General features: G+C 30.5%; 53 protein-coding genes (2 of these 53 cut by a window edge). 29 read left to right on the forward strand and 24 right to left on the reverse strand.

Going from position 1 to position 57671, the window contains the following annotated elements:
* Together ETU10_RS01650 and ETU10_RS01655 are read right to left on the reverse strand one after the other, a co-directional pair.
* Window positions 1–774, reverse strand: the 5' portion of a protein-coding gene (locus ETU10_RS01650; RefSeq protein WP_146309476.1) for a polyphosphate kinase 2 family protein. The gene continues 204 nt to the left of window position 1, outside the view; 774 of the gene's 978 nt are visible here — the first part of the coding sequence; it begins with the start codon at window positions 772–774; the stop codon falls past the left edge of the window.
* A 225-nt stretch (window positions 775–999) separates the two neighbouring features.
* Window positions 1000–1983 (reverse strand): hypothetical protein, encoded by a 984-nt coding sequence (locus tag ETU10_RS01655; RefSeq protein WP_146309477.1) that lies wholly within the window; start codon window positions 1981–1983, stop codon window positions 1000–1002.
* Between the two features lie 164 nt (window positions 1984–2147).
* Between ETU10_RS01655 and ETU10_RS01660 the strand changes: the two genes are divergently transcribed.
* Together ETU10_RS01660 and lon are read left to right on the forward strand one after the other, a co-directional pair.
* Complete coding sequence (locus tag ETU10_RS01660) at window positions 2148–2501, forward strand: T9SS type A sorting domain-containing protein (RefSeq protein WP_146261435.1); 354 nt, start codon at window positions 2148–2150, stop codon at window positions 2499–2501.
* Window positions 2502–2688: 187 nt separating this feature from the next.
* Window positions 2689–5100, forward strand: a complete 2412-nt coding sequence (lon, locus tag ETU10_RS01665) for an endopeptidase La (protein ID WP_146291534.1) — start codon at window positions 2689–2691, stop codon at window positions 5098–5100.
* A 195-nt stretch (window positions 5101–5295) separates the two neighbouring features.
* On the opposite strand, the gene ETU10_RS01670 is transcribed toward lon, so the two are convergent.
* Window positions 5296–5952, reverse strand: a complete 657-nt coding sequence (locus ETU10_RS01670) for a ComF family protein (protein ID WP_146309478.1) — start codon at window positions 5950–5952, stop codon at window positions 5296–5298.
* Between the two features lie 48 nt (window positions 5953–6000).
* Between ETU10_RS01670 and ETU10_RS01675 the strand changes: the two genes are divergently transcribed.
* Window positions 6001–6444 carry a 6-pyruvoyl trahydropterin synthase family protein gene (locus ETU10_RS01675; protein ID WP_146291538.1) on the forward strand — a complete coding sequence of 148 codons (444 nt, stop codon included), beginning with the start codon at window positions 6001–6003 and terminating at the stop codon, window positions 6442–6444.
* Entirely contained in the window at window positions 6423–7214 is a 792-nt protein-coding gene (locus ETU10_RS01680; RefSeq protein ID WP_146309479.1) for a UDP-2,3-diacylglucosamine diphosphatase, read from the forward strand. The genes ETU10_RS01675 and ETU10_RS01680 overlap by 22 nt, the downstream gene beginning before the upstream one ends.
* 5 nt (window positions 7215–7219) lie before the next feature.
* On the opposite strand, the gene ETU10_RS01685 is transcribed toward ETU10_RS01680, so the two are convergent.
* Entirely contained in the window at window positions 7220–7645 is a 426-nt protein-coding gene (locus ETU10_RS01685; RefSeq protein ID WP_146309480.1) for an HU domain-containing protein, read from the reverse strand.
* 154 nt (window positions 7646–7799) lie between these two features.
* Here ETU10_RS01685 and ETU10_RS01690 point away from each other — a divergent pair, with 154 nt between their 5' ends.
* Entirely contained in the window at window positions 7800–9596 is a 1797-nt protein-coding gene (locus ETU10_RS01690; protein ID WP_146309481.1) for a MutS-related protein, read from the forward strand.
* A gap of 151 nt (window positions 9597–9747) precedes the next feature.
* On the opposite strand, the gene ETU10_RS01695 is transcribed toward ETU10_RS01690, so the two are convergent.
* A complete protein-coding gene (locus ETU10_RS01695) occupies window positions 9748–9939 on the reverse strand; it encodes a hypothetical protein (protein ID WP_146261442.1) in 192 nt (63 codons plus the stop codon).
* A gap of 452 nt (window positions 9940–10391) precedes the next feature.
* Window positions 10392–11330 (reverse strand): malate dehydrogenase, encoded by a 939-nt coding sequence (gene mdh / locus ETU10_RS01700; protein ID WP_146309482.1) that lies wholly within the window; start codon window positions 11328–11330, stop codon window positions 10392–10394.
* Window positions 11331–11492: 162 nt separating this feature from the next.
* Here mdh and ETU10_RS01705 point away from each other — a divergent pair, with 162 nt between their 5' ends.
* From ETU10_RS01705 to leuB, 8 genes are all read left to right on the forward strand, one after another.
* Complete coding sequence (locus ETU10_RS01705; RefSeq protein WP_146309483.1) at window positions 11493–12209, forward strand: glycosyltransferase; 717 nt, start codon at window positions 11493–11495, stop codon at window positions 12207–12209.
* Window positions 12206–12874: a lipid-A-disaccharide synthase N-terminal domain-containing protein gene (locus ETU10_RS01710; RefSeq protein WP_146261445.1), complete on the forward strand. Its 669-nt coding sequence runs from the start codon at window positions 12206–12208 to the stop codon at window positions 12872–12874. Before ETU10_RS01705 ends, ETU10_RS01710 begins: the two co-directional genes overlap by 4 nt.
* Window positions 12864–14498, forward strand: coding sequence for an ArnT family glycosyltransferase (locus ETU10_RS01715; protein WP_146309484.1), 1635 nt, complete (start codon window positions 12864–12866; stop codon window positions 14496–14498). The genes ETU10_RS01710 and ETU10_RS01715 overlap by 11 nt, the downstream gene beginning before the upstream one ends.
* A 221-nt stretch (window positions 14499–14719) precedes the next feature.
* Window positions 14720–16210, forward strand: coding sequence for a 2-isopropylmalate synthase (locus ETU10_RS01720; protein WP_146309485.1), 1491 nt, complete (start codon window positions 14720–14722; stop codon window positions 16208–16210).
* A 40-nt stretch (window positions 16211–16250) separates the two neighbouring features.
* Window positions 16251–17645: a 3-isopropylmalate dehydratase large subunit gene (leuC, locus tag ETU10_RS01725; RefSeq protein ID WP_146261448.1), complete on the forward strand. Its 1395-nt coding sequence runs from the start codon at window positions 16251–16253 to the stop codon at window positions 17643–17645.
* 21 nt (window positions 17646–17666) lie between these two features.
* Window positions 17667–18263, forward strand: a complete 597-nt coding sequence (gene leuD / locus ETU10_RS01730; RefSeq protein WP_146261449.1) for a 3-isopropylmalate dehydratase small subunit — start codon at window positions 17667–17669, stop codon at window positions 18261–18263.
* Window positions 18264–18353: 90 nt separating this feature from the next.
* A complete protein-coding gene (locus tag ETU10_RS01735; RefSeq protein WP_246118405.1) occupies window positions 18354–19868 on the forward strand; it encodes an alpha-isopropylmalate synthase regulatory domain-containing protein in 1515 nt (504 codons plus the stop codon).
* A gap of 30 nt (window positions 19869–19898) precedes the next feature.
* Window positions 19899–20969: a 3-isopropylmalate dehydrogenase gene (gene leuB, locus ETU10_RS01740; RefSeq protein ID WP_146309486.1), complete on the forward strand. Its 1071-nt coding sequence runs from the start codon at window positions 19899–19901 to the stop codon at window positions 20967–20969.
* A 266-nt stretch (window positions 20970–21235) separates the two neighbouring features.
* Here leuB and ETU10_RS01745 read toward each other — a convergent pair whose 3' ends face one another.
* Window positions 21236–21523 (reverse strand): rhodanese-like domain-containing protein, encoded by a 288-nt coding sequence (locus ETU10_RS01745; protein WP_146309487.1) that lies wholly within the window; start codon window positions 21521–21523, stop codon window positions 21236–21238.
* 497 nt (window positions 21524–22020) lie between these two features.
* Here ETU10_RS01745 and ETU10_RS01750 point away from each other — a divergent pair, with 497 nt between their 5' ends.
* The 13 genes from ETU10_RS01750 (at window position 22021) to ETU10_RS01810 (ending at window position 34497) form a co-directional block, all read left to right on the forward strand.
* Window positions 22021–22644, forward strand: a complete 624-nt coding sequence (locus ETU10_RS01750; RefSeq protein WP_146309488.1) for a GNAT family N-acetyltransferase — start codon at window positions 22021–22023, stop codon at window positions 22642–22644.
* Between the two features lie 60 nt (window positions 22645–22704).
* On the forward strand, window positions 22705–23892 hold the full coding sequence (gene argG, locus ETU10_RS01755) for an argininosuccinate synthase (RefSeq protein WP_221410356.1): 1188 nt from the start codon (window positions 22705–22707) through the stop codon (window positions 23890–23892).
* A gap of 36 nt (window positions 23893–23928) precedes the next feature.
* A complete protein-coding gene (gene argC / locus ETU10_RS01760; RefSeq protein WP_146309490.1) occupies window positions 23929–24909 on the forward strand; it encodes an N-acetyl-gamma-glutamyl-phosphate reductase in 981 nt (326 codons plus the stop codon).
* Between the two features lie 26 nt (window positions 24910–24935).
* Window positions 24936–25730 carry a pyrroline-5-carboxylate reductase gene (gene proC / locus ETU10_RS01765; RefSeq protein WP_146309491.1) on the forward strand — a complete coding sequence of 265 codons (795 nt, stop codon included), beginning with the start codon at window positions 24936–24938 and terminating at the stop codon, window positions 25728–25730.
* 14 nt (window positions 25731–25744) lie between these two features.
* A complete protein-coding gene (locus ETU10_RS01770; protein WP_146309492.1) occupies window positions 25745–26872 on the forward strand; it encodes an aspartate aminotransferase family protein in 1128 nt (375 codons plus the stop codon).
* A gap of 22 nt (window positions 26873–26894) precedes the next feature.
* Window positions 26895–27845 (forward strand): N-acetylornithine carbamoyltransferase, encoded by a 951-nt coding sequence (locus ETU10_RS01775; RefSeq protein WP_146309493.1) that lies wholly within the window; start codon window positions 26895–26897, stop codon window positions 27843–27845.
* Window positions 27846–27928: 83 nt separating this feature from the next.
* Window positions 27929–29272: a hypothetical protein gene (locus ETU10_RS01780; protein ID WP_146309494.1), complete on the forward strand. Its 1344-nt coding sequence runs from the start codon at window positions 27929–27931 to the stop codon at window positions 29270–29272.
* 90 nt (window positions 29273–29362) lie between these two features.
* Entirely contained in the window at window positions 29363–30145 is a 783-nt protein-coding gene (gene argB / locus ETU10_RS01785) for an acetylglutamate kinase (protein WP_146309495.1), read from the forward strand.
* Window positions 30146–31228 (forward strand): M20 family metallo-hydrolase, encoded by a 1083-nt coding sequence (locus ETU10_RS01790; RefSeq protein ID WP_146309496.1) that lies wholly within the window; start codon window positions 30146–30148, stop codon window positions 31226–31228.
* 23 nt (window positions 31229–31251) lie between these two features.
* Window positions 31252–32532, forward strand: a complete 1281-nt coding sequence (gene argH / locus ETU10_RS01795; protein WP_146309497.1) for an argininosuccinate lyase — start codon at window positions 31252–31254, stop codon at window positions 32530–32532.
* Window positions 32533–32711: 179 nt separating this feature from the next.
* Window positions 32712–33311, forward strand: coding sequence for a class I SAM-dependent methyltransferase (locus ETU10_RS01800; RefSeq protein ID WP_146309498.1), 600 nt, complete (start codon window positions 32712–32714; stop codon window positions 33309–33311).
* Window positions 33308–33814: a hypothetical protein gene (locus ETU10_RS01805; RefSeq protein ID WP_146261463.1), complete on the forward strand. Its 507-nt coding sequence runs from the start codon at window positions 33308–33310 to the stop codon at window positions 33812–33814. The genes ETU10_RS01800 and ETU10_RS01805 overlap by 4 nt, the downstream gene beginning before the upstream one ends.
* On the forward strand, window positions 33805–34497 hold the full coding sequence (locus ETU10_RS01810; RefSeq protein ID WP_146261464.1) for a metallophosphoesterase: 693 nt from the start codon (window positions 33805–33807) through the stop codon (window positions 34495–34497). Before ETU10_RS01805 ends, ETU10_RS01810 begins: the two co-directional genes overlap by 10 nt.
* A gap of 93 nt (window positions 34498–34590) precedes the next feature.
* Here the strand turns inward: ETU10_RS01810 and ETU10_RS01815 are convergent, their stop codons facing one another.
* From ETU10_RS01815 to ETU10_RS01825, 3 genes are all read right to left on the reverse strand, one after another.
* Window positions 34591–36867: a TonB-dependent receptor gene (locus tag ETU10_RS01815; protein WP_146309499.1), complete on the reverse strand. Its 2277-nt coding sequence runs from the start codon at window positions 36865–36867 to the stop codon at window positions 34591–34593.
* A 146-nt stretch (window positions 36868–37013) separates the two neighbouring features.
* Complete coding sequence (locus tag ETU10_RS01820) at window positions 37014–39248, reverse strand: GH32 C-terminal domain-containing protein (protein ID WP_246118406.1); 2235 nt, start codon at window positions 39246–39248, stop codon at window positions 37014–37016.
* Between the two features lie 231 nt (window positions 39249–39479).
* A complete protein-coding gene (locus ETU10_RS01825; RefSeq protein ID WP_146309500.1) occupies window positions 39480–40115 on the reverse strand; it encodes a type III pantothenate kinase in 636 nt (211 codons plus the stop codon).
* Between the two features lie 321 nt (window positions 40116–40436).
* Here ETU10_RS01825 and ETU10_RS01830 point away from each other — a divergent pair, with 321 nt between their 5' ends.
* A complete protein-coding gene (locus ETU10_RS01830) occupies window positions 40437–42419 on the forward strand; it encodes an acyltransferase family protein (RefSeq protein ID WP_146309501.1) in 1983 nt (660 codons plus the stop codon).
* Between the two features lie 54 nt (window positions 42420–42473).
* On the opposite strand, the gene ETU10_RS01835 is transcribed toward ETU10_RS01830, so the two are convergent.
* The 6 genes from ETU10_RS01835 to ETU10_RS01860 form a co-directional block, all read right to left on the reverse strand.
* On the reverse strand, window positions 42474–43241 hold the full coding sequence (locus ETU10_RS01835) for a type III pantothenate kinase (protein WP_146309502.1): 768 nt from the start codon (window positions 43239–43241) through the stop codon (window positions 42474–42476).
* 4 nt (window positions 43242–43245) lie between these two features.
* Complete coding sequence (locus ETU10_RS01840) at window positions 43246–45093, reverse strand: M1 family metallopeptidase (protein WP_146309503.1); 1848 nt, start codon at window positions 45091–45093, stop codon at window positions 43246–43248.
* Between the two features lie 22 nt (window positions 45094–45115).
* On the reverse strand, window positions 45116–45787 hold the full coding sequence (locus tag ETU10_RS01845) for a LysE family translocator (protein WP_146309504.1): 672 nt from the start codon (window positions 45785–45787) through the stop codon (window positions 45116–45118).
* Window positions 45788–45905: 118 nt separating this feature from the next.
* Window positions 45906–48299, reverse strand: coding sequence for a penicillin-binding protein 1A (locus tag ETU10_RS01850; RefSeq protein WP_146309505.1), 2394 nt, complete (start codon window positions 48297–48299; stop codon window positions 45906–45908).
* Window positions 48300–48326: 27 nt separating this feature from the next.
* Window positions 48327–48779, reverse strand: coding sequence for a gliding motility lipoprotein GldH (locus tag ETU10_RS01855; protein ID WP_146309506.1), 453 nt, complete (start codon window positions 48777–48779; stop codon window positions 48327–48329).
* Between the two features lie 10 nt (window positions 48780–48789).
* On the reverse strand, window positions 48790–49974 hold the full coding sequence (locus ETU10_RS01860; protein WP_146309507.1) for a PSP1 domain-containing protein: 1185 nt from the start codon (window positions 49972–49974) through the stop codon (window positions 48790–48792).
* A gap of 116 nt (window positions 49975–50090) precedes the next feature.
* Between ETU10_RS01860 and ETU10_RS01865 the strand changes: the two genes are divergently transcribed.
* Window positions 50091–50717, forward strand: coding sequence for a SprT-like domain-containing protein (locus ETU10_RS01865; protein WP_146309508.1), 627 nt, complete (start codon window positions 50091–50093; stop codon window positions 50715–50717).
* Complete coding sequence (locus ETU10_RS01870; protein ID WP_146309509.1) at window positions 50707–51780, forward strand: mannose-1-phosphate guanylyltransferase; 1074 nt, start codon at window positions 50707–50709, stop codon at window positions 51778–51780. Before ETU10_RS01865 ends, ETU10_RS01870 begins: the two co-directional genes overlap by 11 nt.
* Here the strand turns inward: ETU10_RS01870 and ETU10_RS01875 are convergent.
* The 8 genes from ETU10_RS01875 to ccoN all read right to left on the reverse strand — a co-directional run.
* Window positions 51770–52564 (reverse strand): ABC transporter ATP-binding protein, encoded by a 795-nt coding sequence (locus ETU10_RS01875; RefSeq protein ID WP_146309510.1) that lies wholly within the window; start codon window positions 52562–52564, stop codon window positions 51770–51772. The two genes, ETU10_RS01870 and ETU10_RS01875, sit on opposite strands and share 11 nt — an antisense overlap.
* Window positions 52564–53310: an MlaE family ABC transporter permease gene (locus ETU10_RS01880; protein ID WP_146261476.1), complete on the reverse strand. Its 747-nt coding sequence runs from the start codon at window positions 53308–53310 to the stop codon at window positions 52564–52566. Before ETU10_RS01880 ends, ETU10_RS01875 begins: the two co-directional genes overlap by 1 nt.
* 63 nt (window positions 53311–53373) lie before the next feature.
* Window positions 53374–54102 (reverse strand): sulfite exporter TauE/SafE family protein, encoded by a 729-nt coding sequence (locus tag ETU10_RS01885; RefSeq protein ID WP_146309511.1) that lies wholly within the window; start codon window positions 54100–54102, stop codon window positions 53374–53376.
* Window positions 54093–54554 (reverse strand): FixH family protein, encoded by a 462-nt coding sequence (locus tag ETU10_RS01890; RefSeq protein ID WP_146261478.1) that lies wholly within the window; start codon window positions 54552–54554, stop codon window positions 54093–54095. Before ETU10_RS01890 ends, ETU10_RS01885 begins: the two co-directional genes overlap by 10 nt.
* A gap of 5 nt (window positions 54555–54559) precedes the next feature.
* Window positions 54560–56011, reverse strand: a complete 1452-nt coding sequence (gene ccoG / locus ETU10_RS01895; RefSeq protein WP_146309512.1) for a cytochrome c oxidase accessory protein CcoG — start codon at window positions 56009–56011, stop codon at window positions 54560–54562.
* 139 nt (window positions 56012–56150) lie between these two features.
* Window positions 56151–57110, reverse strand: coding sequence for a cbb3-type cytochrome c oxidase N-terminal domain-containing protein (locus tag ETU10_RS01900; protein WP_146309513.1), 960 nt, complete (start codon window positions 57108–57110; stop codon window positions 56151–56153).
* A gap of 1 nt (window position 57111) precedes the next feature.
* Complete coding sequence (locus ETU10_RS01905; protein ID WP_146261481.1) at window positions 57112–57315, reverse strand: CcoQ/FixQ family Cbb3-type cytochrome c oxidase assembly chaperone; 204 nt, start codon at window positions 57313–57315, stop codon at window positions 57112–57114.
* Window positions 57316–57320: 5 nt separating this feature from the next.
* Window positions 57321–57671: the 3' end of a cytochrome-c oxidase, cbb3-type subunit I gene (gene ccoN, locus ETU10_RS01910; RefSeq protein WP_146309514.1), read on the reverse strand. The gene runs 1881 nt beyond the window's last position; 351 of the gene's 2232 nt are visible here — the last part of the coding sequence; the start codon falls outside the window, past its right edge; it ends in the stop codon at window positions 57321–57323.

The raw sequence follows: 57671 nt of genomic DNA on the forward strand, positions 1-57671 counted from the left end.
GCTAACCACATACCTCATAAACCATTTATTATCCGCCGGAATTACATACCAAGGAGCTACCTCTGTGGAAGTTTCGGTTAAAAGGTCTGAATACACTTTCATATAATCGTCCCAGTAAGCCCTTTCTTTTAAATCGGAAATTGAAAATTTCCAATTTTTGGTTTCATCTTCTAAACGAGACAGAAATCTATTTTTTTGTTCGTCTTTAGAAACGTTAAGGAAAAATTTAAGAATAAGCGTTCCATTATCCACCAAATAATTTTCAAAATCGTTGATGTGTTTATAACGACGGTTCCAAAAATCTTCGTTCACATCTTCCAGAGATTGTATATGTGGCAATTTACTTCCCAATAAAATAGAAGGATGAACCTTAGTAATTAATACATCTTCGTAGTGCGAGCGATTAAAAATACCCATCCTACCCTTTTCAGGAATGGCTTTATGAATTCTCCAAAGAAAATCATGATCCAATTCCTCTTGCGATGGTTGTTTAAAGGAAAATACCTGGCAACCTTGCGGGTTAATCCCCGACATAACGTGCTTAATGGTACCGTCTTTACCGGCAGCATCCATGGCTTGAAAAATTAAAAGCACAGAATGCTGGTCTTGCGCATACAAACGATCTTGCAATTTTCTCATCTCAAGAATATTATTCTGCAATAAAGTTTCCGCTTCTTCTTTGGTTATATCTGCTGTATAATTAGAACTAAAATCTGCAACCTTATGTTTCTCTTTGGGTTTAGCTAAAAATTTATTTAATACTTTTTTTTCCATCCTTTCAATACAATTATAAGTGTTATACATACTAAAAGACAAACCCAAAAAATGGAAACCTTTATCGTTTTAACTTTAACAACCTAAAACCAAAGGATCATTTTATTGAGAAGGTTAGTTGTATTTTATCTAAATATAATAAAAATTTGTTTTTAGATAAAACTATATATATTTAAGCCTTAGTTTATAGCTCTAATTTTTAGAGCTAAATTACTTTTGCGAGACCTATTTTTTTAATTTATAAAAAATTCCGGCATTGAGGTAAAAATTCATGTCTTGGTACAAGTCAGCAAAATTTCTGCTGGAATTGGTTTCACGAAAAACTCCTTTGTAAGGTTGAGAAATTCCACCCTGTATTTGAAACCCAAAATTCTCATTCAAATTTTGTTCGTATTTTACATCCAATTTAACCTCTACTTTATTAAAAACATACACCTGCTTAAACCCTTTTTGGTCTGGATAAATAAAGGAAGCAGAAGGATCTAACCAAAAACCGGCAGAAAACCTACTCCTTTCATTAATCATCCGCCTTAAATACAAAGATTTAGGCAGAACAGCATCTATATACCAAGGACCGTCCTTTATTTTATGTTGATAAATAAGGGTAGGCATTAGGGGTAACAAGCGAGAATGTGAAGTGGTAAAATAAGCCCCTAAGGCAAAATAAGTTTTATCACTTTTATAAAGCGGAAGGGTCGCCGTAAAACTAGCAATTGTTCTTTCATAACCTTGATTGGAACCATCCACCAACAAATTGGCATTTAAAACCACTAATTTATTCATGATTTTTGCATAATAAATTCCAGTTAGGTTTCCTGAAAAATAATGCGTTTCTTCTTTAGAATTAAGATTGAAAAATGATGGATTTGTTTTATCATTTTCAACCTCTGTAAAATGGTAAGTTTGGTACTTATAAGAACCTCCTGCTAATATTTCAAATTTTCCTGGTTTTTTGTACACAGGCACCAAAAAATTTACCCTCATTTTCTCCTCATGCAACTTCCCCGTTTCTATTTTAGAACCTTCTTGTTTTATTCTATAATCTGAAGAAGTACTAGGACTATAAGTAATATCTACAAATTTGGTATAAGGAAAATCCTTAAATATGGATTCTGACCTAACATTACCAAAAGTATTTTGACCTTTAACACAATTTATTGTTGAACAATAAAAACTCAGAATAATTAGTAGTTTTGAAGTATATTTCATTAAATTTTAAAGAAAAATTATTTTTATCAAGATTTTTTAAAAAATCCTGCAAATATACTGAAAATATTAGGTTCTATAAACAATAAAAATTAACTTTTTATAAACGATAAAAATTAAAAATTATTTTATTAATTTTGCTAAGTGTTATTTTATCTCTTTATTGCATGAAAAAAAATTTATTTTTTACTTTACTATATAGTCTTTTGTTAATCTCTTTACCTGCACAAGCAGAAACTATTGAGAATGACACCCCTGTTATTGAACAGCAGTCTAGCACCAAGTCAAAATTATACCCTAATCCTGCTCGCGATTACATTCAAATTAAAAATTCTTCTAGCTTACCAATTAAAAATATATCCATCCTTTCCATGGTGGGCAGTTCTATGCTTAATAAAGATCTGGGAAACCAGCTGGAAGAACAACCCATAAACGTTTCTAGATTGCCTAGTGGTAGATACTTTGTTAAAATTTCTTACCATAATGGAAGTCAAGAAATTTTAAATTTAATTAAGATATAATTGTTTCATTTATCGCCTACATCCCCCCTCTTTCCTTTGGCATATTAATTGAATTTTACTATCTGCTAAGCTGGTCAACTGTTATCTATTCTGCTTGTTTTCAAGCAATTAACAATATAGCTTAGTACTCACATGGTCTTCTTATTAAAAATAGAAGAAAATTTGTCCTATAATTTAAAAAAAAAACATGATTAATTTAGACATATTGTCACTTAACCAAGCCATACAAGGTGAAAATGAGATTATACCTCTACTCACCCAAGACGAGGAAGATAAAATGATGAATGAGGAGTTTCCAACCGTATTGCCTTTACTAACGGTTAGGAATGTAGTTTTGTTTCCTGGGGTTGTAGTTCCTATCACTGCAGGTAGAAGTAAATCTAAATCCTTATTGCTTGAAGCACAGAAAAAAGATAAAATCATTGCTGTAATTACACAAAAGGATACTAATATTGATGAACCCGGAATAAACGATTTGTATAAAGTAGGTACCATTGGAAAAATTATTAAACTACTTAAAATGCCTGACGGCAGTTCCATGGCTATTTTACAAGGGATGCGTAAGTTTTCATTAAATTCAATTGTTCAAGAAGAACCTTATTTTAAAGCAGAAATTTCTCTTTTAAATGATAAGAAAGTAAGCCAAAAAAATTCAGAACATTTTAATGTTCTTGTTGAAAGCTTAAGAGAAACTGCCATAAAAACAATTCATGAAAATCCGGCTATTCCTTCTGAGGCTTCTTTTGCTTTAAAAAATATTGAAGGTACAACTCTTCTGATTAATTTTATTGCTTCAAATTTAAATTTGTCTGTAAAAGAGAAACAAGAATTATTGGAGATCAATAACCTAGAATCCAGAGCCTCAGAAACTTTAAAACACTTAAATCTTGAATTGCAAAAAATTACTTTAAAAAATTCCATACAGGATAAAGTTAATTCAGATTTAAATAAACAGCAAAGAGACTATTTCTTACAACAACAAATAAAAACCATACAGGAGGAATTAGGGGGCGTTTCCCATGAAGAGGAAGCAGAAGAAATGAGAAAAAAAGCTTCCAAAAAGAAATGGAGCAAAGAAGTCAATGAACATTTTGAAAAAGAATTGAACCGTTTAGTTCGAATGAATCCTCAAACCCCTGATTATGGAGTACAAAGAAATTATTTAGAACTAATGCTAGAGCTTCCATGGGAGCACTTTTCCAAGGATAACTTTGACATTGTACACGCAGAAAAGATTTTAAATCGAGATCATTTTGGATTGACGGATGTAAAGGAGAGAATTTTAGAATATTTAGCGGTTTTAAAACTAAAAGGAGATATGAAATCTCCAATCATTTGCCTTTATGGACCTCCGGGTGTTGGTAAAACATCTTTGGGAAAATCAGTAGCCTCTGCGCTGGGTCGTAAATATATACGTATTGCTTTGGGGGGATTGCATGACGAATCTGAAATACGTGGGCATAGAAAAACCTATATAGGAGCAATGCCGGGTAGAATTATTCAGTCCATCAAGAAAGCAGGAACTTCTAATCCTGTTATTGTTCTTGACGAAATTGATAAAATTGGTACAAGCGGACATGGAGACCCCTCCTCTTCTCTTCTAGAAGTTTTAGATCCGGAACAAAACAATAAGTTTCATGACAATTTCTTAGATATTGATTATGATTTATCAAAAGTTCTATTTATTGCTACCGCTAATAATTTAGCAACTATACAACCGGCTTTATTAGATCGAATGGAAATTATTGATCTATCCGGATATACCATTGAAGAAAAAATTGAAATTTCTGCAAAATATTTATTGCCTAAGCAAATTTCTGAACATGGATTAGCTAAAAAAGATCTAACCATTGGAAAAAAAGAGCTGGAGTTTATTATTCAAGCCTATACTAGAGAATCTGGGGTAAGAAACTTAGAAAGAAAAATTGCAAAAATTGTTCGACATATTGCATTATTAATTACTAGAGAAACTGAGTATACCAAAAAAATTAATAAGGCTAAGATTGAAGAAATATTAGGGCCTCCTATGATGCCAGAAGAATCTGAAGAAAACAAAGTTCCTGGTGTGGTAACCGGGTTAGCATGGACACAAGTAGGGGGAGATATTCTTTTTATTGAAAGTATATTATCCAAAGGCAAAGGAACTCTTAGCATGACCGGAAATCTGGGTAATGTTATGAAAGAATCAGCCACAATTGCCTTAGAATATATAAAAGCCCATAGCAAAGATTTAGGCATTGATACTGACATTATCGAAAATAATAACGTACATATTCACGTTCCTGAAGGAGCTACCCCAAAAGATGGACCTTCGGCTGGAATTGCCATGCTAACCTCTTTAGTCTCCTCATTTACACATAAAAAAGTAAAATCCAAATGGGCCATGACCGGTGAAATTACTTTAAGGGGGAAAGTTCTGCCTGTAGGAGGAATTAAAGAAAAAATTCTAGCAGCAAAACGCGCCGGTATCACCGATGTTATTCTTTGTAAAGAGAATAGAAAAGATGTTGAAAAGATAAATCCGGAATATATAAAAGGATTGAATGTACATTATGTAAGTGAAATGTCTGAAGTTTTAAACTTAGCTTTAGAAGTTTAAAATTTACAAAGGTTTAATTAACTTACAAAAGATTCAAATTCTTAAACGAATTTGAATCTTTTTTTATCTATAAATCAATTTTCACTTGTGAATTTATAACACTTTTTATGAGTTTCTAAAATATACATATCAATCTTTAAACATTCCTAAAATTTTATTTAGAATTTAAGCACTTGAAATCCCTCTACGCTATGGCTAAGGTAAAAACACTAACTTTTGATTGGGGATTTTTAATAGTTCTTCTGCACATGAAACAATCGTAGAACCTGTAGTAAAAACATCATCAACAATTAAATAATGAGAGGAGTTATTGTTTATACGTGTAAAAGTATTTTTCATTTTTGCTATTCTATCAAACTTGTTCAGCGTTGTCTGCGATTTTTTATGTAAGGTTCTTTCCAATGTTGAATTGTTATACTCACAATTTAAAAGATGAGCCAATCTTTGAGCACACGGCACCACTTGATTATAACCTCTTAGTTTTAATCTTTTACGGTGTATGGGTACTGGAACCACAGATTTAATATCTTTAAGAAATGTTTGATTTTTGTTATTTTCAAACCATAGATCAGCCATCCATGCTCCAAGTTCTGGATAATTTTTATACTTTAGAAAATGAATTAGTTTTTGTGTTAAATTATCTTTATCAAAAAACAGTAATGCGCTTGCCGATTCTATATTTACTAAAGAATTAATTTTCTCGTACATGCAGTTTTCAGAATCTAACCGCCAATGTGTATAAGGCATCCTTCCCAGACATTTTTCACATAAATATTTTTGATGTGTAGGGATAATTAACCCACAACCAAAACATCTTAGAGGAAATAGGCTAGATAAGAACGTTTGCCACATTGTATTTTTATTTTACCTTTGCTTAAAGGTAATTAAAAATAAAACAAAGTGATTCGTTTAACTAAAATTTTTACGTTTGAAACTGCTCATGCCTTATGGGGCTATGATGGAAAATGTAAAAATATTCATGGACATTCCTACAAACTCTATGTTACTATTAAAGGAAATCCTCTGGAGGATTTAAATCATAAAAAAAATGGAATGGTAATGGATTTTGGTGATTTAAAGTCTATAATCAAAAAATTAATTATAGATCCTTTAGACCATGCAATATTGTTGAATGTAAACTCAAAACACAAAGAGTTGGGAGAAAAACTTCTTTTGGAAGGTCATAAAGTTGTTTTTACCCCCTATCAACCTACTTGTGAAAATATGTTATTGGACTTTGCCTCCAAAATAAGTTCTCAACTTCCTGAGCCTATTGTTTTAGCAAAACTAAAATTATTTGAAACTGAAACTTCCTACGGAGAATGGATATTGGAAGATCAATAAATATTGAATTACTGGAAGGTAAAAAGGTTTATTTTGCTTCTGATCAGCATTTTGGAGCTCCTAATGAATATTCTTCTAAAAAAAGAGAGAAAATATTTATTGAATTTTTAAATAAAATTAGTAACGATGCACAAGTTCTTTTTTTGTTAGGGGATTTATTTGATTTTTGGCATGAATATAAAACGGTAGTTCCTAAAGGATTTATTAGGGTTTTGGGCAAGTTGGCAGAACTTTCTGATCGTGGAATTCAAATTTATTTTTTTACAGGTAATCATGATTTATGGATGAATGATTACTTACAGGAAGAACTTCAAGTAATTTTATTTACAAAAGAACAAGAATTTATTATAAACGGAAAAAGCTTCTTTGTTGCTCATGGTGACGGTTTAGGACCTGGAGACCTAGGGTATAAACGGATGAAAAAATTGTTTACAAATCCTATTGCTAGATTTTTATTTCAGTGGTTACACCCAGACATAGGAGTTGCATTGGGGAATTATCTATCTAGAAAAAATAAATTAATTAGCGGAGCTGAAGATATTAAATTTTTAGGAGAGGATAATGAATGGCTAATTCTGTTTTCTAAAGAAAAATTAAAAGAAAAATTTTATAACTATTTTATTTTTGGACATAGGCATTTACCTATGAACTTATCTCTAAGCTCAACCATGGAAAGTCGATATGTTAATTTGGGGGATTGGATTGTTTATTTTACCTATGCGGTCTTTGATGGACAGAATTTAGAATTATTAAACTATAAAGAATCTTAACAATTCTAAGCTTTAATATCTTTTAACGAAACATACAATTCAGGCAAACCATAATTTCTATAATTAAAAATACAATCTTTGCTTACTTCATAAGTAATTCTTTCTTTATCAAGTGTAAAAGACCCTAAACCTTTTAACGTTAGGGAATTGTTATTTTTTAAAGTATTTTTCCATTTCGCTATCTCTTCCAACATGATTTTCTCTGCTTCATCCTGGTTTATATTTAAATAAGCCTGTAATTCTTTCACTAAATAGATATCATTGAGCTTATGAGGCTGTTCAAAAGCAACATATTTTTGGGGAGGTAATACTTTTCCAGTACTATGATCCTCTGTAACTGAAGAAAAATTTAGACTAAATTTCCCAAAGGTTGGCACAACAACTTCTTTATTTTTATCTAATAAAGATAAAATACAAGTAATTATTTCCATAAATAGATGATACATTTTTTACAAATATCGTAAAAAACTTTTCAACTTGTTTTATATCTAAAAATTTAAGTAATAACCTATAATTAAAATTTTATATAATATCAATTATTTTAATATTTATATAAACTTTTAAAAAAGTTTGTACATTTATTACATGAGTATTGAACAACCGTATAATGAAATCATAAATAAAGAAAAGGAAAACATTCATTCACTACAAAAGAAAATTTTAATTGTAGCCTGTTTACGCATGAGCTGTATTCTCTTAGGAATTATTTTTTGTTATAGATTCTGGGAGAATACCTATTTAACTTTCACATTATTCTTATTTTTTTTAATAAGTTTCATCTTATTACTAAAAGTTCATGAGAAACTTTTTTATAAGAAGAAATACTCTTTAGCCTTAATTCATCTGGCTGAAAATGAATTAAAAGGTTTAAATAATAATTTTTCTTCATTTGATGGGGCCCCAGAAGAAATTAATCCTGAACATAGCTTCAGTTTTGATCTTGATATATTTGGAGATCAATCCCTATTTCAATCTATAAATAGAACCATAGGTTCATTAGGTAAAAATATTTTAATTGAATACTTTGTTACGCCCTCTACGAATACGGATGAAATCATAAATCGTCAAAAAGCTATTCAGGAACTTAAAAATAAACCTAAGTTAATGAATCACTTTAGGGTATCGGGAACTATTGATAAAAAGGAAGATATTTGCATTGAAAAATTTTCTAAATCTTTTAAACCTAACCAAATTTATTTTTATAAAAATAAACTCTGGAGCTTATTCATATATCTAGTCCCAATTACATATCTCATAGGTTTAATTTTAGCATTAACAGGTATCATTTCATCTTATTGGATAGGTTTACTATGGATCATAACTTTTACCATAAGCACTTTACAAATAAAAAAAGTTAATAAAATTCTTAATATTTTTGATAAAAAAACGGATGTTCTTTCTTCTTACTCTTACCTATTTAAGGTTATTGAAGATGAAAATTTTTCTAGTGAATTATTAAAAACTAATCAAAACCTACTACTAGGTCATAAAGAAAGAGCATCTAGAATTATTTATAAACTCTCTAGGTATTGTTCCAACCTAAACATGGGTTTGGCTTACCCAATCGTTTTATTTTTCAATCCTGTTTTTCTTTGGAATGTTCGTTATGCTTATTTAATAGAAAAGTGGTTAACTAACTATCATTCATCTATTTTTCCTTGGATGCAAGCCCTTGGAAGATTTGATGCTTTTGTTTCCCTAGGAACCTTCTCTTATAATCATCCTGAATATATTATCCCTAACCCCACCAATGAACAATTTATATTGGAAGGAAAAGAAATTGGGCACCCTTTACTATCTAGAAATACTTGTGTTAAAAATAATATTACCATAAATAAGAAATCTTTTTTTATGGTTATAACTGGAGCAAATATGGCTGGGAAAAGTACCTATCTTCGAACAATTGGAACCAATTATTTACTTGCGTGTTTAGGTGCGCCTGTTTATGCAGAGGATTTCCTTTTTACCCCAAGTAATTTAGTAACCAATTTAAGAACCTCTGATTCCTTGGTTAATAATGAATCTTATTTTTTTTCAGAATTGAAACGATTAAAAATGATTATCGATCGTTTAAAATCTGGAGAACATTTATTTATTATTCTTGATGAAATATTAAAAGGAACAAATTCTGAAGATAAACAAAAAGGATCAATTGCTTTAATTCAACAATTGATCCATCTAAAATCCAACGGAATGATTGCCACTCATGATCTTGAATTAGGAAAATTAGAGGTTCAATACCCCTCCCATATTGAAAACTATTGTTTTGAATCCCATATTATTGATAATAAACTTAGTTTTTCCTATAAAATGCAAAGAGGAATAGCTGAGAATATGAATGCAACTTTTTTAATGAAACAAATGGGAATTACAGGATTATAGTCTAAATTTTACAATCTATCAAATCCTTGAATCCTGCAATTAAATTTGTTTATTTTATATATCTGTGTATGTAATAAATTAAAGAATAAAAAAACTTATATAATTCCTATTTTACTATTACAAACCATAATTAATGTAGTATTTACAATACTTAATTTTCATTTTCTTGGAATTTCTTTATTAACTTTTCACGATTATCTATAATCAATTTTAAAACTTCAAGAACATCTTTTTTTTCTCTTGAAAACCTTATTCTTACATTTTCTGGTGTAATTTTAAGCATCTTTGAAGCTAGAATATAATCTCCAATTTCCATTTTTTGTTTTAACTCCTTTAAATTCATGACTATATTAAATTCAATAAATAATTACAAATATATAAACCTATTGTTTATTTAAAAAGTATTTTATAAACATTTTTTGTATGTATTTATAATGTTACAACATCAAATCATACAACCACTACACTATTATATGATAAATAATTGCATAATACATGGAAAATACAATAAATAAAAAGTATAATATAATGAAACATTCCATTAAAAAATTTCAATTGTTTTTTAATATTAGTCAAGACAGTTCAAAGAATTTATTGAAATAATACCGAGTTAAAATGACTGGAAAAATAAATGAAATAATTTATGATCAAAAGGTTAGGCAAATCCTATATTAATGTGATAGATGGTAGAATTATACGCTTAATATATACGCTTAATATTTAACAATATCAACTATTAAAAACGCAATAAATATTCAAATCTATTTGTAACAAATAGATTTGAATAAAATAGTTTTATAAAACATTCATGTCGAATAATACTTGATTCATATTTCTTACGGCTTGAGCAGAGGCTTTAAACTTTTCTTTTTCAATCTCATTTAAATCTAATTCTATAATTTTTTCAACACCATTTTTACCCAACACTACTGGAACTCCAATACAAATATCAGATTCACCGTATTCTCCATCTAAATAAACAGAACATGGAATTATCTTTTTCTCATCTCTAATAATAGATTCCACAACAGCCATACCTGCCGCTCCTGGTGCATACCAAGCAGAGGTTCCTAATAATTTAGTTAACGTTGCTCCTCCTACCATAGTATCTTCCGCTACCTTTTGCAATTGATCCGCCGATAATAACTTAGAAAAGTTAATTCCTTGGCAAGTGGCCAATCTAGTTAATGGAATCATAGTTGTATCTCCGTGACCTCCAATCACAGTTGCTTGAATATCATTTTGAGATACTCCTGATGCTAAAGATAAATAAGTTTTAAACCTAGAAGAATCTAAAGCTCCACCCATTCCAATAATTCTATTCTTATTTAACCCTAAAGATTTCAATGCTAAATATGTCATTGTATCCATAGGATTAGAAATTATTACTAGAATTGCATCCGGAGAATATTTCAATATATTAGACGCTACATCTTTAACTATACCAGCATTCGTACCTATTAAGTCTTCTCTAGTCATTCCTGGTTTTCTTGGAATACCTGATGTAATTACAGCCACGTTAGTTCCTGCAGTTTTAGAATAATCGTTTGTACTTCCAATAATTGATGTATCAAAACCCAAAATTGAAGTCGTCTGAGTAAGATCTAGCGCCTTACCCTCAGCTACTCCTTCCTTAATATCAACGATTACTAATTCATCAACTATTTCCTTTCTGGCTATATTATCAGCGCATGTTGCACCAACAGCTCCAGCTCCTACTACGGTTACTTTCATACTTTACTATTTATATATTAATGTTTTAATTTTCAATTACTTTCAAAAGTAATTTATATTACTCATTAAAAAAATATAATATATCAGTTTTTAACATTTTTTTGTAAGCAAAGAATTAGTTATTTTTTAATAAATTTGAAAATTATTTTTATCCAGATTTCAATGGAATATGAATTAACGGTCATTATACCGGTATACAATGAGGAAGAAAACCTTTTACGAGTTAAAGAAGAAATGGAACGCTTTATTAAAAGCGCAAAAAAAAAGTCTAAAGTTCTATTTGTCAATGATGGATCAAAGGATAATAGTCTAAATATTATTAAAAAAATTTGTCAAAATAATACCGATTTCTCATATATTTCATTCGATAAAAACTATGGTTTAAGTCCTGCAATTAAAGCAGGGTTTGATCATGTACAAACCCCTTGGGTAGGTTATATAGACGCCGACCTACAAACATCCCCCATGGATTTTAATTTACTCTTACCTTACGCAGATGATTACCAACTTATAACAGGAGTAAGAGCGAATCGAAAAGATTCTATAACTAAAAATCTATCTTCTAAAATAGCTAATGGAATTCGTCGCACATTCACTCATGACGGAATGGATGATACAGGATGCCCTTTAAAAATTTTACAAACTGAATATGCTAAGAGAATCCCTATGTTTAAAGGTTTGCATCGTTTTCTTCCTGCCATGATTTTGCTACAAAATGGAAAAATAATCCAAACCCCTATTGAACATTTTGAAAGAGTGGCTGGAAAATCTAAGTTTCATTTTTGGAACCGATTAATAGGTCCCTTTAGTGATTGCTTTGCATATTTATGGATGAAAAAAAAATATATTAATTATAAAGTAGAAGAAAAGAAAATATGACTTTTACTCTACTAGATATATCTTCTACCCCTCATAATCTTATTTATTATTTAACATTAGGTCTTGGTTTTACTGCTCAAATACTTTTTTCCAGCCGTATGATTATTCAATGGATTTCCGCAGAAAAAAACAAAAAGGTAACTTCAGATCTAATTTTTTGGCAAGTGAGCTTAGTTGCCTCTTTTTTTTTATTTATCTACGGATACCTACGTCATGATTTTTCAATCATGCTCGGACAATTGATTACCTACTATATATACATTAGAAACATACAGCTCCATAACGCATGGAAAAAATACCCTGTTGTTTTCCGATTTTTTATTTATTTTTTCCCTATACTATCAATAAGCTTAGGTTTATGGAATGGCACTATTGATATATTTAAATTATTCAGCAAAGAAATAATGCCGTTATGGCTATTAATTGCAGGAACAGTCGGACAACTTTTATTTACTATGAGATTTATCTACCAATGGTTGTATTCTGAAAAGCTCAAAAAATCTGAACTACCCATGGGTTTTTGGATACTAAGCTTAGCCGGATCTTTAATAATATTTATCTATTCAATTATAAGAAGAGACCCCGTGTTATTTGCTGGACATTGTATGGGAATAATTGTGTATACAAGAAATATAATTATTTTAACAAAAAATAATGAAATCTAATAAAGCTACATATACCTTAATCTTTATTGTATCAGCTATCATTCTTTTAGCAAATCTAAGTATTATCCCCATAAACATCATGGAAGCTCGTAATTTTATTACAGCCCGTGAAATGGTTGAAGATGGAAACTGGTTATTAACCACAATGAATGGTATGCCCAGATACGAGAAGCCTCCACTTCCCACTTGGATTACAGCAGCATTTGGTTTTGTTTTAGATTTTGAAACTACCACTTTCCTTCGGTTACCATCTGCCATAATTACCATGATTATGGTGTTTTATATTTATAAATTCTCTTTAAAATTAAATTTATCGAAAAAATCTAGTTTAAATAATGCACTTATACTAATAACATCCTTTTATATATATTTTGCAGGCAGGGATAATCAATGGGATATATATTGTCATAGTTTTATGATTGTATCCATTTATTATTTATGGAATCTTTTGCAATCAGATTCAAAGCCTTTAAAGAATACTTTACTAGGTGGAATTTTTTTAGCTTTTTCAATCCTAAGCAAAGGTCCCATTTCCTTGTATGCATTATTGCTACCTTTTATAATTGCTTATGGATTTACCTATAAATTCAATTTAAGAAATAAACAAGTCAATAAATCCATATTGATTTACATAATTATTGGTGTAATTATAGGAAGTTCATGGTCTATATATATACATTTTAAAGACCCTGAACCCTTAGCTGCAATGACGAAAATAGAAACATCCAGATGGATTAGTGATTACAACTCAAAACCCTTTTACTATTATTGGGACTTTTTTCTACAATCAGGAATTTGGAGTATTTTTAGTTTAATTAGCCTTCAATACTTTTATTTAAAAAATAAAGTTTCTGATAAAAAAGCTTATACATTTACACTTCTATGGACTGTATCTTCTTTAATTTTATTAAGTATTATTCCTGAAAAAAAAGTACGATACCTATTACCTACTTTAATACCTCTAGCCCTAAATACCGGATTTTTTATAGAATATCTGATTAATGGAAAGAAAAATAAAAAAGATAGAATTTTAGGAATGTTTAATTTTATATTATTAGGTATCGTTGGGGTATTGTATCCCCTAGTTCTATTTTTAGGATTTTACGAAAAAATTTCTTCCCAACTCAACTGGGCAATCATCTCATCTCTATTCATGTTCTTTACTGGATGCTTAATAATTTATTTTTCACTAAAAAAAAATTTCAAGCAAGGATTTTATACTTTAATTGCTTATCAATGCATAATTATGGTATTTGTATTCCCATTAGCAAAAAGCTTTACACACAACACCAATTTTAAATCTGCTAAAGATTTAAGAACTCTTATAAAAACTAATATAGAATTGTATTCTTATAAATATATGACCCCAGAAATTGTGTGGGATTACGGTAAAAAAATACCGACAATTACAGATGATGGTTTAAAAGAAATGTTACCACACATGAAAGACAAACACATAGGTTTAATTTGTATACCCCAAGAAATAAAACATTTACAAAAAGAGTATGGAAACAAATTTAACGTAAAGAAAGTTTCTTATATTGACCTAAATATAGTTTCGCCTGACAATGAAAACTATAATGACAGACTTTACAAAACTTTTGTTATAATGTACCAAAAATAAAATCTTGTTTTGTTTTGCTTTTAATGTAAAAAGTATATAAATTTGTACAGAAAAATAAGAACATGAATATATTTACTAACATTTTAGGTATTATTCTAATCCTGACGTAACTCAGGATGAGTAATGCTTATGTAGTAAATGATTACAAAATATTAAAAGCCTTTCTCATCCTAGTATAGAGAAAGGCTTTTTTCATAAATAAACAAGGAATAAAAAGTACAATGGAGAAATTATTTATCTTCGACACCACATTACGGGATGGAGAACAAGTCCCTGGTTGTCAATTAAATACAATTGAAAAAATTGAAGTCGCAAAAGCATTAGAAGAACTAGGAGTTGATGTAATTGAAGCAGGTTTCCCTGTTTCCAGCCCTGGAGATTTTAATTCAGTTGTCGAAATATCTAAAGCTGTTACTTGGCCAACCATTTGTGCACTAACTCGAGCAGTTGAAAAAGACATTGAAGTTGCCGCTGAAGCCCTTAAATATGCAAAAAACAAACGAATACATACTGGTATTGGAACCTCTGATTTACACATTAAATATAAATTCAACTCCACCCAAGAGGAAATACTAAATAGGGCTGTTGCAGCAGTATCCTATGCAAAAAAATTTGTTGAAGATGTCGAATTCTATGCAGAAGATGCTGGTAGAACTAACAATGAATACTTAGCTAAAGTAGTTCAAGCAGTTGTAAATGCAGGTGCTACAGTTATTAACATACCTGACACCACGGGTTACTGTTTACCTACTGAATACGGAGAGAAAATAAAATATTTAGTTGAGCATGTGGATATGAAAAACGCAATCTTATCTACCCATTGTCATCAAGATTTAGGTATGGCTACCGCAAATTCAATTATGGGTGTAATTAATGGTGCAAGACAAGTAGAAGTTACCATTAATGGAATTGGTGAACGTGCCGGTAACACCTCCTTAGAAGAAGTTGTTATGGCTATAAAAAGCCACAAAGAATTAAATATAGAAACAAATATTAATACACAAAAAATATATCCATTAAGTAAGATGGTTTCTAACTTAATGAATATGCCAATTCAACCCAATAAAGCAATAGTAGGAAGAAATGCTTTTGCTCACTCTTCAGGAATTCACCAAGATGGTGTTTTAAAAAATTTATCTACTTACGAAATCATTGATCCTAAAGAAGTGGGTATAAAAGATAATTCCATTGTTCTTACTGCACGAAGTGGTAGACATGCTTTAAAAAGCAGATTAAACTTATTAGATATAAAAGTTGATGCAGACGAATTAAGTCAAATTTATACTAAATTTTTAGAGTTGGCAGACCGAAAAAAAGATATCAATGATGAAGATTTATTAATTTTATGCGGAAGAGAATTAAACAGCACTAACCGAATTAAGCTGGAATATTTACAAATTTCATCAGGGAAAGGAATGAAATCTGTAGCAGTAGTTACTTTAAACATAGCTGGAGAAAAATTCACAAATTCTTCCTTTGGAAATGGACCTGTTGATGCAGCAATTAAAACCGTGAGAGAGATTATTAAAAGACAAGTAACAATTCAGGAATTTCTTATTCAAGCCATTAATAAAGGAAGCGACGATTTAGGAAAAGTACATATGCAAATTGAATATAACGACGTAGTTTATTATGGATTCTCAGCCAATACTGATATTACAACGGCCTCTGTAGAAGCTTTTATTGATGCTATAAATAAAATTCCTGTATAAATTAAAATAAGATTAATAATATTAAAATACTAATAAAAACATGAAAACGTTATTTGATAAAATCTGGGATGCGCATACTGTTTCAGAAATACCAGAAGGTCCTACGCAAATATACATAGATAGACATTTCTGTCATGAAGTAACCAGCCCCCAAGCATTTAATGGACTTAGAGAACGAGGACTAAAAGTTTTTAGACCTAACCAAACCACTCTAACGGCAGATCACAATACTCCAACTTGTAATCAAGATCAACCAGTGAAAGATCCTATATCTAAAAAACAATTAGATACTCTTTCAAAAAACGCTGAAGAATTTGGATTAACTTTATATGCTCTTGGAAATGAAAGAAATGGAGTTGTACACATCATAGGCCCTGAAAATGGATATACACAACCGGGAATGACCATTGTATGTGGAGACAGCCATACCTCCACCCATGGAGCCTTTGGAGCAATTGCCTTTGGTATAGGAACCAGTGAAGTTGAAATGGTATTAGCCACTCAATGTATCCTACAATCCCGTCCTAAAACAATGAGAATTACCTTTAACGGAAAATTACAAAAGGGAGTTACCGCCAAAGACTTAGCATTGTATATGATCTCACAATTAACCACTGGAGGTGCAACCGGTTATTTTGTAGAATACGCAGGTGAAGCCATAAGAAACTTAAATATGGAAGAGAGAATGACTCTTTGTAATTTGAGTATTGAGATGGGAGCAAGAGGAGGTTTGATCGCACCGGACGAAACTACTTTTGAATATATAAAAGGTAAGGATTTTGCCCCTAAAGGAGAAGCTTACGAAAAAGCCGTTGAATATTGGAAAACCCTTAAAACTGATGAGGGAGCTAAGTTTGATAGTGAATATGTATTTGACGCTGGCAAAATAGAACCTATGGTTACCTATGGAACCAATCCAGGAATGGGGGTCTCTATAACTGGAAATATTCCTACCCTTGAAGGATTGGATGAAACCGGAAGAATATCATTTCAAAAATCCTTAAACTATATGGGATTCGAAGCAGGAGATAAAATGGAAGGTAAACCTATAGATTATGTATTTCTTGGAAGTTGTACCAATGGAAGAATTGAAGACTTCAGAACTTTTGCAAACTTTGTAAAAGGGAAGAAAAAAGCAGAAAATGTTACTGCTTGGTTAGTACCTGGAAGTCATAGAGTAGAAAAACAATTGAAAGAAGAAGGCTTATATCAAATACTTGTAGATGCAGGTTTTGAGGTTCGCCAACCGGGGTGTTCTGCTTGTCTAGCCATGAACGACGATAAAGTTCCCGCTGGAAAATATTCAGTTTCTACCACCAACAGAAATTTTGAAGGAAGACAAGGACCAGGAGCTAGAACCATATTGGCAAGTCCATTAGTAGCAGCTGCCGCAGCTGTAACCGGAAAAATAACTGACCCAAGAAAACTTAACTAATTCTAATTTAATCTTAAAAAAATGGAAAAATTTCAAACGATAACATCAACCTGTGTCCCACTTCCCATAGAAAATGTTGATACAGACCAAATTATACCTGCACGTTTTTTAAAAGCCACAGATAAAGAAGGTTTCGGAGACAACTTATTTGCTGATTGGAGATATAATAAGGATGGAAGTCCTAAACCAGACTTTGTTCTTAACAACCCTACCTACTCAGGAAAAATATTAGTTGCAGGAAAAAATTTCGGTAGTGGATCAAGTAGAGAACACGCTGCTTGGGCAGTTTCCGGCTATGGGTTTAGAGCAGTAGTATCCAGCTACTTTGCAGATATATTTAGAAACAACTCTTTAAATAACGGTGTTTTACCAGTAGTTGTTAGCCCAGAATTTTTATCAGAGCTATTTGAAAGTATACATGCCGATCCTAAAAATACCATAACCATTGATTTGGATAAACAGATAATAACCAACAATCATACTGGAGAAGGTGAATCTTTTGAAATCAACGCTTATAAAAAAGAGTGTTTACAAAAAGGACTGGATGACATAGATTATCTTTTATCTAAAAAAGATAAAATAGAAGAATACGAAAAAAATAGAGTTTATTCTTATTAAAATAATTTTAAGTCAGTTTACAAATATTTGTAAACTGACTTATTTTCAAATTTATCTATAAGTTTATTAAAAGTCAAGGATATAATAAAAATGAGTACAATCGAGATCATGGATACAACTCTCCGAGATGGAGAACAAACCTCAGGAGTATCATTTTCCACGCAGGAAAAATTAAGTATCGCGCGTTTATTAACTGAAATGGGTGTAAACCGCCTTGAAATTGCATCTGCAAAAGTATCAGAAGGTGAATTTAACACTGTGCAAAAGATTGCTAATTGGGCTAAGAATTCTGGACATTTAGATAAATTAGAAATTTTAGGTTTTGTAGATAATGGCATTTCTTTGGAATGGATTAAAAAATCCGGGTGTAAAACTATTAACTTACTAACCAAAGGATCCTTAAATCACGTAACCAACCAACTTAGAAAAACTCCTGAGCAACATCTGAATGATATTAAAAAAAATGTAGAATTAGCAAATTCAATGAATATACAGGTAAATGTATATTTAGAGGATTGGTCTAACGGAATGATACATTCTCGTGAATATGTTTATCAAATGCTTGATGAACTAAAGGACACTTCTATAAAAAGATTCATGCTTCCTGATACTTTAGGAATATTAAATCCGAATACGACAAAAAAATTCTGCAAAGATGTTATAACTAAATATCCAAAATTACACTTTGATTATCATGCTCATAATGATTATGATCTAGCAGTTGCTAATGTAATGGCAGCAGTTGAAGCTGGTGTCCAAGGAATTCATGTTACCATGAATGGTTTAGGAGAACGTGCCGGTAATGCTCCATTGCCAAGCGTAGTAGCTGTTTTACACGATCAAATGAAAATTAAAACTTCTATCAAGGAAAGTTTGCTTAACAAAGTAAGTCGTGTTGTAGAAACATATTCCGGTTTAAATATATCATCCAACCAACCCATAATAGGAGAAAATGTATTCACACAAACCGCTGGAATACATGCAGATGGGGATAATAAAAACAATTTGTATTACAATGACTTGTATCCTGATCGGTTCGGGCGCGTACGTGAATATGCTTTAGGCAAATTATCAGGAAAATCAAACATTAAAAAAAATTTGGAAGCCTTAGGTATTGAACTGGACAATGATGAAATGATAAAGGTAACTAATCGGGTAATTGAACTGGGGGATAGAAAAGAAATTATTACTCAAGAAGACTTACCTTTTATTATTTCCGATGTATTAAATACCAATGAAAATGAAAAAAAGGTAAAAATAAAATCCTATGCTTTAGTCTTAAGCAAAGGGCTACATCCCACAGCATCTATTCAAGTTGAAATTAACGATAAAATCTATGAGCAAACCTCTTCGGGAGATGGGCAATACGATGCTTTTTTTAAGGCTGTTGCACTTATATATCAAAAACTAAATAAAACCAAACCTATCTTAACCAATTATAAAGTTATAATTCCTCCTGGAGGACATACGGACGCATTAGTTCAAACGGTTATTTCATGGAAGTATAACAATCATGAATTTAAAACTCGTGGTCTAGATGCTGACCAGACAGAAGCAGCAATTCAAGCCACTGAAAAAATGCTCAACATCATTGAAAAAATGTAATTAAATTTATTTAATATAACCCACAACAACATGAAATTAAATATAGCAGTTCTACCAGGCGATGGAATAGGTCCTGAAATTGTTACTCAAGCTTTAGAAGTAACAAAAGCTATTTGTTCAAAATTCAATCATGAATTATCATACAAAGAGGCTTTAGTAGGAGCCATTGCCATCGATAAAACAGGTGTACCCTACCCCCAAGAAACTCATGAACTATGTATGGCCTCAGATGCTGTATTATTTGGAGCTATCGGGGATCCTAAGTACGACAATAATCCTTCAGCAAAAGTTCGTCCAGAACAAGGCTTACTTAAAATGAGAAAAGACTTGGGCTTATATGCAAACTTAAGACCCATTAATACATTCCCTTCACTTATTCATAAATCCCCATTAAGAGCAGAACTGGTAGATGGAGCTGACTTTATGTGCGTAAGAGAATTAACCGGAGGCTTGTATTTTGGACGCCCCCAAGGTAGAAGTGAAGATGGAAATACGGCCTACGACACCTGTGTATATACCAGAGAAGAGATCGAAAGAATTGTTAGGCTATCTTATAAATTGGCAGAACAAAGAAATAAAAAATTAACCATTGTAGATAAGGCGAATGTCCTATGCACCTCCCGCTTATGGAGACAAATTGCACAGGAAATTGAAAAAGAATTTCCGCATATAGAAACAGAATATATGTTCGTGGATAATGCTGCAATGCAAATTATACAATGGCCTAAACGATTTGACGTTTTAGTTACTGAAAACTTATTTGGAGATATTCTTACAGATGAAGCATCTGTGATCACTGGTTCTTTAGGAATGCTTCCTTCTGCCTCTATTGGAATACATACTTCTGTATTTGAGCCGATCCATGGATCATACCCTCAAGCAGCAGGAAAGAATATAGCCAATCCTTTAGCTACCATTTTATCAGCTGCCCTAATGCTTGAATATGCTTTTGACTTAAAAGAAGAAGGAGCATTAATTAGAAAAGCCGTTGACGCTTCTATGGATGCAAAAGTAGTTACAGAAGATATAGCCTCTGGAGAAAAAGCTTATTCTACCTCTGAAGTCGGAGAATGGATAATTAATTTTATTAAAAATAATTAGAATTGATCACTTACAAAGAAGTAAAAAAAGACCTTTGATAAAAAGGTCTTTTTTATTTATATTAAATTCACACAGATAATCATTATTTTAAAGTCAATTAAAGATTTATCAGTCTATAAACACTATAATGCTTGATATCCACAATAATTCTACCTTTAAATATATACTAGCTACTACTCTTACTTCGTTAGTATTTAATTTGTCTAACCATTTACTAATTCAATATCTGTATTTCATAATATCTATATAAAATTTTAATACATTTTTTAATGATTCTCTAAAAGTTCATTCACTTCATTAAAACCTCCTCCGTTATACACTTCTGTTAATCCTTGATCTTTTAAAAATTTAACTACGTTTTCTGAACGATTCCCGGAACGACAAAACACAACTAAGGGTTTAGAAAACAATTTAATTTCATCCAATCTTTCTGGAACTTCTCTCATGGGAATTAAAATTGCTCCCTTAACTTCACCTTCATTAATTAGTTCCTCTTTTTCCCTAACATCTAGAAAGGTAACCGTAGGTTCTTTTATTACTTTATCAATTTCCATAATTCATTTATATTTTAACGATTGTAAACAAAAATACAAATACACTTTAAATTTTAGTCATTTTAATCTTTAAGAAATTTATGTATGTCTATTTAAGAAGTAGAAACATATAAAATGAATTCAGAACCATTTTTATCAGCAAAAAATTTATTGAGCTATTTATATAAATATATTTTAATAATTTTTTAAAATTTAATAACCTATAAATTACTTATCAGCTTTGTAGAATATAATTTTTTCTTAACACAAATAAAACTTTAAAATTATAATTATATTTTATTTTTTTTATTTAATTTTGGATTTAAATTCAATAGAAGAACAAAAATTGAAAAACATTAATTTAAATATTTCTTTTTATTTAAATTCCTTTTATAGGCAGATTAGGCTTTGATTATAATTTAAATCAATTACAAAGCCGCTACTACATGACTTACAGAAATTCATACTGCATTTCTTTAATTTAAAACTTTAACCAAACTCATTATCAATATTTCAATATGAAAATTAATATTGTTGTTGCTACAGAAGAGCATTACAAATATGCTGAAGAAATTTGTGAAACTATATATCAATCCGCTATAGTTAGAGGAACTGGAATTGCGAAACGTACTCCCGAATACATAGAAAATAAAATGGATCAACGTCAAGCAATTATAGCTTTAGATGGTGAAAAATTTGCAGGATTTTGTTATATTGAGAAATGGCAAAATGGACAGTTTGTAGTTCATTCCGGTTTAATAGTTCAACCCGATTACAGAAGCATTGGTTTAGCAAAAAAAATTAAGAAATTTGTATTTGATTATACTAGAAAAACCTTTCCTGATGCTAAAATATTCGGAATTACTACAGGATTAGCCGTAATGAAAATCAACTCTGAGCTAGGATACAAACCAGTACCTTTCTCTGAATTAACTGAAGACCCAGAGTTTTGGAACGGTTGTAAAACCTGCACCAATTTTAGTATTTTACAAAGTAAACAAAATAAAATGTGTTTGTGCACCGGTATGTTATTTGACCCTAAGACTGAAACAAAATCTTCTACACAGGAAAAGAAAAATTCTTTTGATAAAAAAATACTGACTCGTTTAAAAAAAATTAAAGAGTCTTTGTTACTAAAATAACAGAAGTATATAAATTAAAAACCTTACTTAAAACCTATTTAAACCAAAAGTTATTCAATCATGAAAAAAGCAGTTTTAGCCTACAGTGGTGGATTAGATACCTCCTATTGTTTAGTCAATCTCACCAGAGAACAAAATATGGAAATTCATACAGTTATCGTTAATACAGGAGGATTTTCTGAAGAAGAACTAAAAAATATTGAAAAAAGAGCTTATCAACTCGGTTCCAAACATCATGAAACTATTGATATTACTGAAAAATTTTATAAAGAATGTTTACGCTACTTAATTTTTGGTAATATTTTAAAAAATAATACCTATCCCCTATCTGTAAGTGCTGAAAGAATGTTTCAGTCCATAGCTATTGCCGAATACTCAAAAAAAATAAATGCTGAATATATAATACATGGCAGTACTGGAGCCGGTAACGATCAAATTCGTTTTGATTTAGCCTTTGCTATAATTTCTCCACAATCAAAAATCATAACGCCCATTCGAGATGAAAAATTATCTCGACAACAAGAAGTAGAATATTTGCAGAAGCAGGGTATTGATATGAACTGGGAAAAAGCAAAATATTCTATTAATAAGGGCATTTGGGGAACTTCAGTAGGTGGTGTGGAAACCCTTACTTCCAATCAAGCTCTTCCCGAGGAGGCTTATCCCACCCAACTATCGGAAAATAATCCTTTACAAATAGAATTACAATTTGAAAAAGGAGAGCCTGTTGGATTCAATGGAGAAAAATTGGAACCCATCTCTCTCATTCAAAAATTAAATGATATTGGAGGTAAATATGCAATTGGTAGAGACATTCATATCGGAGATACAATTCTAGGGATTAAAGGAAGAGTAGGATTTGAAGCTCCAGCTCCTGTTTTAATTATTAAAGCACACCATTTACTTGAAAAGCATACCCTTTCTCGTTGGCAACTCTTACATAAAGACTCTTTAGCCAATTGGTACGGAACTCTACTGCATGAAGCACAATATCTAGATCCTGTAATGAGGGATATCGAAAAATTTTTAGAATCGTCCCAAAAACATGTCACTGGAAAAGTACATATAGAATTAAATCCTTATTATTTTAAATTGATCGGTATTGAGTCACCTTACGATATGATGCAATCTAAAGTAGCCATCTATGGTGAGGAGAATGATGCTTGGGATTCTAGAGACGCAAAAGGATTTATAAAAATTTTTGGCAATCAGTTAAAAATTTACCATAACTTAAAAGATGAAAATTAAACAATAAGAATCCTGTTAAATTTAAATTAATAAAAATTGAATAAAATAAAAGTTAGCATTGTAGGAGGTGCAGGATATACAGCCGGGGAATTGCTTCGAATTCTTATTCATCATCCTAAAGTAGAAATAAAATCTGTATATAGTACTTCGAATGCAGGAAATCCAATAACACATATCCATACTGATTTATTAGGGGAAACTAAATTAGTCTTTACGAATACTATAGACAATGAATCTGATGTGGTTTTTCTTTGCTTAGGGCATGGAAAATCAAAAAAATTCTTAGAAGAAAATCCTTTTTCTACGAATACCAAAATCATAGATTTAAGCAATGATTTTAGACTTCAACCCAATCATACTTTTCAAAAAAAGGTTTTTACTTATGGTTTACCTGAACTTCATAAAGAAAAAATAAAAGAGGCTCAACATATTGCTAATCCCGGATGCTTTGCAACAGCAATCCAACTAGCCCTATTACCTTTAGCTTATAAAAAAATTATAAACTCAGACATTCATATAAATGCTGTAACCGGTTCGACCGGTGCGGGACAATCCCTATCTCCAACTACTCATTTCAGTTGGAGAAATAACAATGCCTCTTTTTATAAAGAATTTAGCCATCAGCATGAAGCGGAAATCTCACAAAGTATCTACCAATTAGGTCAAAATGAGCATCAACTATATTTTCTTCCTATGCGGGGGGACTTTCCAAGAGGAATATTAGCAGGAGTTTATATAAAATCTGATCTATCTAGAGAGGAAGCTATAGATATTTATAATGAGTATTATCAAGAACATCCTTTTACATTTGTTGCCGATCAACCTCTATCAATGAAACAGGTACTCAATACCAATAAATGTTTATTAGAGATTCAAAAACATAAGGATGTTTTATTAATCACTTCAGTGATTGATAATTTAACTAAAGGAGCCTCTGGGCAAGCGGTACAAAATATGAATCTACTATTTGGTTTCAATGAAATGGAAGGTTTACATTTAAAATCTATTGGCTTTTAAATTTCAAAACACAAAAAAATATTACAATGAAAATAGCCATCATAGGAGCAGGAAATTTAGGCTTATCTATAGCCAAGGGCATTATAAAAAGTGATCTATATAAATCTTTATACATTACAAAAAGAAATATTAATACTATCAAAGAATTAAAAACCTCTGATAAAATTCACCTTACCAGTGATAATCAAGAGGCTATAATAAATTCCGATGTTATTATACTCGCAATCCAGCCTTATCAATTGGAAGAAATATTAATACAAAACAAAAACCTTTTTACCAATGAAAAAACTATAATCTCAGTAGTGTTAGGTTATACTACTGAAAACATTGAAAAAATTATTGGTTTTCAACACCCCATTATACGAGCGATGCCTAATACGGCAATTGCAGTGGGACAGTCTATGACCTGTATATGTTCCAATAAAAGTGGAGTTGAAAGAATGAAACTTGCTTTAAATATATTCAATTCATTAGGACATACCCTAGAAATTGCTGAAAAACATATGTCTGCTGCTACAGTTATTTGTGGAAGCGGAATTGCATTTTGGATGAGAATGATACGCGCCACCACAGAAGGAGCTGTAGAAATGGGGCTTGAAGCTGATGAAGCCCTAGATATGGCTATTCATTCTTGTCTTGGGGCGGCTAAACTTTTAAAAGCAACTAAAAACAACCCGGAACAAGAAATTGACAAAGTAACCACACCGGGGGGATGCACCATTACTGGTTTAAATGAAATGGAACATCATGGATTAAGTTCCTCAATTATCAAGGGCCTTGTTACATCTTTTCATAAAGTTAATCATATTACTGATAAATAAAAAATACAATCATCATGAGCTTATTTGACGTTTACCCACTTTATAATATTACTCCAGAAAAGGCGAAAGGCGCAACTGTTTGGGACAAAAAAGAAATCCCCTATCTTGATTTTTATGGAGGGCATGGAGTTATTTCAATCGGGCATTCTCACCCAACCTATGTAAATTATCTTACAGAGCAAGTAAATAAAATTGGGTTTTATTCCAATTCCATCATCAATCCACTACAAGAAAAATTAGGTCTAATACTCCCTGAATTCTCCGGCTATCCTGATTATAGTTTGTTTTTATGCAACTCAGGGGCTGAAGCTAATGAAAACGCACTAAAACTTGCTTCTTTCCATACACAAAAATCTAGAGTCATTGCTTTTAAGAATAGCTTTCATGGAAGAACTTCTGCTGCGGTTGCTGCTACTGATAATACTAAAATTGTAGCGCCAATAAACGCTCAACAAAAGGTAACTTTCCTAGAATTAAATGATATAGATTCACTAAAAAAAGAACTTCAAAGAGGCGATGTTTCTTCTGTTATTATAGAACCCATACAAGGAGTTGGGGGATTAGAGGAAGGGTCTACCGAATTTTTTAGAGAGCTTGAAAAATTATGCAAACAAAACCAAGTAGTTCTTATATTAGATGAAATACAATGCGGTTATGGTAGATCTGGAAAATTTTTTGCGCATCAATATCACGATATAAAAGCTGACATTATTTCTTTAGCTAAAGGAATGGGAAATGGTTTTCCTGTGGGTGGAATTCTAATATCTCCAGAATTTAAGGCTTCTTATGGTTTACTAGGGACCACCTTTGGTGGGAATCATTTGGCTTGTGCTGCTGCTTTAGCCGTTTTAGAAGTTATGAAAAATGAAAAAATTTTAGATAATGTAAACGAACAATCTCAATATTTTATAGAAAAATTCAAAACTATTCCTCAAATAAAAAGAATTAAAGGAAAAGGTTTAATGCTAGGCTTAGAATTTGACTTTGAAATTGCCGATCTAAGAAAAAAACTTATTTACGAAAAAAATATTTTCACCGGCAATTCAAACAACAAAAAATTACTACGTATTTTACCTCCACTTACAATTAAAAATCAGGAAATAGATACGCTATTTGAAAGCTTAAAATCTTGTGTGCAATAAATAAGAAATAATTCAATTGAAAATGAAAAAATACACTTCTGTTGACGATATTGAAAATTTAGATCAAATATTACAACTTGCTAAAAAGATTAAAGAAAATCCTTTTGACTATAAAGAATTAGGAAAAAATAAAACCCTAGGTCTATTATTTTTCAATCCTAGTTTACGCACCCGTCTTAGCACACAAAAAGCCGTGCAAAACTTAGGTATGGAATGTATAGTTATGAATCTAAATAATGAAGGTTGGACTTTAGAATTTGAAGATGGAGCAATTATGAACGGCTCTGCTTCCGAACATATAAAAGAAGCAGCAAAAGTAATTTCTCAATATTGCGATCTTATAGGCATTAGAAGTTTTCCTTCCTTAAAAGATAAAGATAAAGATGAAGCTGAATTCATTATATCGTCATTTGTAAAGCATTCCACAGTTCCAGTAATAAGCTTAGAAGGATCTACCGAACATCCACTACAAGCCTTAGCTGATGCTTTAACCATTGAAGAATATAAGACGACTAAACGACCAAAAGTGGTACTTAGTTGGGCACCTCATCCTAAGGCACTGCCACAATCCGTACCCAATTCTTTTATAAAAATGATGAAAAAAATGGATGTTGATTTTGTAATTACACATCCAGAAGGTTATGAATTAAATCCAGAAATAACTAAAGGTGTAAGCATAGAATATAATCAAGACGAAGCTTTTAAAAACGCAGATTTTATTTATGGAAAAAATTGGAGCAATTACATTCATTACGGTGAAATCACCAATAATGATCCTACTTGGACCATTGGAAGTAGACAAATGAATTTAACTAATAATGCTAAATTTATGCATTGTCTGCCAGTCAGAAGAAATGTTGTGGTTACAGATGAAATCTTAGATAGTGATTCATCCATCGTAATTCCACAAGCCAATAATCGCACATACTCTGCACAAACCATAATCACAAGCTTATTAAACAACCTAGAATAGGTATAAAATTATTTTTCTACTAACCTAATTTAAAATAAACCTCCCTTTTTTTATCTTATATTTGTTTAATTTAAAACAAATAAATGAAAAAGGGATTCTTTGTTTTTTTTATTTTTATAAGCCTTCTATCTTACTCTCAAGAAAGAGATACCTTACTTATTTCTAAAAAAGATTTGCAAGACTTAATAAGAACTGAGGTACAAAAAGAATTAAATATTCAAAAAAAGGAATTAAAGACCCAACAATCAGATTCTTCCCCAAACTTATCCTTTTTAAAAGGAAAAATAATTTTTAGTGGAAAATCAACCCTAAGAGTAGGAGAATGGGATTTTAATCAAAATTCTTTAAATCCCACCAACGGTGTTAAAATCAAAGATCATACACGTTTTTGGTCTCGTTATAATTTTCATTTAATGACCGATGTGGTTTTATCTCCAAACTTTGATTTTCATGCAAGAATACGCACGGGAAATAAACAATATAGTTTTATGAATTTTGGTGGTAATTCAGATGAGAGGTTTAACATCATTCTAGATGAATTATGGCTAGATTGGAAGTTTTCAAAAAACCAATTCCGGCTGGGAAGACAAAATGCTAGTCGTATATGGACAAATCAACAAGGCGTACTTTTTGATGTTCCTACTCACGATGGGCTTAGCTTTAAAAGTTCTTACTTATTAGGTTCTTTAACCTTAAGTCCTAAATTAGCTTTATTTATTGAAAATTACAAAGGCAATACCTCTTTTAAAGAACAGGGCAAAATTTATGGGGGAGCCATAGATATTCAACAGAAAAAAGAAAATATTTCATGGACTTTTGAAACTGGACTCTTAATAGCCAACGAATTACCCACCAAGTATACTAAAGATTGGAACAATAATGGAAATAACCTTTACATGGATGGAGATCTAGCTCCTGATTATACGATATGGACAAACCATTGGGCTTTAACTTTACCCAAATTGCAATATTTAACTTTTGCCTTTGATTATTTCTATAATATGAAAAACTATAAGAGAAACCCCATTTCTTCTTATATCTATAATGCTAGTGGATATAATTCTTTTAGTAACTCTAAAGAATTCAATTCAGAAACAGCCCCTAATTTTACTAAACAAAGAAATGGTTTTATAGGTACTGTATCTTTAGGAAATTCTTCCATCCCTAAAAATATTTTTTTTGGCATCTCTTATTTATACATGGAAAAATATGCCGCCATGGATTACTTTGCACAGTACGATTTCGTTCCATGGGCTTCCACCAATATCCAAGGACCTGAATTTGCTATTTCCTACCGACTAAATAAATTCCTAGAATTTAAATCTCGTTTATTTTTTATGGAACAAATTAAAGGTTTATACGGTATTGATCCTTCTTACAAAAAATCCAGCAATCGATTGCGTTTTGATATAAACATTAATTTTTAACAGTTTTAGAGAAAAAATGAAATGTTTATACACTAAATCATGAAGTATTGAAATTTAATAGAAAAAAAAATTCCTACTTTTGTTGTTAGGATGAACAGTGAAAAACTAAGCATAGTTAAAATAGGGGGTAATGTCATTGATGACTCAAAAATACTGTCCTCATTTCTACAAGACTTTTCAAATTTAGAAGGATATAAAATTTTAGTTCATGGCGGAGGAAAAGAAGCAACCCGTTTAGCCAGCAAACTAGGAATTGAAACCATTATGATGGATGGGAGAAGGGTTACCGATAAGGATATGCTGGATGTTACGGTTATGACTTATGCAGGTTTGTGTAACAAAAAAATTGTTGCTAAGTTACAAGCATTGGGTACCCCATCCATGGGGCTTACCGGAGCAGATGGCAACAGTATATTATCAAAAAAAAGAGAGAATTCTAATATTGATTACGGTTTTGTTGGAGATGTTATCTCAGTAAATTCTTCTTGGATAAAATCACTATTAGAAATTGGAACTACTCCTGTTTTTTGTGCTATTACTCACGATAAAAAAGGTCAATTATTAAATACAAATGCCGATACCATTGCCCAATCTTTAGCTACTGGTTTGGCTCACTTATTTAATGTTTCTTTAACCTATTGTTTTGAGAAAAGAGGAGTACTTTTAAATATAGATGATGAGAACAGCGTCATTGAAAGTTTAAATTTTAATTACTTTCAAGAACTCAAAACTAAAAATATTATCCATTCAGGTATGCTTCCAAAACTAGAAAATTGCTTCCAAGCTCTACAATTAGGAGTTAAGGAAATTAGGATTGCAAATCCTGAAATTATTAAAAACCCAAACCTACCCCATACCTATATTTCAATATAAATGAAATCTATACAGAAGTTAACAGAAAAAGCGATTATTCTTCTTCAAAACTTAATTGAAACTCCTTCTTTTTCTGGAGAAGAAGATAAAACTGCTCTACTTATTGAAGCGTGGTTTATTCATCACCAAATCCCCTTTCAAAGAGAAAAAAATAATGTTTGGGCACTTAATAAACATTTTGATAGTAGTAAACCTACGTTATTACTTAACTCACACCAAGATACAGTACGTCCCAACAAAGGTTATACCCACGATCCGTTTGAAGCGCTAGAAAAAGATGGGAAAATTTTCGGGTTAGGTTCCAACGATGCGGGTGGATGCTTAGTATCATTATTGGCTACTTTTACCTATTTTTATTCAAGAGAAGATTTAAATTATAATTTAGTTATAGCCGCCAGTGCAGAAGAAGAAAACAGCGGCAAATATGGTTTAAGAAGTATTCTTGAACTTTTACCCAAGTTGGATTGCGCCATTGTAGGTGAACCTACTTTAATGAACTTAGCCATTGCTGAAAGAGGTTTACTTGTTTTAGATATTATTATCAAAGGTACATCTAGCCATGCAGCACATACCAATATAGATAATGCTATTTATAATTCCATAAATATTATTCAATGGTTTCAGACTTTTGAGTTTGAAAAAAAATCTGAGGTTTTGGGCCCTGTAAAAATGAGCGTGACCCAAATTAATTCCGGACAACAACACAATTTAGTTCCGGATGAATGTAAAATTGTTGTTGATATTCGTGTAAATGATTGCTATACCAATGAAGATATTCTTTCCACGATTGTAAATAATATAGGATCAGACAAAGTGATTATAACCCCCAGATCTTTGCATTTAAAATCCTCCTTCATACCTAAAGAACATCCTTTGGTACAAGCAGGTATAAAATTGGGAAGAGAAACCTATGGTTCTCCTACAATTTCCGATCAGTCAGTTCTTTACTGTCCTTCTTTAAAAATGGGTCCAGGAGATTCCTTGCGCTCTCATACTGCTAACGAGTTTATTTATAAAAAAGAAATTGAAGAAGCCATACCACTATATATTGAATTATTAAACCATACCCTAACTATATCTTAAACTTTTAAAAAGAAAAAATTGAAATGAAACTTTGGGAAAAAGGAATATCTACTGATAAACAAATTGATTTTTTTACTGTAGGAAACGATCGAGAACTTGATCTAGTTTTAGCTAAATACGATGTGTTAGGAAATATTGCACAAGCGAAGATGCTTTGTAAAGTAGGTTTAATTACTGAAAAAGAAAAAGAGAATCTTTTAAAAGCTTTAAATGAAATTTTGAACGAAATTGAAGTAGGCAATTTTTCTATTGAAGAAGATTTTGAAGACATTCACTCCAAAGTAGAATTCTTATTAACGGAAAAAATAGGAGATGCGGGTAAAAAAATTCATACGGCAAGATCACGAAACGATCAGGTTTTGGTAGACATGAATTTATATCTTAAAGATGAATTAAATCTAATCAAAGATTCAACCAAGGATTTGTTTGATTTGTTAATGGAAGCTGCAGAGAAATATAAAAATGTTTTACTTCCTGGATATACTCATTTCCAAATTGCTATGCCCTCCTCCTTTGGTTTATGGTTTTCTGCGTATGCGGAAAGTTTAATTGATGATGTAATTTTCCTAAACGCGGCATTAGAAGTTGTAGACCAAAATCCTCTAGGTTCTGCCGCTGGTTATGGAAGCTCTTTTCCTATTGATCGAAGTTATACAACCCAAGAACTGGGCTTTAAGACATTAAAATACAACTCTGTGGCTGCACAAATGAGCCGGGGAAAATCTGAAAAAAGTACTTCTTTTGCACTGAGTAGCTTAGCTTCAACTCTTGCTAAACTATCCATGGATGTAACCTTATACATGAGCCAAAATTTTAATTTTGTTAGTCTTCCTGCACATCTTACTACCGGATCCAGCATTATGCCTCATAAAAAAAACCCGGATGTGTTTGAATTAATTCGTGGTAAATGCAATAAAGTTCAAGCTTTACCCTATGAACTAACTCTTATCACCAATAATCTTCCCAGCGGTTACCATAGGGATTTGCAATTATTGAAAGAAGGTTTAATTCCTGCCATCCAAACTATTAAATCTTGCCTAGAGATGGCACATTATTCTTTAAAAGATATACAGGTTAAAGATAATATCTTAGATGATCCTAAATACGATTACTTATTTACCGTAGATTCCTTAAATGAGTTAGTCAACCAAGGAATACCTTTTCGAGACGCCTATAAAATTATTGGTGAACAAGTGGAAAAAGGAACTTTTACATCTCCTAAAAAAACAACCCACACCCACGAAGGGAGTATAAATAATTTATGTTTAGAAGAAATTAAAAAGAAGATGTCAAAAATTATATAACTAAAAACTAAATAAAAACTACTATGAATATTTTAAAATCCCTTATAGGTAATACATGATCATGCATCACTACCAGTATATGCTTTAAAACACTGCGTAAATAAGTTTACAAGCTATTTGGGTAATCAATTTTTTACTTTTAAGTAAAAAAAATATATCACATTTACTGTCTCTAATATATGAAACCTGCTAAAAGCAATAAATTTTATGATCGGATTTCTAATTTTTATTATTTTATTGAACCCTTTTTCAAATCTCAAAATAATTTACTTATAGATAAAGTAAATAGTTTACCTAAAGGAAAACTTTTAGAAATAGGAATAGGAAACGGCAAAACTTTAGAATTCTATAAAAATCACAAAATTACAGGCATAGATACATCAATGGCTATGTTAAATAAAGCTAAGATGTATTTAAGATGCTATGAACATATTGAATTAATTTGTATGAATGGAGAAAATCTTTTGTTTAAAGATGATCGTTTTGATTATGTTATTCTACCACATGTTATTGCTGTTGTTGACAATCCTAATCTTCTACTTAGTGAAGTTTATAGAGTTTTAAAACCCGGAGGCACTTTAATAATCCTCAATCATTTCACTCCTAATAATTTTATTAAGTATATGGATAGAATTTTCAATCCCATAGCAAAATTGTTACATTTCCAATCAATATTTTATGAATCAGAACTTACCGCTTTATCTAAATTTAAAAAAATAGACAATATATCTTGTGACGTGTTTGGATATTTTAAACTACTACTATTCTTAAAATTATGAAAAAAATCGATTTATCTGCCCTTATAGTTTTAACATTTTGCTTATTTATTTATATTTTCTACAGAACAGAAAAAACAGTTATAAATCAACTACTAACACAATTTTATTCCTCCAAAAGTTTTGTTGAAATGCAGCAATGTGTTAGAAGAATATTACCATTAAATAAGTTTATTATTTATTCTTTACCTGAAGGTCTTTGGGTATTTTCAGCAACAATTTTCTCATACCCTTTTTACATAAATATAAAAAAATATTATTTCTATTGCGTATATATCCCCATTATCTATCCAATTTTGTTAGAAATATTTCAATATTTCAATTGGATTCATGGCACTTTTGACTTAATTGATATCATTATTTGCTTGTTCTTTTGGCTTATAGCATTTCTATATGTAAAAAATAAATTTAAAAGAGAAAATATTATCACTTCTTCCTTAACAATTAAAAAGGTGTTGTTTTTTTCTATTTATGGAATTGTTTATTTATCACATGTATGCAAATAGAAGTAAGAGAAGAAAAGATAAATCTTTTTAGTAAAATTGATAATGTTTCAATTCTACACCTTAGTGATTTTCATATAAAACTTTCTTCTAAGATGTTGGAAGAAATAAAAAAAATCATTTTAGACAAAAGTCCTGATGTTATTGCACTTACTGGAGATTACTATGATCTACCTCAAGGTGCTACTCTTTTTAGATTATTTATTTTAGAACTATCTACACTTTTTCCAATTGTTTTTATTCATGGGAATCATGATACCTGGTATGGAAAAAAAATCTTTAATTCATTGATCAATATTCCGAATTGTTTTTACTTAAAAGATTATATTTTTACGTTTACTACTAAAAATGGTAGTCGAATAAATTTCACTTCATGGGAAAATAGAAAAAATCTTTCTTCTACAGAGAGCGATAAGAACATTCTTTTAATACATAATCCTGAAAAAATTAGAGTTGATGAATTAATAAATATTCATGTAATCCTTGCCGGACATCTGCATGGCGGACAGATTATATTGTTTAAAACTATAAATAATACTTTTTTTCCAGGAAATCTATTATATAAATATTGTTTAGATCGTAAAGAAATTAAGAATACTTGTATATTAGTTAGCAAGGGTTTAGGTGATTTATTACCTCTTAGATACAATTGTCCTAAGGAAATTCTATATATAAGGATAGAATAGATTAAAATATTAGCTTTTAAATATATATCTTACTATTTTGGATTTGAGTAATACCAAGCAATAAGATTTTTCTGTTATTGCTTGGTATTTAATTTAAAATTTAATTGTTGCAGAAAACTCGATGGTTAATGGACGAATATAACTACCTGTCATTAACACATTTTTATATGCTTGTGGGTTTGCCTCAATTTCTTCTTTCGTTTTCAATTCAGACCCTGAAATTGTACCCTTAGCTCCGGTTTGATTTAAGAAATTTACAACCGTAGCATTTAACATTAAATGTTTGTTAACGTCCCAATTTATTCCTCCAAAGGTTTCCCATCTGCCATTAAAGTAAAGTGCATTACTTAGGTTTGCATAGGTCTTACTAAAATATCGGAAGCTTGCCCAAAGGGATAATTTAGGGGTAATTTGATACTTAGGATCCAGTTCAATTAATACTTGAGGTATTTCTGTAACTATATTACCGGTAAAATTGTACGATTTCCCGAAAGCCGATGTCTCGTATTTTTTATATTTAGGTTTTTGGTAAGTGAATAAAAAGTGTAAATCAAAATTTTTGAATGGATATGTTACCAAATCTGTAGTCCAAGCCAGTGTTTCAATATCAAAATTTAACGATTTTGCTACAATCTCACTTTCATTTGCTGGATTAATCAAGTTTAAACGTGTATAATTATTTGTTTTTTGTATCCAGGTAAACATGGAGGTCAGTTGAATCCAATCATTATTCAAATAAATACCAACTCTAGCCATTGGAACCTTTATTTGTTTGGTACTTGGATTACTAAATCCCGCAAAGTTATCAATATGAGGTCTTTGCGTATTATAAGTAAACTCTCCAGTTAATCCAAAATGTGGCATTAATACATAATTGGCTGTTACTGTAGCAACCGTATTTAGCCAATTAAAATCAAACGATTGTTCTTGAATAGTTTCTGTTTGATCTGGGCCATAGGTATGAGTATCCCCTAAATGAAACCCTGTATAACGTTCATAAGGTAAGTTTTTACCTTTCAATTTATAATATTCTAAACGTAATCCATAGTATAAATTAAATCTATCACTTATTGCCCAATTATCTGTACCATATAAAGCTAATCGGTTTTCAAAACCTTTGTAGTATTCAGAAGCATTTCTGTTGTAATCATAATAGGTAAATGATTCTCCAGTAGCCAGGTTCTGGGTTCGTAACCTTCTTGGATTTTTAGCTACTTCTTGGTTATACATGGTTGTATTGGAAGAATAGTCAATATTATAATACCATTCGTTCAAACCAATTCTCCAATTGTGATTTTTGGTTTTAGCACTTAATTCAGACGTTAATAAAAAAGTATCTATGAATCCTCTGTTTAATGCTGACATCCGGCTTTGAACATCGCCCACATATGGCACATTCGTATCTTCGTAATAGTACTGCATATCAGAAGGGATTTGATTTTCGTAAGTTAATCCCATTGGAGTTTGGTACACCATGGAAGCCATGGATCTCATATATTTAGCATTTATCTTTAATTTGTAATTGTCTGATAAATTTATGTCGGTCAATAAATTATATTCATTGGTACGATTTAACGAGGCATCTCTTAAATTAGTGGTTTCCATTCTCCCGTTACGTATATTCATATAAGTCATAGAACCGTCGACCGGTGCGTATGAGCTTGTACCTAATTTAAAATTTTTATACTGCTTAACATTTCCATTTCCTACATATATAAAAGGAGCATTCTGAGTAACTAAGGTTAGTCTATAATCTTCCGCATTTTTATAAAGAAAGGTAATCTTACCTTTATTATTATTAAATACTTTAGTTAAAGCTATTTTATACATATTTATTTGATCTTGGAAATCGGTGAATTTTATATTAAAACTTCCTGGATCGTAACTTTGAAATACACTTGCTGAATAATACAACCCTTTGCTTTTTAATAAAGGACCTGATACGTTAACATCAAACTGTTGCATGTTGTATTGATTTCCAAAATATTTAAAGGCTCCTTGAAACTGATCTCCTCCTAGTTTATCAATTGAATTAATTCCGTAGCCTATATTTCCGGTTGTTATTGCATTTTCTGCTACATTTACTAATCCTACTTTCTCCAAACTAAGGTCACTTCTCCAATTTGTACTTAATGCTTGTGGGTTGGTATAATATACCGCAGGCAAACTATTCTCTCTTACATAGGTTCCTGCATCCGGCAATCCTATTTGAATTTCTCGTGGTTCTGATGTACTTGCTGCATTTAGCATTACATTTCTATCGTTACCTTCTTTTTTTTCTGGAAACTGAAGTGAATCTACTTTTACAATTTGTGCCTTAAGATTTATAAATGTGATTAAAAAAGATAAAATTAGTATATATATTCTCATGTGGTTTTATGATTTTACTGTTTTTTAAGTTAATATGATTACAATTATTTATAAGTCAAACCCTATCTCACCATTGATTTTATGAGATTGATAATTTTATAAGATACTCTCCATTATAAATATTTATAATGGAGAGTGCTTTATATTTATAAGCCTAGTTTATAAATGTTTATATTATTAAACTGAATAGGCTGTTTATCCAAGGATTTAAATGTTAAATTATTGTACGACTCCTTAGGAAATATTAGAGAAGTTACAGCTGTTTCTCCATCATTTAAAAATAATTCAATTGAGGCTTTATCTACCAATAACCTTATTTTATACATATTTCTCTTAACTATTGGTGAATGTATCACTGAAGAAAAATTTATAGCGAAGTCTGTATCTCCACTTTGTGTTCTATCTAAACTTAGTTCTTCTTTAGTTAAGTCAAATATAAAAGATACTTGTTGATTGTTGTTGTTGGATAGTATAAAACTAAACTCATTTGATTTTTCTGGTTTAATATCCATTTCAATTTCATAGGCTCCTTCATTTCCTGACAAAAGATTTTTAATTGTATAAGTATCGTTCACTGATACATTTTCATAAGTTTTAGTTTCTTTTCTTAGCTCTTTAACCGTTTCAATCGGTGGATTGGCTAATACTAAATGCTTACCATTATTGACCAATTTAAGCTCTCTAGGTAAAGTCATTGCATTTTTAAAATTCACAGAAGGTACTTGGTTTGCATAGTCCCAATTACTCATCCAACCAATAAATATAGTTTTTCCATTCGGCTCGTTATTCCATGTAACACCTGCATAATTGTCTCGCCCGTTATCTATCCATAAAGGATAAGGTAAAGGATCTGGTGTGAATTTTTTACCGTCAAAATCACCGATAAAATATTGAGTAGCGCTACCACTGTTAGGTCCACCTGGATTAATACTTACCAATAAGACCCATTTTGTTTTACCATTATAAGTTAAAGGAAATAAATCTGGGCATTCCCATACCCCGCCATGTGCTCCAATTCCTTCTCCAAATTCACTTAATTTTTCCCAATTTTTTAAATTTTTGGAACCATAGAAGGTGATGGTTTGCGTAGTGGCTAATGACATGATCCATTGTTTAGAATCATTGTCCCAGAATACTTTAGGATCTCTAAAATCTACAATGTTGGGATCTGTAAGTACCGGATTGCCTTTATATTTAATAAAAGTTTTTCCATTATCTAAGCTATAAGCTAAATTTTGGGTCTGTCTATCTCCGTCATTGGTGTAGATAGCTACCATAGCATCTTTCCCAAAACCAGCTGTATTATATTTATCAATTACTGCACTACCTGAAAAAATCGTTCCTTCTGAATCTGGTAATATTCCAGGTGTTTTATGTTCCCAATTAATTAAATCTTTGGATACTGCATGCCCCCAAGTCATATTCCCCCAAACTGATCCGTAGGGATTGTATTGATAGAATAAATGGTATTCTCCGTCTTTATAAACCATACCGTTAGGATCATTGGTCCAACCATAGAATGGAGAATAGTGATAAAGCGGACGGAAAGGTTCGTCATACTTAAAGTTAAAAGTATTGGAGTTATTAATTTTTGAATATCCAATTCCATTTCTTTTAAAAATTGGAAGTAGTAAATTTATATCTTTCCCTTTATATCCTTCAATATTTAAAGGCACCCAATAATCAATCTTATTCTGTGCTAGTCTTATATTGGAATGTGGAATCTGTTTAATTCCATCTATCTCTAAAAATACTTTTACCTCAGGAGCTTTGTCTTCGATCGGTAACATTATGTATTTCTTGTCTGATTTAATAGATAATCTTTTATCTACCATATAATCACTTTTAGGTATGTTGCCCATTTCGATTTGATCTATTAAAATATGTCCCCATTTCCCTCTATCATTATCTACAATTCTTAAATATGCTTGTTTTCCTAAATATTTACTTACATCCCAAGTCATCCACTCTAGCTGATTGCCTTCTGAAAACGGACTATTTTTGTAAATAGTTTTACCATCAATAACTAATTCAATATAAAGATCTGGACTTGTTCCACCTCCTATTAAAAAATTAATGTAATTACTTTTAATTTTAAATGGTGAAGAAGTTAATGTTCCTCTGCTATCGTCTCCTTCTGACAAACTACTTACGAAATAATTTCCTAAGTACCCATTAACATCTCGAATTCCAGAATTTTCTTTAGTAACAGGGGAATTTCCGAAAGCTTCTCCCTCTACTTTCCAATTTTTGAAGTTGCCCGACTCAAAATCGTCTACAACTATAAATGCTTCTTTCCCTGATTTTTTATTTTGTCCGTGTAATGTAGTTATAGACAATAAGGGTAAAGAACATAAAAGTATAATTAAGTTCTTTTTCATGACTAAATTTTTTTTAAGCGTTTAAACATTAACAAATTTAATTTTTTTATTCTATTTAATCAAATAATTAAACAGAATAAAAAAAAATATGCATAAAAGTCATGTAAAAAATAAAGATGAAGTAATTTTTTTGAATTATACTTAGTTATAACTAATGAATTTTTGAGAAATATTTAAGTTAAATGGTTTAAAGGTTTAAAGTATTTCTAATTTAATATCAATTTGAATGTATTAAAGATTCTCCTGCTTATATTTATAATACAGTTCTCTTAATCCTTTAATGGTATGATAACGATCGTATACATCAATTTTATGGGTTAATTCTGAAAATATATGACCGGTTCCTCCTGTTGCTATTACATATACTTTCTCTTGTAATTCTTCTTTTATTTTATCGATTAAACCTTCTACCATTGATAGAAATCCAAAGAAAACTCCACTTTGCATACATTCTTCAGTGTTTTTTCCTAAAACTGTTTTTGGTACTCTCATTTCGATGTCCGAGAGTTGTGCCGTGGACCCTATTAATGAATTTAATGAGGTTATTACTCCTGGGGCTATAATAACTCCTTTTATTTCTCCTTGTGTATCTACACAGGTCAGTGTTAAGGCGGTTCCAAAATCTACAATGATTTTTATTCCTTTATAATGTTTGTATGCATAGTAGGCATTCGCGTAAAGATCTTTGCCCATTCGGGAACTTTTTCCGGTTAGTTCTGTGGATATATCTCGCGAAACTAGGATGGATTTTATGCCATGCAATAAATGCAAGGATCTTCGAACTGGATAGGTGAGATGTGGAACTACTGAGCCTACTACAATTTCTTTTATCTCTTTAATGTTTATTCCATAATTTTGATAGGTTATTTATTTTAGGAGCAACATCAATTTTCAAAATAACATCCACTAAATATTTTACAATTGAAAAACAGTATGTTTAAAAGAAATTACTAATATTTATAATTGCAGACTTTTTAATTAAGTTTAATAATAAAAGTCTCTTTCATCTTTTTATATTATCCATATAATGCAGTTTAAAAAGAAGTTTTTAAAACCAATGAATGTATTTGTAATTATGAAATAATTTTATATAAATTAAAAATTATAATGAGATATAATGATTTTAATATAGGACAATATTATATAAATATTTAATATTTTATACTAAATGTTTTGTATTTTTGAGGCATGCATTTAAAATATAGACCTGATATTGATGGACTAAGAGCTTTAGCGGTTATTTCTGTTATTGTTTATCACCTTAACAATCGTTGGTTACCTGGAGGTTTTATTGGTGTAGATGTTTTCTTTGTTATTTCTGGGTTTTTAATTACTAAAATTATTTATAGGGAAATTATTTCTCATCAATTTAGTTTTATAAATTTTTATCAAAGAAGAATAAATAGAATTTTACCTGTATTTTTTACTGTAATGTTCTGCACTTCTTTGGTTGCTTGGTATTTATTTCTTCCAGAAGAGTTTATGCTTTTTCTTCGAAGTTTAAAGTCAACAACCTTTTTTGGGCAAAATATTTTTTTTGCAGAAAATACTGGAGGATATTGGGATCTAAATATTGATAGAATGCCTATATTAAATACTTGGAGTCTAGCAGTGGAAGAACAATTCTACATAATTTTACCTTTTACTCTACTATTTTTACTTGGGATTAAATTTAAAACGAAAAGAAAAATTTTAAAGTTTAAAACAAACTTTATTATAATAGTTTTATTAATTTTAGCAATAATTTCTTTTACATTAGCTCAAATATCACCAAAATTCAGTTTTCTAAATAAGTATAATTATTATTCGTTATTGACAGGTAGGTCTGGAGAATTGCTAATTGGCTCTATTATTGGCATTTTTCAAGCTAAAAACAATAATATTCCATCAAGCCAAACAACCTCATTATATTTATACAATATCTTAACATTTATTGGAACTGGGGGAGTAATATTTTCATTTATATTTATTTCCCATAACAATCTATTTCCTAGTTTATGGGCTTTAATTCCAACATTAGGGACTGGTCTAATTTTATATTTTCATCATCCAAAAACAATAATTAGTCGGTTTTTTTCTATTCGACCATTAGTTTTTATAGGAAAAATATCATATTCTTTATATTTATGGCATTGGCCTGTCATAGTTTTGGCTAAAAAATATATTCTCACAGAAAAGTCTGGTTTTGGAACAACAAAACATTACATTTTAGTTACAATAATATTTATATCCTTATCTATAATAAGCTACTTTTTTGTTGAACAGCCATGTAGAACGAAGAAGAAAAACTTTAAATTTTCATTGATAGCATATTATATTGTTCCCTCTATATTTATCTTAAGTATCTATTATATTCAAGTAAATACTAATTTTCTGTACTATAAATATAAGGATAGAATAGATCTTTATAATCTACAAAAAACTCCCAATTGGAAGGGACAAAAATATAAATGCCGTAGTATAATTGATGGAGAATGTATATATGGTGACACATCAAAAAGTCCTAATGCAATCTTAATTGGAGACTCTCATGCAGGTAATATGTTTGGATATATTGATCTAGCCGGTGCAATGTATGGATTCTCAGTTAGACTAGTGGATTATAATGGATACACTTTTTTACCAGGACAAAAACAATTAGCAAATGATGTCATTAATAAGAACAAAGAAATCGTTCTTAATAAAACTTTTAAATGGATTGAAGATTCAGACATAATTTTTTATTGTGCTAGTTACAGCTATCATAAAGACTTAATAAGCAGAGAATTTCCCATATTTTTAGACAATTTAATAAATAAAGGAAAAACAATAATTGTACTAAAAGATTTGCCCATTCTTAATTCTTATTCAGTAAATCAATATTATATATCATATTTAAAAAGTGGAATAATAAAAAGAAATCTTGACTTTCTAAACTTTGAAGAAAAATCTGGTAATGAACTAGTTAAAAATATTATTAAAACTAAAAATAATCAAACAGCTTTTTGGAATCCATTTTTAGGATTAACAAAAAAACAACAAGAGGAATGGCCCTTTTATAATGGTATAATGGTTTATTATGATTTTAGTCACCTAAATGTCTATGGCGCTAACAATTTCCCAAAATTTGTTTTACCTAAACAGAAAGCTTTCTGGGAAAGAATAGCGAGAATAGCAAATAAATCTAACTAAAAAGTTTTACTTATTTACTCAGTTTTATATAATTATTTATTTTGAATGATCTTATTAATTCTCTTGTTTATATTTATAATACAGTTCTCTTAATCCTTTAATGGTATGGTAACGATCGTATACATCAATTTTATGGGTTAATTCTGAAAATATATGCCCGGTTCCTCCTGTTGCTATTACATAGACTTTCTCTTGTAATTCTTCTTTTATTTTATCGATTAAACCTTCTACCATTGATAGAAATCCAAAGAAAACTCCACTTTGCATACATTCTTCTGTGTTCTTTCCTAAAACTGTTTTTGGTACTCTCATTTCGATGTCCGAAAGTTGCGCCGTGGATCCTATTAATGAATTTAATGAGGTTATTACTCCTGGGGCTATAACAACTCCTTTTATTTCTCCTTGTGTATCTACGCAGGTCAGTGTTAAGGCGGTTCCAAAATCTACAATGATTTTTATTCCTTTATAATGTTTGTATGCATAGTAGGCATTCGCGTAAAGATCTGTGCCCATTCGGGAACTTTTTCCGGTTAGTTCTGTGGGTATATCTCGCGAAACTAGGATGGATTTAATGCCATGCAATAAATGTAAGGATCTTCGAACTGGATAAGTGAGATGTGGAACTACTGAGCCTACCACAATTTCTTTTATCTCTTTAATGTTTATTCCATAATTTTGATAGGTCAATTTAATTTGAGAAAATAATTCATCTTCTGTTTTATGGGGTTTGGTATTCATAACCCATGAATTAATACATTCTTCGCCTTCAAAAAAACCAAAACGTATGTTACTGTTTCCTATATTAACTACTAATAGCATTATCTTCTTATTTATTTTGGTAAAGATTATTCTGATAATCTATATCTCCTAATCTTTGTGATGCATCCAACATAATTAGATCAATTTTATCCAATGGTATAGGTAAGATAAACGAATATTCTTTGTGTGTCCATTTCCAGTAAGGTAAAGTTTTTTGTGGTATTCCAAATTCTTGTTTTTTTGAATTACGCATTAGATTTAAAGGTACGTTATATATCTCTTTATTACCATTGGTATAAACTATAAATACATCTACAGGCATAGGAAAACTACCTGAATTTTGTAAAGTGATTTTTGTCTCGCCCTGCAATTCTTCCACTTTTTTAATCTCATAGTCAATGGTTCTTGTAGTATTTGTCATATAGTTCCAGTACCATTTTAAGTCCATCGCTGAAACTTTTTGGGCAATATGTATAAAATCTTTATCCGTAGGATGTTTAAATTTCCAAGTCTGGAAATATTCTTTCATAATTTTTGTGAAATTATCTTTACCAACTATATATTCCAACATTACTAAAAACATTTCACCTTTTATATAAGAGGCTACTGAATAACCATTATTTGTTTGGTAATGGTCTGCCAATAATCCCATCACTTCCTCTTGTCCTGATTTAGCAAAATTTACATAAGTACTAACCGTTTCTAAATGAGAATTCGGATAGTTTTCAACAGTTTCTGGAAATAATTCTCCTAAGACTAAATTTTCAGCATAAGAAGTAAATCCTTCGTCCATCCATGCACGCATACTTTCATTGGTTGCAAGCACTTGCTGAAACCATGAATGTGAGGCTTCATGAAACATTAGTTTAGCCAAATCGTACAATGAACCAGCATTTCCCATAACCATAGAACACATTCCATATTCCATCCCCCCATCACCTCCTTGAATAAATGTATAGGTTGGATATGGATAAGCCCCAAAGTTTTCTTTCATTATTTGGAAATACTTAATAATCAAAGGTTTTATATCCTCCCAATATTTAGTTTTTTCAGATTTTTGAAATACTAAATAAACTTTAGGACCTTGGGGTACTTGTAAGGTTTGGACACTATAATCTGGATCTGCTGCCCATGCAAAATCATGAATATTTTCAGCTTTAAAATGCCAAGTCACTTTATTATTCCTAGCTTTAGGTTTTATGTCTAAATCATACCCTTTTACTTCTTTAGGATTTACTAATTCTCCGCCTGCCCCTACTACATAATTTTTATCTATATTTATTTTGACTTCATAATTCCCAAAAACTCCTTGAAATTCTCGTGCTATATAATCGGAAATATGCCAACCTTCATAATCATATTCTGCCAATTTGGGATACCATTGGGTCATAGTAAAATCTATACCTTCGTTATTATTTCTTCCAGCTCTTCGAATCATCAAGGGAATTTGACCTTCCCAATCCATTGTAAAAACTGTGGCTGTATTTGGTAGAATTGGCTTATCTAGTTTTACTTTAACAATGGTTTCTTCAATGGTATAATTTAGTGGTACGTTCTCTTGTTTTAATGAAATAATCTTTTGATATCCAATTTCACTAGGTTTTAGTTTAGATATACGAGACTCCCCCTCGGGTGTTACCATTCTTTGATCGGCATTCTTTCCTAATTGAATCAATTGCTGATCCATCATTGAATTTGGTTGAAATGCATTCCAATACAAGTGAAAATAAACTATACTTAGGGTATCTGGTGAATTGTTTATATAATTTATTTGTTGCTTACCCTTATATTTAAAATTTTTCGTATCAACATCAACCTCAATATTGTAGTTTGCCTGTTGTTGATAATAAGGAGTGATTTGAGATTTTAAAATACTTGTTGTTATTACAACTAATAGTATTAGTAACTTTTTCATAATCTCGCTAGTTTTATAAGTTTTATTCGAAAGTATGATTTAAACGATTTTCAATTATTTCAAAAGAATTTTCACCATCTGTTTTAATAAAACTTCTTGTAAAGATTATTATTCCACATACAATTAGAGCTATTCCTACAATTCTTTTTAGTTTAAAAACGATAGCCCCTGTTAATTTGTTTTGAAATCTATTGGCTAAAAATATTTTAAGAAAATCAATTAAAATCATGGTAGACATCATAAATATTATGTAAATATAGAAGTCTTTGGATTTAGGATATTGTGTTGATATTAATACAACCGTGGTTAACCAAAAAACTATAACACCAATATTCACTAAGTTTAGTAAAAATCCATTTAAAAAAGTTTTTAAATAGCCTGATGTTGCAATTTTATCTACTTCTGATTTAAAATTAACCTTTACTTTAGAAAAATAATTATATAATCCATAGACAAAAATTATAAATCCTGCTAACATATAAATAGACGGGTGCTCCTTTATAAAATTAGACAAACCGGTACTCCCTCTATGCGCTATATATATGCATAATAAGTCTGCCATAACGACTCCTGCCTCCAAAGCTAAAGCTGGCTTAACTCCTCGGGTTAAACTTGTCTCTATTAAAAGAAAAAAAACTGGACCTATTAAAATAAGGCTAAGTACTAATCCTAGTATTATCGCTGATAAAATCATTTACATATTTTAATGTAATTTGCAAGTTACATATTTTCTATTTAATAAAATATTATGTATAAGCTACAGATTTTCAAATCGTAAATAGAAAAAAGAGAAAACTATTTTTCTCTTTTTTCTATTTATCAAAATCTATATCGTCTTTTTCTTTTAAACTCTTATTTATATTATCATCTGTGTGTGTTACTTCATCTATATCTACACTTTCTTCAATAATATCTGTGGTATTCCCTCCGGAGCTTGTGTAATCACTTCCATAACTTCCATAAGCAGCTAAATCATCACAACTGAAATCATTTTTCATTGACTCTGGCTTTGAAAATTTATCACTTTGTGATATCTTGAGCTTAGGGTCTGCGTATACTTTCTGCATAAAATATCCCCATATTGGTAAAGCTGTGCTTGCTCCTTGTCCCATACCAGTTGAAGCAAAATGGGCATAACGGTCTTCCCAACCTACCCATACGCCTGAAGCTAATTTTGGCGTAATTCCTATAAACCAACCGTCAGCATTTTTATTGGTTGTACCAGTTTTCCCTGCTACATCTGCTTTAATTCCCATACCTCTTAATCTTTTACCTGTTCCTATATCTACAACCCCTTTCATTAACTCTATCATGGTATAAGCATATATCTCATTCATTACTTCTCTAACTTGGGGCTCATATTCTTTTATTACTTTCCCATTTTTATCTTCTATTCTCCAAATCATTTCTGGTTTAGTATAATTTCCAAAATTTGCAAAAGTGCCATATGCACCTACCATTTCATAAATGCTAAGATCCGCAGATCCTAACGCTATGGTATTATTTCTAGGAATTGGACTTTCAACGCCTAAGTCTTTAGCCATTTGAATCACTGCATCTGGCCCTGTCGCATCTATAAGTCTTGCAGTAACGGCATTTTTTGAATAAGCTAATGCGGTCTTTAGAGGCATAATTGCACCATTACCTGCAATGGTCCAATTTCCTTTTTTATAGGTTGCATTGGAAACCTGAGTACATGGAGTATATCCTAAATTTTTTATCGCTGTTGCATAAACAAATGGCTTAAACGTAGAACCCACTTGTCTTCTTGCCTGTTTTACATGATCGTATTGAAAATGTTTCCAATTTACACCGCCTACCCAAGCTTTTATATTCCCATTGGTAGGATCTATAGCCATTAAACCTGCTTGAACAATATGTTTGTGATATCTAATTGAATCCCAAGGCGACATAAGTGTATCTCTATCTCCTTTCCAAGTAAATATTTGTAGCTCTATTGGTTTTTTAAATTCTACTATAATTTCTTCATCCGTCATCCCCCTATTCTTAAGAAACTTATACCTAGGAGTTCTCTTCATAGCATCTGTCATTAATTTATTATAAAGTACTTCAATCTTAGGATCTCCTGGATAATTATAAAAAGGCGCATATTTTCTGCCTTTTTGCTCTCTAAAAAAAGAATTTTGTAAATATTTTACGTGTTTTTCAATTGCATCTTCTGCATATCGTTGCATTCTAGAATCAAGTGTTACATATATTTTTAAACCGTCTTTATACAAGTTGTATTTTTTCCCAGTTTGTTTTTCATAATCGTTGAGAATTGTAGTTACTTCTTTTTTTAATGCATATTTAAAATAAGCTGAATAACCTTCCCCAATATCTTTAATTGGTTTATAGTCCAATTCTATAGGAGTATTTACAACAGTAGTATATTCTGCATCGGTAATATATCCTTGTTCTTTCATTAATCCTAAAACTACATCTCGCCTTTTTCTTGCATTTTCAGGGTTAATTTTAGGATTATTAACCACCGGATTTTCTAACATAGCAATTAATGTTGCTGACTGTGAAAGATCCAAATCTTTGATATTCTTATTAAAATAAACTTTTGAAGCTGTTGCAACTCCATTAGCATTGTACAAAAAATCGAATTTATTTAAATAAAGAGCAATTATTTCATCTTTGGTATATAATTTTTCCAATTGTACAGCAATTACCATTTCTTGTAATTTCTGAATCACTCTTTGAAACTTAGATTTTGCTACACCATTATAGGAAAAATTTCCATTTTCTTTTTCTCTTTGAGTAAATAATAATTTAGCTAACTGCTGGGTTATTGTACTCCCGCCCCCTCTTTTTCCTAGAAAAACAACAGCTCTAAGCAATGCTTTACTATCTACCCCAGAATGATAAGGAAATCTTTCATCTTCCTTAGCCATTAATGCATATATTAACGGTTGAGGTAATTCTTTAAACTCTACAGGAATCCTCTTTTCTTTTTCGAACTTTTGTAATACCACTCCATCTGAAGAAATAATTTCAGAGGCCACGAATATTTCTGGATTTTCCAAATCTCGAACATCTGGCATTTCTCCAAAAACCCCATATATGGTAAGTATGAATATCAGGAATATTACTAAAATTCCAGTAAAGAATAATGCCCAAAACCATAGTAAAAATCTTTTAACTATGCTTTTTTTTCTGGGAAATTTATTTTTATTTTCTTTATTTTTCTTTAAATTCATAATAATTTAATTATTCATCATAGTACTTTACTCTATGCTAACGCCAAAATCTTCTATCCCCACCAGGGTATCTTTCCTCATACCCTGAACTATTGATATTGTATAATCTCCTTCTTTAGGAAAAGAAATATTTTCTTTATATCTATAATAAATTTCTTTTACCTCTCCCATTCCTTTTCCTAACCATTTGCCTGAAACATCGGCTAAATTGTAGTTTACCGTATCCATTTTTTGTATAATTGTGTCTCCTTTCTTTATTTGAACAAAAAAATATATATTCATATAAGGATACTCATTATTATTTCTAACAATAAAGTTGATGTTTTTTTTCTCTTGAGGATTTTTAATTTTAATATTAAAATTTAGTGTATCTTTTTTTAGCCAAGTATTATTTATATTCTTTACTTCCGAAAACTCGTAATTATTTTTACAATGAGATAAAAAGATTACTAAAATAAAAAAAGAAACCATTTTTTTCATTCTATGAGTTTTAATCTTTTTTAATTCTTCTACTTTTAGAAATTTGTTTACTATCTATCTTTTTAGAATTCTTAGGCTGTTGAGGCTTAGTATTCTTGCTTCTTTTTTTGTTTGTGGATCTATGCTTTTTCTCAAATCTATTAAGGTTATTTTCCTCAATCAAATCAACTTTTAAATTATTTTTTTCCTTAAGCTCGTCTAACGGTTTTGTTGGAATCCCTTTAGCATTTAATGCGATTAATTTTTTTAGTTCATCTACATCTATGGGGTACCAAGAAATAGAATTATTTGCATAAGTAAACCACATTTGATGTCTAAATACATCTACTTTAATGCAAAAAGCTCTTCCTTTTTCTGTTTCTAATATTGTTTGGCTGGATGGAAAATCTACTAATGCATCTACATAGGTATCTAGTTCAAAATTTAAACAACATTTTAATTTTCCACATTGCCCTGCTAGTTTTTGCGGATTGATGGATAGTTGTTGATATCTTGCAGCAGCCGTATTTACAGAGCGAAAATCTGTAAGCCAAGTAGAACAACATAGCTCTCTTCCGCATGAACCTATACCTCCTACTTTAGCACTTTCTTGTCTATAACCAATTTGTCTCATATCAATTTTAGTTCGAAAAGCAACTGCATAATCCTTAATAAGCTGTCTAAAATCAATCCTACCTTCAGCAGTATAATAAAGTGTTACTTTAGAGCCATCCCCCTGATATTCAACATCACAAATTTTCATTTCAAGATTTAACCTTCTAGCTATTTTTCTAGCTTCCAACATTACATTATCTTCTTTATCTCTATAATTTTTCCATACATCAATATCTTTTTGAGAAGCTTTTCTGTATACTCTATTTAATTCTTCCAGTTTAACTTTTTTCTTTTTCATTTGAATTTTAACCAATTCTCCTGTCAAAGATACTAGACCTATATCATGCCCGCCAGTTGCTTCAACGGCAACTATGTCTCCTATTGTCAATGGATGATCAGGATTTACTATATAAAAATCTTTTCTATCATTTTTAAATCTAACTTCTATATATTGATTATGTATTTTTGATGTGGGTGGATTTATTCCTGAAAGCCAATCGAATACAGATAGTTTTGTATTGCAACTGCCGGTTCCACAAGCTCCATTATTTTTACATCCTTTAGGAATCCCATTTGAACTACATGAACCACATGTTCCCATTTTGTATTATTTATTCTAATTTACAAAGATAGTTATTTTGTTATTTATGGATTATAATTATTTTTTTTACTCTGCATACTATTTAATTAGACAATTCTGTTATTATACTTAACATTATGCATTTAAAAAAAATACCTAATTTTTCACACCTTTCTAAATATATATCGGTTGATGCTATATTTTATATAAAAAAATGGCTAAGCCCTTATTGGTTTCAACTATATATTAAAAATCCTAGAAATTCAAAATTGGGAGACTATAAATTCCCTAAATCTAATGAGCCTCATAAAATAAGTATAAATGCAGGGTTGCATCCCTCGTTATTTTTTTTTACTTTAACTCATGAAATCGCTCATTTAATAGCTTTTAATACTTATTCTGTAAAGATTGCTCCACATGGAAAAGAATGGAAAAAAGTCTTTTCTGAAATGATTCTTGAAAGTATTAATGTTTATGAAATTGATCTACAACCTTTATTAATTAGATTCTCTAAAAGCCCTAAAGCAAGCTATTACGCTTCTCCATATATATCTGAATATTTTAATAAAAAACTATCTCCTAATATATTTTTATTAAAAGACTTAGATCTAGGTAATGAATTTATCATTAAAAACAAAGTATTCCTTAAACTTCAAAAAATAAAAACTCGTTATATTTGCGTCGAAAAAAAGAGTAATAAGAAATATCTGATATCCGGAAGTGCTCCGATTGAAAAAATAGGTTATAATTTACATGAAAAATAATAATTATTATTGCGTTATAATGGCTGGAGGTATTGGTAGTAGATTTTGGCCTATGAGTACGCCCAAACTCCCTAAACAATTCCACGATATTTTAGGAACTGGTAAAACATTAATACAACAAACTTTTCACAGAATTTCTAAAATTATTCCCATTGAAAATATTTATATTATTACTAATGAAGAATATGTAAATCTTACTTTGGAGCAACTGCCTGAAATTTCTAAATCTCAAGTGATTGGTGAACCTAAAATGATGAATACTTCGGCTTGTAATATTTATATGGCTGAAAAAATTTATAATTTAAATCCTGATTCATGTATTATAGTTGCACCGTCGGATCACCTTATTCTAAATGAAGACGAATTTTCAAGAGAAGTATTAATCGCTTTTAAAAAAGCTGAAAAACAGGACATTTTAGTAACTTTAGGCATTACTCCTCATAGACCAGATACTGGATATGGATATATTGAGTTTTCAGAAAATGAGAAATCTACTGAAGCTTATAAGGTTAAATCTTTTAAAGAAAAACCTGATCTGGAAACAGCCAAATCTTTTCTAAAATCTAAAAATTTCCTTTGGAATTCAGGGATTTTTATTTGGTCTTCCAAAAATATTTTAAATTCATTTCAATTACTTTTACCTGAAATGTATGAGAAATTTCAATCTATCAAAACCTCTTATAATACACCCAATGAAAATATTAAAATTAGGGAAGTTTATAATCAGATTGAAAAAGTTTCAATTGATTATGGAATTTTAGAAAAATCTAGCAATGTATGGGTTATTCCTTCTTCTTTTGGCTGGAACGATCTGGGTACATGGAATGCTTTGTATGAAAATTTAAGTAAAGACAATGAAGGAAATGCTATTTATGGAAAAAATATTCATGCATATAATAGCTCAAATAATATTTTAAAAACCACCCAAATAGATAAAACCATCATTATTGACGGTTTGAAAGATTATATTGTAGTAGATACTGATGATGCTTTGCTTGTATGTCCTAGGGAAAGTGATCAAGAAATTAAAAATTATTTAAAAAAAATAAGAACTATTGATTAGTTCTTATTTTTTTTAAATAATTTATTTCATAGAGCATTGCTTCTCTTGCTTTTTTAAATATGGGTGAAGAAAAAACAAAATCTTGCAAAGGCTTATTTTCTGCCACTATAATACTATTTTTATCGCCTTCCCACTCTTTATATCCATTTTTAAGATAAACAATTTTTTCTCCTATCTCTAAAACAGAATTCATATCGTGTGTGTTTATGATAGTTGTAGTATTATATTCCTGGGTTATTTCATGTATAAGTTTATCTATCAACTGAGAGGTTTGAGGATCTAACCCTGAATTTGGTTCATCACAAAAAAGATATTTAGGGTTATTTACAATTGCTCTCGCTATCGCCACACGTTTTTGCATTCCTCCTGAGATTTCAGAAGGATATTTTTTTCGAGCATTGGTCAAATTTACCCTTTCTAAAACTTCATCAACTCTATCTCTCATTTGTTTCTCTGTCATATTCGCAAACATTTCTAAAGGAAACTTTACGTTTTGTTCTACTGTCATCGAATCAAATAAGGCACTTCCTTGAAAAACTGTTCCTATTTCACTTCTTAATTTCTGTCTATCACTGGTGGTTAATTTTGAGGCATTGGTCTGTTCATATAAAATCTCACCTGTCGTTGGTTCAAAAAGTCCAAGCATACACTTTAAAAATACTGTTTTTCCAGATCCACTTTGACCAATAATTAAATTTGTTTTTCCTTTTTCAAAGGTTACAGATATACCTTTTAAAACTTGTACCCCGTCAAAGGATTTGGTTATATTTGAGGCTGTAATCATTAATTTAAAAGTAATTGTGTTAAAACAAGATTAGTTATTATAATCAATACCGTAGTCCAAACTACAGCTTGCGTACTGCTTCTACCCACTTCTAAAGATCCTCCTTTCACATAATACCCATAAAAGGACGGAACAGTTGCAATCATAAACGAAAATACAATTGTTTTAATGAAACAATAATATATATAAAAGGATGGGGATTCCATCTGTAACCCTTGTATATAATCTGCAGACGCCCAACTTCCAGAAAGATCTCCTGCAAAATATCCTCCCCAAATTCCCATGATTACACTAATCATAATAAGAATAATGTTAAAAAAAAGAGAGGCAACTACTTTTGGGAGAATAAGATAAGAGGGTGTATTTACTCCCATAATTTCTAAAGCGTCAATTTGCTCTGTTACTCTCATGGTTCCAATACTAGATGCTATAAAGGATCCTACCTTACCTGCCAACACAATACTGATGATCGTAGGACAGAATTCTAAAATTAATACAACCTTTGTAGCATATCCAACATAATAATCAGGGATAGGAAAAGAAGAGGTTTGAAAGTTATTATACATTTGTATGGCAACTACTGCTCCTACGAAAAAGGATGTAAAAACTACTAGTCCTACAGAATTTAATCCTAAATCATTAATTTCTCTCATTAGGCTTTTTAAAAAAATTCTCCTTCTTTGTGGCTTTTTAAAAACTCTTACCATAAGAAGAGAATACATGCCAATATTTGATATCATTCCCATAATTATGCGAAGTTAATACAATTTATCATATGAAAATTTTTGACTAAATAAATAGAAAGGGTTTTAATGACAACAACTTTTGCCCTTATTCTCCATTTTCTCAATCTTTAATGCTTTTTTTGGTGGTGATAGGTAAGGTATGCCAATTTCAAGCCCCCTTAAAATAAAAATAATCCCTAGAAGTGCTAAAAAGTAAGGAAAAACTTTTGTTACTTTAGTTTTTGCTTTAATTCCTATGAAATTTCCTGCTAAGACTGTAATAAACATAAAAGGGAATGTTCCCATACCAAAAATAGCCATAAAAAGCATACCCTGAATTATTCCCCCAGCTGCTATTGATGCTGCTAAAGAAGCATAAACCACTCCACAGGGTAAAAATCCGTTTAAAACTCCAGTTAAATATCTTGAGGTATTATCTTTTTTCTGAATGTATTTACCTAAAAACATTTTAACTTTAATCATGAAATGATTTAAAAATTTAAGGTTTCCGCCCAATTCAAAGTTTTTGCCAGGTAATAGTACCATCAATAGTAGTAATATACCTGCAAAAATAGATACGTATTGTTGATAACCTGCAATATTAAAGCTTTTTCCTACTATTCCTAATATTCCTCCTAAAATAGAATATGTTGAAATTCTACCTAATTGATATAAAAAATTTTGTGTATAATATTTAACTTTATTATTTGCTTCTAGCCCTAATGAAAAGGCAATGGGTCCACACATACCTATGCAGTGTGTTCCGGATAGTAAGCCTAATGTAAGTGCATAAACATATATTCCTATTTCCATTCTACAGGTATTTCCATTTTATAGTTAATATTGTTTTTTTTCCAATATAGTTTTAATATATAGTTTCCTATTTCTAGAACCTTTTTTGGAATAATAATTTTATTCCCCATTTCAAAGTCTAATGTATTTTTATTTATGTCTAACATTTTAGAATTTGGTCTATAAAGCTGAAATCTACCCATTGTATTTATGGAGGAAAATTCTTTAGGAAATTGTATTTCAATACCTACTTCTTTATCAACAAAAATTTGAGGTTTTTCCAATAAATTCATGGCATTATTAGCAGCATCAATTTCTTTTTGATAATAAATTTCGTCCTGATAATAATCATCGGAGACTAAATCAAAAGTATTTTCAGAAAATTCTAAACTAAATACCATTGAGCATATAAAAACTATAAAACTCACTAATGCTAAAATTATTCCGTGTGCCCAAGTAAACTTAAATTTCATATATCTTAAAATAACTCTTTGGTTGGTCCAATAAAATTGGTTTTATATTCATCTATTTTTGCGCCTTTATTATCAAAAACACCTATAACTACTTCTTGTTTTGTTTTTGATAAATCCGCCTCAGGAATTTTTATAACTGCTGTACCTTTTAATAATTCTTTAGGTTTAATAGTTATTTTATTTCCATACCCTACTAATTCAATTTCCGCTGATTTAGGTGATATGATTTTAATATTTAAATTTTGAATTTCTGAAGTTTTATTAATAAAACTAAACTGATATTCATCAACTATATTTTTATCTTGAATTGTAAACTGAGTTCCTACTACTTTTAAGAATTTTGATTCAACACTTGATCTTACAAATAATAACGAAGTACACACAGCTATTAAAATAAAAAGTATTAATGTATATGCGATTACTCTAGCATTAAATTTAAAAGTAGTTCTCTTCTCAATCATGTTCTCAGAAGCATACCTAATTAGACCTGTGGGTAAGCCCACTTTTGTCATAACTTCATCACAAGCATCAATGCAGGCAGTACAATTAATACATTCCAATTGTGAACCATTTCTAATATCTATTCCTGCAGGGCATACAACTACACATTGTTGACAGTCTATACAATCTCCTTTGCCCGCCAACTTTCTATCTTCATTTTTTTTCCACTTGCTCCTACCTTTCTCGCCTTCTCCTCTAATAAAATCGTAGGTAATATTAATGGTATCCTTATCTATAAGTACTCCTTGCAATCTTCCATAAGGGCACACAAATGAACATACCTGCTCTCTAAACCAAGCAAATACTAAATAAAATAATGCAGAAAAAATGATTAATGCAACGAATAAACCTACATTATTTGCAGGCCCCTCTTTTATCATTTTAATCATTTCATCAATACCAAATATATAGGAGAATAGAATGTTTGAAAAAATAAAAGATATTAATGCAAAAATTGACCATTTAAGTAATCTTTTTCTGATCTTTTCACTGTCCCAATCTTGTTTATCTAAACGAATTTGTTTGTTCCTATCACCTTCTATAAGATATTCTATTTTCCTGAAGACATGCTCCATGAATATGGTTTGTGGACATATCCAACCACAAAATATTCGCCCATAAACGACAGTAAACAGGATAATAAAAACTATTGTAGTTACAAAACCTATACTAAATAAATAAAAGTCTGACGGCGAAAAATACGCACCAAATAAATAAAACTGTCTATTTAGGAAATCAAATTGAAATAATGGATTTCCTTTTGAGGTTTTTATAAAAGGAATTACAAATAGTAGTATTAATAAAATTGCGCTTACTATATTTCTATAGGTGGTGTATTTGCCATGTGTCTTTCTTGGAAAAACCCATTTTCTTTTTCCTGATTCTTCAGCTGTTGCTAAATTTTCACGAAATGATTCACATTCTAATTCTGGTTTTATTTTTTCTTCTTGAGACATTGTTTAGAACTATCTAAGATTAAGTCTTTACGTTCTTATCTGATTTATACAAATATACTGAACATATTTTTAGAAATCTAAAAAGTCTACCTAAGAAATTTAGATAGACTTATTTTTATTGTTTAATAATTGATTGATTCTAATTTCCAGAAACTTCTGTAACCACTTTTACTTCTTTTCCTTCTTTTTTAGCTGCTTCAACAATTGCTTGAGGATTTTTTACCCATGGTGCAATGTCTCCCTGAGGGGCCTTGCCCGCAGAAGATCCGTCAGGATTTTTTTTGGTTGTTTCATTTAAATGAACTAAATAACTTGCAACTTTTACAATATCATTCCCTTTTAATTCTCCTGAATTGATGAAACTTCTCATGGTAGGATTTGTTTTACTACCGTTCCAAACAACAGAAACTATATTTTTAAATTCATCATTTTCAACAATATTTAACCAATAGTCATCGGTCTGATTAGGCCCTGAGCCTCCAGTCGCTCCTTCACCGTGGCAAGTAATACATAAATTGTTGTAAATTTTTTTACCTTCCTCAATGGCTTCCGGATTGTATTGAGCTGTTTCAATGGTAGCTTGTGGAACAGTCTTTTCATACTCAGCTATTTCTGCTAACTGTGTTTTATATTCTGCATCGTACTCGGCTATAGGATGCGCAAAGTCCGTAAAAATGTAAGCAAAGAAATAGATCACACCACAGGTTATGGTAATCGCAAATAAACCTATATACCATTTAGGTAATTGATTGTCTAATTCTTGTATCCCATCATACCCATGATCAAGAATTGCAATTTCTCCCAATTCTTCTTCTTTGCTTCTTTTGAATGCATCTCTCCAAAGCCTAGTGAAGTATGGGGTTTTTAATAATTCTAAGTATCTATTTTTCTCTTCTTCTGATAAGTTCTTAAATTTCCCAGCATCTATTAATGAATCAATAGAATTATTTATAAGTAATAGTACTATTGAAATAACTATGGTTCCTAAATAAATAGGATTATTTATAAATTTAAAATTCTGAAGAAGCATTAAAAACGCCCCTGTTATTAAACATACAGCTATAATTATAATTATTCCTACGGGTGTTCTTGGTTTCATATTAATTTACTGTGTTTTGATCTTTATCCTGTTTATTTTCCTCGTCTAAAGGCATACTGCTTATTTCACTATAATAATTTTTAGGTTTAGACATTACCATATATATAAGTCCAACAAAAAAAATAAAAAAAATTACTAATGCTAAACTTTGATATATGGTAGCGCTATCAATACCTGCTATTATTTTACTATAGAATTTAAGCATAATTATTAATTACTTGCCGTTTTAACTTCAGTATTTTTTATATCTGTTCCTAATCTTTGTAAGTATGCAATTAAAGCTATAATCTCTCTTTGTTCTAAAGGAACAAAATTTTCACCATCCTTAGCTGCTGTTGCTTCAAAACGCTCTTTATAATCAGGTCTATCCGTAAATATACTTGTTACAATTTCTTTAGCTTGATCACTCATATTTTTCTGATAGTTATCCATTAACTCTTGATCGTAAGGTATATTAAACCAATTTTTCATAACATCTAATTTTTCCTTAGTTTTTGAAACATCTAATTTGTTATATATTAACCAAGGATATGCAGGCATAATTGAGCCTGGAGAAGTATC

Origin of the sequence: Apibacter muscae, assembly GCF_007845595.1 — a bacterium.
Taxonomy (GTDB): domain Bacteria; phylum Bacteroidota; class Bacteroidia; order Flavobacteriales; family Weeksellaceae; genus Apibacter; species Apibacter muscae.

Bases quoted from the DNA above. Each gene is read 5' to 3' on its own strand.
- ETU10_RS01655 (WP_146309477.1), bottom strand. From the start codon at position 1,983: ATGAAATATACTTCAAAACTACTAATTATTCTGAGTTTTTATTGTTCA.
- ETU10_RS01660 (WP_146261435.1), top strand. From the start codon at position 2,148: ATGAAAAAAAATTTATTTTTTACTTTACTATATAGTCTTTTGTTAATC.
- lon (WP_146291534.1), top strand. From the start codon at position 2,689: ATGATTAATTTAGACATATTGTCACTTAACCAAGCCATACAAGGTGAA.
- ETU10_RS01670 (WP_146309478.1), bottom strand. From the start codon at position 5,952: ATGTGGCAAACGTTCTTATCTAGCCTATTTCCTCTAAGATGTTTTGGT.
- ETU10_RS01680 (WP_146309479.1), top strand. From the start codon at position 6,423: ATGGATATTGGAAGATCAATAAATATTGAATTACTGGAAGGTAAAAAG.
- ETU10_RS01685 (WP_146309480.1), bottom strand. From the start codon at position 7,645: ATGGAAATAATTACTTGTATTTTATCTTTATTAGATAAAAATAAAGAA.
- ETU10_RS01690 (WP_146309481.1), top strand. From the start codon at position 7,800: ATGAGTATTGAACAACCGTATAATGAAATCATAAATAAAGAAAAGGAA.
- ETU10_RS01695 (WP_146261442.1), bottom strand. From the start codon at position 9,939: ATGAATTTAAAGGAGTTAAAACAAAAAATGGAAATTGGAGATTATATT.
- mdh (WP_146309482.1), bottom strand. From the start codon at position 11,330: ATGAAAGTAACCGTAGTAGGAGCTGGAGCTGTTGGTGCAACATGCGCT.
- ETU10_RS01705 (WP_146309483.1), top strand. From the start codon at position 11,493: ATGGAATATGAATTAACGGTCATTATACCGGTATACAATGAGGAAGAA.
- ETU10_RS01710 (WP_146261445.1), top strand. From the start codon at position 12,206: ATGACTTTTACTCTACTAGATATATCTTCTACCCCTCATAATCTTATT.
- ETU10_RS01715 (WP_146309484.1), top strand. From the start codon at position 12,864: ATGAAATCTAATAAAGCTACATATACCTTAATCTTTATTGTATCAGCT.
- ETU10_RS01720 (WP_146309485.1), top strand. From the start codon at position 14,720: ATGGAGAAATTATTTATCTTCGACACCACATTACGGGATGGAGAACAA.
- leuC (WP_146261448.1), top strand. From the start codon at position 16,251: ATGAAAACGTTATTTGATAAAATCTGGGATGCGCATACTGTTTCAGAA.
- leuD (WP_146261449.1), top strand. From the start codon at position 17,667: ATGGAAAAATTTCAAACGATAACATCAACCTGTGTCCCACTTCCCATA.
- ETU10_RS01735 (WP_246118405.1), top strand. From the start codon at position 18,354: ATGAGTACAATCGAGATCATGGATACAACTCTCCGAGATGGAGAACAA.
- leuB (WP_146309486.1), top strand. From the start codon at position 19,899: ATGAAATTAAATATAGCAGTTCTACCAGGCGATGGAATAGGTCCTGAA.
- ETU10_RS01745 (WP_146309487.1), bottom strand. From the start codon at position 21,523: ATGGAAATTGATAAAGTAATAAAAGAACCTACGGTTACCTTTCTAGAT.
- ETU10_RS01750 (WP_146309488.1), top strand. From the start codon at position 22,021: ATGAAAATTAATATTGTTGTTGCTACAGAAGAGCATTACAAATATGCT.
- argG (WP_221410356.1), top strand. From the start codon at position 22,705: ATGAAAAAAGCAGTTTTAGCCTACAGTGGTGGATTAGATACCTCCTAT.
- proC (WP_146309491.1), top strand. From the start codon at position 24,936: ATGAAAATAGCCATCATAGGAGCAGGAAATTTAGGCTTATCTATAGCC.
- ETU10_RS01770 (WP_146309492.1), top strand. From the start codon at position 25,745: ATGAGCTTATTTGACGTTTACCCACTTTATAATATTACTCCAGAAAAG.
- ETU10_RS01775 (WP_146309493.1), top strand. From the start codon at position 26,895: ATGAAAAAATACACTTCTGTTGACGATATTGAAAATTTAGATCAAATA.
- ETU10_RS01780 (WP_146309494.1), top strand. From the start codon at position 27,929: ATGAAAAAGGGATTCTTTGTTTTTTTTATTTTTATAAGCCTTCTATCT.
- argB (WP_146309495.1), top strand. From the start codon at position 29,363: ATGAACAGTGAAAAACTAAGCATAGTTAAAATAGGGGGTAATGTCATT.
- ETU10_RS01790 (WP_146309496.1), top strand. From the start codon at position 30,146: ATGAAATCTATACAGAAGTTAACAGAAAAAGCGATTATTCTTCTTCAA.
- argH (WP_146309497.1), top strand. From the start codon at position 31,252: ATGAAACTTTGGGAAAAAGGAATATCTACTGATAAACAAATTGATTTT.
- ETU10_RS01800 (WP_146309498.1), top strand. From the start codon at position 32,712: ATGAAACCTGCTAAAAGCAATAAATTTTATGATCGGATTTCTAATTTT.
- ETU10_RS01805 (WP_146261463.1), top strand. From the start codon at position 33,308: ATGAAAAAAATCGATTTATCTGCCCTTATAGTTTTAACATTTTGCTTA.
- ETU10_RS01810 (WP_146261464.1), top strand. From the start codon at position 33,805: ATGCAAATAGAAGTAAGAGAAGAAAAGATAAATCTTTTTAGTAAAATT.
- ETU10_RS01815 (WP_146309499.1), bottom strand. From the start codon at position 36,867: ATGAGAATATATATACTAATTTTATCTTTTTTAATCACATTTATAAAT.
- ETU10_RS01820 (WP_246118406.1), bottom strand. From the start codon at position 39,248: ATGAAAAAGAACTTAATTATACTTTTATGTTCTTTACCCTTATTGTCT.
- ETU10_RS01830 (WP_146309501.1), top strand. From the start codon at position 40,437: ATGCATTTAAAATATAGACCTGATATTGATGGACTAAGAGCTTTAGCG.
- ETU10_RS01840 (WP_146309503.1), bottom strand. From the start codon at position 45,093: ATGAAAAAGTTACTAATACTATTAGTTGTAATAACAACAAGTATTTTA.
- ETU10_RS01845 (WP_146309504.1), bottom strand. From the start codon at position 45,787: ATGATTTTATCAGCGATAATACTAGGATTAGTACTTAGCCTTATTTTA.
- ETU10_RS01850 (WP_146309505.1), bottom strand. From the start codon at position 48,299: ATGAATTTAAAGAAAAATAAAGAAAATAAAAATAAATTTCCCAGAAAA.
- ETU10_RS01855 (WP_146309506.1), bottom strand. From the start codon at position 48,779: ATGAAAAAAATGGTTTCTTTTTTTATTTTAGTAATCTTTTTATCTCAT.
- ETU10_RS01860 (WP_146309507.1), bottom strand. From the start codon at position 49,974: ATGGGAACATGTGGTTCATGTAGTTCAAATGGGATTCCTAAAGGATGT.
- ETU10_RS01865 (WP_146309508.1), top strand. From the start codon at position 50,091: ATGCATTTAAAAAAAATACCTAATTTTTCACACCTTTCTAAATATATA.
- ETU10_RS01870 (WP_146309509.1), top strand. From the start codon at position 50,707: ATGAAAAATAATAATTATTATTGCGTTATAATGGCTGGAGGTATTGGT.
- ETU10_RS01875 (WP_146309510.1), bottom strand. From the start codon at position 52,564: ATGATTACAGCCTCAAATATAACCAAATCCTTTGACGGGGTACAAGTT.
- ETU10_RS01880 (WP_146261476.1), bottom strand. From the start codon at position 53,310: ATGGGAATGATATCAAATATTGGCATGTATTCTCTTCTTATGGTAAGA.
- ETU10_RS01885 (WP_146309511.1), bottom strand. From the start codon at position 54,102: ATGGAAATAGGAATATATGTTTATGCACTTACATTAGGCTTACTATCC.
- ETU10_RS01890 (WP_146261478.1), bottom strand. From the start codon at position 54,554: ATGAAATTTAAGTTTACTTGGGCACACGGAATAATTTTAGCATTAGTG.
- ccoG (WP_146309512.1), bottom strand. From the start codon at position 56,011: ATGTCTCAAGAAGAAAAAATAAAACCAGAATTAGAATGTGAATCATTT.
- ETU10_RS01900 (WP_146309513.1), bottom strand. From the start codon at position 57,110: ATGAAACCAAGAACACCCGTAGGAATAATTATAATTATAGCTGTATGT.
- ETU10_RS01905 (WP_146261481.1), bottom strand. From the start codon at position 57,315: ATGCTTAAATTCTATAGTAAAATAATAGCAGGTATTGATAGCGCTACC.